The organism is Urbifossiella limnaea, from assembly GCF_007747215.1.
Taxonomy (GTDB): Bacteria; Planctomycetota; Planctomycetia; order Gemmatales; family Gemmataceae; genus Urbifossiella; species Urbifossiella limnaea.
This window is the reverse complement of the sequence record NZ_CP036273.1, coordinates 1841021-1896535: the sequence shown is the minus strand read 5'-3', so window position 1 is coordinate 1896535 and position 55515 is coordinate 1841021. Positions and strand designations below refer to the sequence as shown.

Sequence of the window (55515 nt, the reverse complement as noted above, 5' to 3'; positions counted from 1 at the left end):
CAACGACCGCGACGACCTGCCCGGCTACCTGCTGAATCTGCTCGACCCCGACGCGCGCGCCGCCGTCGCCGCGCGGCTCGCGGCCGACCCCGCCGCCGCCGCCCGCGTCGCTTCGCTTCGGGCCGTGCTGCCGCCGTTCGCGGAGGTGGACCCGCCCGACGGGCTGGCGCTCCGCACGATCGCCCGCGTCGCCGAACACGTCGTCGCCACCGAGCCGCGGACCGTTACGCCGCCGACGCCGGTCGAGGTCATCGCCGCGGACGTGGCTCCGGAGCGGGCGCGCCGGCTGCCGGTCACCGACCGGCCCGAGGCGCGGACGCTCGGCGGGCGGTTCCGGGTCGAGCTGCTGGTCGCGGCCGGGATCGCGTTCGTCGGGGTCGGTCTGGCCTCGACGCTGGTGATGAAGGTGCGCGAGCGGAGCGACGTGGCCGCGTGCCAGTCGAACCTGATGACGCTGAACCAGGGGCTCGCCGGCTACGCCGACGCCCACGCCGGCCGGCTGCCGCAGGTGGGCACGGGGGCGTACCCGGTGGCGGGGTCGTTCGTGGCCGCGCTGGCGGACGCGGGGCAGTGCCCGCCCGGCTTCCGCGCCGCGTGCGGCGCCCCCGCGGCCGACCCGCGGGTCGTGGCGACCTCGGCCGTCGGCTACGCCTACGCGCTGGGCCACCGCGGGGCCGACGGGGCGGTGCTGGGGCCGCGACTGGCGTTCGGCGAGGAGAACGACCTGATGCCGGTGTGTGCCGACATCCCGGTCGGTACGGCCGGGGCGCCACACGCCCACGGGCACAACGTGCTCTTCGCCGGCGGGCACGTCCGCTTCGCCACCGTGCCGACGGTCGGGCTGAACGGCGACGACATCTACCGCAACCAGCTCGGCCGCGTCGCCGCCGGCCTCGACCGCGCCGACGCGGTTCTCGGCGTCGGCTCCGACCGGCCGTAACCGCGTCACTCGGCGGCCGGCAGGTCCTTGCCCTTCGCGCCCAGCAGCCGCCGCAGGGCGTCCGCCGACAGCCGCGGGTCGTCCGTCAGCACGGCCCCGAGTTCCGTCAGGATGAAGCCCTCCAGGTCGTCGCCGGTCCACCCGTCGGCGACGAGCCGGCCGCCGATCTGCTCCAGCGCCCGGTCGCGCAGCTTGTCGGTGCGCCGGCTGATGCTCCCCTCGTGCAGGCCCAGCAGCCCCGCGGCGTCGCGCTGGCTCATCCGGTAGCGCCAGCGCAACCCCAGCAGCAGCCGCTCGTCGTCGGTCGTGCTGTCGAGCCAGTCGCGGGCGGCGGCCACGAACGCCTCGTGCCAGCGGGCCGCGGCCGCCTCGCGCGGCGAGTCCAGCGGCAGGGCGATCTCGTCGTCCGGCAGCGCCACCGTGCCGCCGTGCCGGCGCAGCTGGGACAAGTGCCAGTTCTGGAAGACGCGGATGAGCCACGGGGCGAGCGGCCGCTGGCCGTCGTACCGGGCCAGGATCGGCAGCCCGCCGCCCTCGGGGGCGATCAGGTTGCTCCAGAACTCGGTGACCGCGGTGTCCTGCTTCTCGTCGTCGCGCGGGTACAGCCGCACGGCCCGCGCCCGCAGGGCGTCCACGAGGAGGCAGTCGCTGCGGCCGGTGCGGGCGGCGAACAGCAGCTCCCACGCGGCGCGCTGCCCGGTGAGGCAGCCGACGCAGACGGACCAGTCGGTGGCGTACAGCCCTTCGAGGTACTCCGCGCGGGTGGCGCCGGGCGCCTTCGCGGCGTACAGCCGGTACGTGCGGTCGAGGTGGCTGAGGAAGTCGGCTTCGGCGAGCCGGACGGCGGGGAGGTGCAGCCGGCAGTAGTGGCGGACGACGGTCGCCCGCGCGAGGTCGGCCGGGGCGGGGGCCGGCAACTCGGGGGCGGCGGCGGACACGCGGGGCTCCGGGCGGGCCATCGTGGCGGCGGACATCGCGGGGCTCCGGGGTGCGACACCCCGGGATACCGCGACCCGACGGGAACCTGTCACGGCGTGAACAGCACCACCTGCACGCTCGCCGCCGGCACCGGCTCGCGCTCGACCACCGGCGACGGGTTCCACCCCATCCCCAGCGGCGTCATCTTCCGCCGGCTCGTCCAGCCCAGTTTATGGACCCCGTGCGACCGGAAGAACTCCACCACCACCTCCGCCTGCTTCTTCGTCGTCTCGTGCGCCGACGCCGCGGTCAGCCCCCCGTCGGCGGGGTCGGCGTAGGCCACCACCACCATCTCGGCCTTGCCGCCGGCGTACGCGTTGATCCACGGGACGAGCCGCTCCAGGTGGACGGCCCCCTCGTCCGTCAGCAGCGCCGTACGCGGCTCGAACAGGTGGCCGGCGTGGTACGTCCGGCGGTCGCGCTCCTGCGCCGGCCGCACCAGGAGCGCCGCCGCGTCCTCGACGTAGGAGCGGACGATCGGCATCCGGCTGATGGCGTCGGTGCCCTGCTTGACGCTGCGGAGGGTGTCGCGGCCGTCGGCCACGAAGCCCTTCAAGTTCGCCACCTCGCCCTGCACCGTGCCGACGGCGCCGTCGGCCCGCTTGATGGCGGCGCGGGCGTCGGCCGTCAGCTCCTTCAGGTCGCGGTACAGGTCGTCGTCCTTCACCAACTTGCCCAGGGTGCCGTCGCCGTCGCGCACCTCGGAGATCAACCGCCGGGCCTCGGCGGACGTGGCCCTGGCGTCGGCGGCCAGCGTCTTCACCTCGGCGGCGACGGCCCGCGCGTCGGCGACCGCCTCGTCGAGGCCGGTCGGGGGCAGCCCCTTGAGCCGGCCGGCGGCGAGCGGCCCGGCGGCGGGGCGGCCGGGGTCGATGGCCACGACCTTCGCCCCGAACACGCCGCCGGACAGCACGCGCGCCGCGGCGTCGGCGTACAGTCGGCCGGCGAACTCCTTTTTGACGCGCAGCCGGACGGTGACCTCGGCCCCGGGCCCGTCGTGGTCGGGGTACTCGACGGCGACCACCTCGCCGGCGTCGACGCCGCGGACGCGGACGGGCATGCCCGGCCCCACGTCGTGCGCCTCGGGGAACCCGACGGTGAGTTCGGCGGCGCCGGCGCGGAAGGCGTGCCGGTCGCCGACGCGGGCCAGGCCGTACCCGCCGGCGGCGACGGCGGCGACGACGACCACCCCCAGCACGGCCGCCTGCCAGCGCGACAGCGATTCGGTCACGGAAGCACCCCCGCGAGGTTAACCCGCCATTATACCTCTGGGTGATTCGGCAACGCATCCGGAATATCGGCCGACCGGCCGGCGCGAGCCGGGTTGGCTTCGCGCCACTTCCACGGCCGCGGTATAATCCCCCACCTGACGCCCGATCCGGGGTGCCTGATGGGTCCGACGTTCGTCCGCCCGCGGGTGGCGGAACTGGTCTTCCGGCTGTTCGACCGGCCGCTCCACCCGGAGCTGTTCGCCGCCGTCGCCGCGCGCCGGGTGGAGAAGTGCGGCTTCCGCGTCACGGTCAGCGTCACGCCGACGGGGCACGTCCTGGAATGGACCGACGGCACGGTCACGCTCACCGAACTGACGGCGACGGCCGACGTGGACCTCCCGGACCGCGGGCGGCTGTTGGGGCACCGACTCGGCGGCGGCCGCGGCGGGCGGTGCGACCTCGGCCGGGTCCGCTACCAGATCAGTTCGCAGGTCGAGGTGTTGCCGCCGGAGTTGTTCGTGCGGGCGCACGAGGAGCTGCGCTCGGACGGCGCCCGCAAGGGGCTCGTCAGCCACTTCCGCGGCGGCGACCGGCTCGGCCTGTCGCCGCTGGGTGTGGTCGTCGCCGAGGCGCTACCCGGCGGGCTGGCCGTGAGCGCGTTCCACACCTTCCCCGAGGAGCGGGCGGTGGTGAAGACGCAGTCGCTGATCGAGCGGGTGTGACCCGGCCGTGGGGCCGAATGGTCACTCGGCCGAGCAACGGACGGTTGGAAACCAGACCCACGTAGCGGTATGCTGGCCACAACTCTCAGCCCTTCGCCCGGGGGCCACTCCCATGCGCGTCGCCGGTTGCGACCCCGGAACGTCCGCCCTGGACGTTCTGATCCTCGACGACGGTACCGTCGCCGACCAGGCCCGGTTCGAGCCCGAGCAGTTGCGTGCCGACCCGGCCGCCGCGGTGGCATGGCTCGTCGCCCGCGGCCCGTTCGACCTCGTCGCCGCACCGTCCGGTTACGGCCTGCCGCTGGTGCGCGCCGCCGAAGCTACGGACGCCCAACTGGCGCAACTGAGCCTGCTTCGGCCGGACGACCGCGGCGGCGGCGGAGTTACCCGCTTCTCGGCCGTCGCCCGCGCCTTCCGCGACTCGCCGCTGCCGGCCGTGTTCCTCCCCGGCGTCGCCCACCTGCCGACGGTGCCGGCCCACCGCAAGGTCAACCGCATCGACCTCGGCACGCCCGACAAGCTGGCCGTGGCGGCGCTGGCGCTCCACCAGTTGTCCGGGACGTGGAACCAGGACGGCCCGGTGTGCGTGGTCGAGCTCGGAACGTCGTTCTCGGCGGCGCTGGTGGTGAACGAGCGCGGCGAAATCGTGGACGGCGTCGGCGGCACCGGCGGGCCGCTGGGCTGGCGGTCGGCCGGCGGCTGGGACGGCGAGGCGGCGTACCTGTTGGGGCCGCTGACGAAGGCCGACCTGTTCGCCGGGGGCGCCGCCGAACTGACCGACGACGCGGCCCGGTGCTCGGCCTACCTCGAATCGCTGGTGCGGACGGTGGGCGGGCTGTGCGGCCTGCACGAACCGCACGAGCGGTTCGAGGCGGTGGCGCTGTCCGGCCGGCTGTTCGCGGCCGAGTCGGCGTTCGTGGAGTCCCTGCACCTGACCGAGGCTCTGGCGCCGTTCGCCCGGTTCGGGTCGGCGGTGGCGCCGGTGGGGAGCCTGCCGGGGGCGTGGGTGAAGGAGGCGGCGCAGGGCGCCGCGCTGATCGCCGACGGGCTGGCCGGGGGATCGCACGCCGAATTGGTGTCGCGGATGCGGCTGCGCGAGGCGACGGGGAGCGTGCTCGACGGCCTGACGCACCAGCGGGCGGCGGCCGTCCGCGCGTGGTTCCAGTGATCGCACCGTCGGAGCGAATGACCCTTCTATCCGTCCGCCGGCACCAGGTACAGCCCCGGCCGGTACGGCCGCGGCACCTGTTCCAACAGGCGAGCCAGGTTGTCCCAATCGGCGGGTGTGAACGTGGCCATCAACCCGGCGATGGCGGCAGGGTCGGCAGTGACGTACTCGGCCGGGTGCGGGTCGAAGTCGGCCCAGTGGGGCGCGGACGAGTCCGGGCCGGGCGCGTAGAGCGACACCGTGCCGACACGGTCCCCGACCTCGGGCCGGCGGCCGGCAACGCGCAGCGGCCCGGCGGCGAACACCTTCACGGCCGGGAACACGCCGAACCCCTTCGACAGGTCGGTGGCTACCGCGACCAGCGGCGGCGTCGCCGACACCACCAACCCCGGGTTCGCGTCGCCCCGCCCGAAGTGCATGGTGAGCCGGAACCAGTAGAAGACGTTGCACAGGAGTAGGACCGCCGCCGCGATCCAGAGCGCCCAGTGGAACCACACGGCAGCCGCGACCGCCGCCACCAGCGCCACGGCCCAACCGAGCGGCCACGCCGGCTTGTGCAGGAACCAGCGCAGGTAGTTCACCCGTAGGCGGCCCGGGTTGCTCGCCACGGTGCCGTTCAGCGGGAGCAGGTCGTCGTCGTCCATCGGGTCGGGCTCCACGAGCGAGTCGGCACGGGAGGCGGCCATCCTACCGACGGCCGCCCGCGCCCGCAACCAACCCACGAGGTTCGATCATGCCCGCCGCGCGCGTCGAGTCGGTGCAGGTCGGTCGGCCGCGGTGGCACGGCACGCCCGGCAGCACCGACCCGTTCGACCGCCCGTTCGCTACCGGCTTCTGGAAGGAGCCCGTCACCGGCCCCGTCGCGGTGCGCGTCACCAACCTCGACGGCGACGGCCAGGCCGACCTGGTGAACCACGGCGGCGCCGACAAGGCCGTGCTCGCGTACGCGGCCGCCCACTACCCCGACTGGCGCGCCGAACTCGGCATCGCGGACCTGCCGCACGGCGCGTTCGGCGAGAACCTGACGGTCGCCGGCTGGGTCGAGACGGACGTGTGCGTCGGCGACGTGTGGCGGGCCGGCTCGGCCGTGTTCGCGGTGAGCCAACCGCGACAGCCGTGCTGGAAGCTGGCGCGGCGGTGGCGGTTGAAGGACTTGCCGGCGCGGGTGGTGGAGAGCGGCCGCTGCGGGTGGTACTTGCGGGTGCTCACGGAAGGCAGCATTGCCGCCGGCGACGCGGTGGAGTTGGCCGAGCGGCCGCAACCGGAGTGGACGGTGCGCCGGGCGCACCGGGTGATGTACTCCGGCCGGAAGAACCGCGACGAGACGGCGGCGCTGGCCGCCGTGCCGGAACTGTCGCTGAGCTGGCGCGAGGAGCTACTACAACGCCTCTGACCGACCCGTCACAGTTCCCCGACCAGCGTCACGAAGAAACACCCGAGCGACAGGAGCCCCGCAGCGAGCACCCTGGTGGGCACGTCCGGGCGGAGCAGCGCCCGGCGGAATCGTTCCGGGTGGACGCGGATGGCTGCCTGGCACCCCTTGCACACCCGCAGCGGCCGGCCGGCGGCGTGCGGCAGCGCGCGGATGCGGTTCAGGTGAACGGGGTCGTCCGTCGCCGTCTCGACGAGGTAGCGGAATTCCTGGACCGGTTCGAGCGGGGCGGCGCAAAACTGGCAGCGGCACGCGGGCACGGGTTCATCCTCACCGCGGAGCGGCCGACGCGCGGGCGTCGGCCCGGGGTAGGAAGGTGTGGTGGGAGAAGTTTCGCGGATACCGTACATTCCGACGGGCGCCAAGTCAAACCCGATCGCCGAGCCCGCCTCGCGTCCGCGCCGCCGCCGTGGTACGATCCCCCGCCCATGCCCGACCCCGTCCCCAACCCGACGCCGCCCGACCCGCTTCTCGCCGGCGAGTGGCAGCTCGACGCGCCGCCGGACGACCTGCCGCCGGAGCCCGAACCCGCGTTCGTGCCGCCTCCGCCCCCGGCTCCCGTTCCGCACCCCGCACCCCGCACACCGCACACCGAGGAGCCGCCGACCCCCGAGCAACTCGTCGAGGCGCTGCTGTTCGTCGGCGGCCCGCCGCTGACCGCCGCCGCCGCCGCGACCGCGGTCCGCGGGCTGACCGCCGACGCCTTCCGCGCCGCGCTCGACGCCCTCAACCGCCGGTACCGCACCCAGCGCCGCCCGTACGCCGTCGAGGCGCGGGACGGGGGCTTCGTGCTGGCGCTCCTGCCGGCCTTCCGCGGCGTCCGCGAGCGCGTCTTCGGCGGCCCGCGCGAGGCACGCCTCGCGCAGCCGGCGCTCGACGTGCTGGCCGTGGTCGCCTACCGCCAGCCCGTCGGCAAGGCCGAAGTCGATGCGGCCCGCGGCACCGACTCGGCGGCCGTGCTGCGGCAACTCGTGCGGCTCGGCCTCGTCGCCGTCCGCCAGCGGGCCGACGCCGCCGGCCGCGAGGTGCTGTACGGCACCACGCCGCGGTTCCTCCAGGTGATGGGGCTCGGCACCCTCGACGACCTGCCGCGGCTCGGCGACACGGCCCCGGCGTAGTGTCGCGGCTATACTGTCGGAAACCTCACCGGCCGGGCTCCCCCCGGCCGGCCTTCTTTGTCTCACGGTGGGGCCGATGGACGACCTGACTGCCGCCCTCGCCCGACTCGCCGCCTGGGCCGAGCCGAAGCTCCGCGCCGACGCCGAATTGGCCGCCGCCGTCGCCGCCGTGGCGCGGGCCGTCGCCGGCTGGGCGGAGCCCGAACCAGTCGTCGTCCCCGTTGTCGTCGCGCCGCCGGTCGTGCCGCCCCCGCCGCCGCCGGTCGTGCCCATCGCCGACCTCCCGCCGCTCCGCTTCCACCTCGACGCCCCACACCCGACGCCCGCCCCGATCGGCCCTCAGCACGACGACCGCGACCTGCCACTGGTGCCGCCGCCGCTGGTGGCCGACCGCTGCCGGGTGAAGGGTGAGGCGTGCAAGCTGGTGGCCCGCCGCCTGGCCGGCTCGCCCGGCACGCGCGACCACGCGGCCGAGACCGCCCTCCAGGCCCGCGCCGGGGCGCTGCCGGACTGCAACCTGTGGATGCTGAACCACGAGCCGGTGGTGACCGCCGCCCGCGCCTGGGAAGACCTGGCCGGCGCCTACTCGGCGGCCGCCGACGCCCTCCTCTTGTTGCACGCCTGGGAGCAGTCGCCCGGCCCGAACGCCGACCGGCTGGCGCCGAAAGTCCTGGGCCTCGCCGCCGAGGCGCAGTCCGTTCTGCTGTACGCCGTGGCCGACGTCCGCGACGTGCGGATGGACTACGACCAGGTCCAGCTGTTCGCCCGCGTCCGCACCACCGCCCGCGACCGGCAGATCTACATTTCCAAGTTCCTGAAGCGCGACGACCGGGCCGACCCGGCCAGCTGGCCGGACGTGGCCGCCCGCGTCGCCGACCTGCGCGGCCAGTTCCAGACCGTCGGCGACCGCGACAAGCACCGGGTGAAGGCGCTGAACAACCTCCGCTTCAAACTCGGCCGGCTCCGCGAGCGGCCCGACGAGTCGGCCGGCGAGTGGCCGCGCGTGCTGGAGCTGGTGGACGAGCTGGTCGCCGCGGGGCTGCCCCCGAGCCACGCCGACCTGCGCGACTGGGTGCTCCCGGTAATCGAGGACGTGCCCGACGACCCGCCGCCGTCGGCGAACGTGGCGCTGGTGCTGCGCGAGATCGACCGATACGTGGAGGGCCGCCCCGACGCCGAGCCGCCGGCCCGGCCGCACCGCCCGTCGGTCGAAGTGGCGGAGGTGGCCGACCTGCTCCGCGGCCGCGAGATCGTGCTGATCGGGGGGCAGGCCCGTCCGGTCCACAAGGCGGCGCTGATGCGGGCGTTCGGGTTCGCCGACGTCCGCTGGCTGGTGCGGCCCGAGCACACGTCGTTCACCGTGTTCGAGCCCGACATCGCCCGCCCGGAGGTGGCCCTGGTGCTGCTGGCGATCCGCTGGTCGAACCACGACTACGACAACATCAAGGAGTACTGCGACGCCTACGGCAAGCCGCTGATCCGCCTCCCCGGCGGGTACAACGCCAACCAGGTGGCGCACCACATCCTGGCGCAGGCCGGCACCCGCCTCCGCGCCGCACGGGCCGCCGCCGGGTAGCGTTGACCCCGCGCCGCCGGGCGGGGTACAACCCGCCATGCTCGCGCGGACCCCGACTCTGTCGCTGATCGTGCCGACGCGCGGCCGCCCGCGCCAGCTCCGCCGCTTCCTCGGCTCGCTCGCCGCCACCACCCTCCGCCCGTCCCGGGTCGAAGTCGTCCTCGTCGTGGACGCCGACGACCGCCCGGTGACGTGTCCCGGCGCGCGCGTCGTGGTCGGCCCGCCGGGCCGCACGATGGGCGAGCTGAACCGCGCCGGCGCGGCCGCCGCCCGCGGCGAGTGGCTGATGCTGCTGAACGACGACGTGGTGGCCCGCACCCGCGGGTGGGACGAGCAGGTGCTCGCGGCGGCGGCGCGCTTCCCCGACCGCGTCGGCCTCGTCCACGTCAACGACGCGCTGGTCCGCGACCACCTGTGCGTCTTCCCCGTGGTGAGCCGCCGCTACTGCGAAGAGGCCGGCGGCATCTGCCCCGCCGACTACCACCGCTACCGCATCGACGACCACATCGACGACGTGTTCACGCGCCTCGGCGGCCGCACGGTCTACCTGCCGGACGTGGTGTTCGAGCACCGCAACGCCGTGGTTCACCCGACGGCCGGGAAGGTGTACGAGGCCGACCCGGCGATCCTGGCCGAGGACGCCCCGCGGTTCGAGGCGCACCACGCCGACCGGATGGAACTGGTCCGTCGGCTCGGCGGCGAGCCGACATCCGCGGATGCGTTCGCGCTGCGGGTGCCGGGCCGGCAGCACGTCGTTCGCGGCAGCTGGGCAGCACGAACCCGGACCGATATCGGCGAGTGGATGACGCGGCTGCGCGGCCGGTTGCGCGACCGCTACCGGCGCGACGGGGCGGCGGGGCTGATGCGAGTGATGGGGCGGAAGGTGGGTTGGGTTTCGTAGGTCGGGTCGAGTCTTCGAGACCCGACGCGGGGTGCCGCGCGATTCCCGAGAAACCCGTCACGTCGGCGCTGCGAGGCGTTGTCCCCGGCGCTCGCGCCGCCCCGCGTCGGGCCTCGAAGACTCGACCCGACCTACGGGACTTACCGTACCCCGAGTTGCACCACCCCCGCGTCGCGCTGCCGGGCCATCCCGTCGTCGCGCGGCAGGAGCGTCGGCGGCACGGCCAGCTTCCCCGTCAGCAGGTCGCGGTCGAGCGTGTGCGCCGTCATGCGGCGGATGTCGGCGACGGTGCCGTCCCCGAACTTCTCGCCGACCATGCGGAGGTAGTCGACGCCGGTGTAGAAACGCTGGAAGGCGGCGTCCCGGAACCGCAGCACCTCGCGGGCCGGGAGGTAGCGCGTCGGCAGCGGCAGGCAGTCGCGCGAGTGCTGCGAGTACCCCGTCCACGTCGCCGGCAGCGGCAGGTTCCGCTCCACCGCCAGCGTGTACAGCGGCGACCCGGGGTACGCCATCGCCGAGTAGAAGTTCGAGAACTCGCAGTTCAACTCGACCGCCATGTCGAGCGTGGACTGCATCGTGTCCAGGTCGTCCTCGGGCAGCCCGAAGATGTAGTTGCCGATGACGTTGATCCCGGCCGCGCGGATGTCCGACACCACGCGGAACACCTGGTCCTGGTCGAACTGCTTGTCCACGTCGGCGCGCACGCGGTCCGCCCCGGCCTCGATGCCGACCGCGAGCCAGTTGAACCCCGCCGCCTTGAGCTTCGGCAGCATCCCGTCCTTGATGGTGTCGATGCGGGTGTAGGCCCAGATGTTCAGGTCGTAGCCGCGGGCGATGATGCGGTCGCAGATGCCGGTGATGTGCTTGCGGTTCAGCACGAACATCTCGTCGGCGATCTTGATGTTGCGGACGCCGTAGGTGTTCACCAGTGTGTCGATCTGCGCGATGACCGCATCCGGGCTCCACGCCCGGTAGCTGTTCGCCGTCTTCTTGTTGCCCGCGGCTTCCTCGCCGGCCTTGAACGGCGCCTGGATGCAGCAGAACGAGCAGTGGTAGGGGCAGCCGAGCGTGGTGTACAGCGCCGCGTAGGGCTGCCGGGCCGACCCGTCGAGGCAGTGCCAGTTGTGCGCCCGGTAGCGCGGCATCGGCAGCAAATCCCAGGCGATCCCGGGCATCGTGCCGTCGAGGTCGGTGACGAGCGGCTTGCCCGCGGTCTGGCGGATGACGCCGCCGTCGCGGCAGAACAGGCCGGGCACCTGGGATAGCGCCGGCACCGGCGTCTTGAGCGCCTCCACGAGCGCGACGAGCGTGTACAGCCCTTCCCCGGCGGCGACGTAGTCGGTCCGTTCCTCGCGCAGCGTGCGCTCCGGAAGTGCCGCGACGTGACCGCCGAGCATGAGCACCGGCTGGTCGGGCGTCGTCTCCTTGATGGCGGTTGCGACCTGGCCGGACGCGGTCATGATCTGCGTCGAGGCGCTCGGCTGGTGGCCGTACACCACGACCGCGGCGAGGACCGGGTTCAGTTCCTTCACCCGCTCGGCGACGGCGTCGTGCCCGAGCCCCTCGGCTTCCGCGTCGATGACGGCGACGCTGAGCCCGTGGGTGCGGCAGAAGGTGGCCATGAGGCCGGCCCAGACTGGATTCTCGATCGCCGTGAGGGTGGCGCCGAGCGACTGGTACACCTGCGGCCGGCTGCACGGGTTGACGAGAACAACGTCGAGGCGGGGCATCGTGGGTCTCCAAGTAACCCGGGCGAGCGGCCCGCGTCAGCGGGCTGTTCCTGAACGTGACTGATGCGCCGACGAACAGCCCGCTGACGCGGGCCGCTCGCCAGCGCGAGCGTTCAAATCCCCCGCCCCGCGGCGAGGCTGTTCAGCAGCTCACACAGCGTCAGAATCCGCTCGCGGTCCAGCGACGGGTAGTTGCCGATGTACCAGCCGTAGAAGTGGACGTGGTCCACCTCCGGGAACTGCGTGTACAGGTCGCCGAACAGCCGCCGCAGGTACGGCTGCCGCAGCTGGTTGCCGCCGCCCGCCGTGCCGCGGCGGAACTCCACGCCGTTCTTGCGCAGCGTGGTCTGCACCCGCTCGGCGAGGGCCGCGTCCGGCTCCTGGAGGATGAGCGTGAAGGCGTAGTTGCTGCTCCCCTCGGTGGCGAAGTCGGTTCGGTACAGGTCCGGGTCGAGGTGCTTGAGGAACAGGTTCAGGTTCTCGCTGCGGCGGCGGTTGTTGTCGTCGAGCCGCGGCAGCTGCGACCGGCCGATGATGGCGTTCAGCTCCGTGCTGCGGAAGTTGAAGCCGGGGTGCGCGAAGATGAAGTCGGGGTTCAGGTCCGGGTGCGCCGCAACCTGCTCCGCGCGCCGCTCGGCAGACGCAAGCTCGCGGACCATGCCGTGGCCGCGGAGCATCCGCACGCACTCGTACAAGTCGGCGTCGTCGGTACACACCATCCCGCCCTCGATGGTGCTGAGGTGGTGCGCGTAGTAGAAGGAGAAGTTCGACGCCCGCCCGATCGTGCCGAGTTTCCGCCCCTCGAACGTCGCCCCGTGGCTCTCGCACACGTCTTCCAGCAGCGTGACGTTCCGCGCCGCGAGTTCATCCACCAGCCCGCGCGTCAGCCCGTTGTAGCCGAGGACGTGCGTGAGGAAGACGGCCCGCGTCTTGTCCGTCACTTTCGCCAGCACCTGGGCGTTGTCCATGCCGAGGGTGCGCGGGTCGATGTCCACGAACACCGGCGTGAACCCGCAGTGCAGCACCGCGGCGATGTCCGACACCCACGTCAGCGTCGGCACGATGACCTCGCCGCCGGCGCCGTGCAACTCGCGCAGCGCGGCCAGCGTCACGAGGTTCGCCGAGTTCCCGGAGTTGACGAACACGCTGTGGTTCACGCCGAGCCAGGCCGACCACTCCTCCTCGAAGGCGCGGACGTTCTTCCCCGCGGTGAGAATCGGGTCGTCCTGCTGGAGGTAGCGGCACACGGCGTCCAGGTCGGCCCGGGCGATGTTGTTCCGCATCAGCGGCCAGTCGAGCCCGGCCTTCCGCGGGGTGGTCGTGGTCGGCATCAGAACGGCCCCTTGAATTCGATGCTCTTCAGGTCCGCCCGCTCGGCCGGGAGCCAGCCGCAGGCGCGCTCTTCCACCAGGTCGCGGGCCGCAGCCGCGACCGTGCGGGCGTTCGGGTAGAACAGGTCTTCCAGGTTCGGCGCCGTCGGGCACGTCGTCGGGGCGAAGCCCATCCGCTTCAGCCGCAGGTCGCGGATCCCTTGTAGTCGCTCCGCGACCTGTGCGGTGATTTCGGCCGCCGCCCCGCAGTTCGTCCAGGCCGTGTCCACGACGATCAGTCGCCCCGTTCGTTCGACCGACTCGCAAATCGTGTCCATGTCGAGCGGGCTGAGCCAGATCGGATCGATCACCTCGGCGTCGATGCCGATGGCTTCGAGGTACGCTGCCGCCCGCAGACACTCGACCTGCATCGACGAGATGCCGACGAGCGTCACGTCCGCCCCGCGTCGGGTGATTCGGGCCTTGCCGGGCTCGACCGTGTACGCGGCCTCGGGCACCGGCCCCTTCGTGAAGTGGAGCAGGCGGTGTTCGACGTACAGCACCGGGTTGTCGTCGCGGATCGCGGCGGCGAGGCAGCCCTTGGCGTCGTAGGGCGTGGCGGGGGCCACGACCTTGATGCCGGGGACGTGCATGAACATGCCGTGCAGCCCCTGCGAGTGCTGCGCCCCCTGCCCCCAGCTCTTGCCGATCATCGCCCGCACGACCAGCGGCACGTTCACCCGGCCGCCGTACATGTAGCGGCTCTTCGCGGCGACGTTGAGCAACTGGTTCATCGCCAGCAGCAGGAAGTCCATGCGGATGTGGACGTGGACCGGCCGCAGGCCGGCGAGCGCCATGCCGATGGCCGCGCCGGTCATCGCGTCTTCCGACAGCGGCGTGCCGAAGCAGCGCTCGGGGCCGAATTTTTCGACCAGCCCGCGGGTCGTTCCCTGAATCGCCTTCGGGTCGTCCACGTCGAGGCCGAACACGAGCACGTTGGGGTCGCGGGCCATCTCCAGCTCGGCGGCCTCGCGGACGGCGTCCACGAACGACAGCGTGCGCTCGGTCGGCGCCTTCGGGGCTTGGCGCTGCGGCTTAACGGCAGGCGAGGGCATTCCCGGCCTCCTGATAAATGTCGATCATGAGTTCGGCCGGGTCGGGGAACGGGCTCGCCTCCGCGAACGCGAACGCGGCGGCGACCTCGGCCTCGACTTCCTGAACGATCGCGGCCCGCTCGGCGGCCGGCAGTAGCGCCGCGAGGCGCGGGATGGGGTCGTTCTTCACCCACGGCTCGGCCTCGCTCTCGGCGCGGAAGCCGAGGGCGAAGTCGCGGCCGGGGCCGACGTGCTCGCGCCAGCGGTACGTCTTCACCTCGAAGAAGTGCGGCCCGCCGAGCGTGCGCATCCCGCTCAGCACCGTCCGCGTCCGCTCCAGCAGGCCGGTCACGTCGGACCCGTCGAGCCGGTCGGCGGGGATGCCGTAGGCCTCGGCGCGGGCGGCGATGTCGGGCCGGCCCTGCCGCTTGGCCTGGCTCGTGTGAATGGCGTAGCCGTTGTTCTCGCACACGAACAGAACGGGGAGCGACTTCAGGGACGCGAAGTTGAGCGTCTCCGCGAACACGCCCTCCTCCGAGGCCCCGTCGCCGAAGAAGCACACGACCACGGCGTCGGACCGCCGCGTCTTCAGGGCGTAGGCGTAGCCGGCGGCGTTGGCGATGGTCGTACCCACCACGGCCGACGTGCCCATGACGCCGGCGTCGGTGTCGATGAGGTGCATGGAGCCGCCCTTGCCGCGGGCGCAGCCAGTAGCCTTGCCGTACATCTCGGCGACCATCGCGTTCAGGTCGCCGCCCTTCGCGAGGTACATCGCGTGGCTGCGGTACGTCCCGAACACGATGTCGGTCGGCCGCAGCGCCTCGCACACCCCGACGCTCACCGCCTCCTGCCCGATCGACAGGTGGACGGGGCTCTTGATCGCGTCCGTGGGGTAGGCCCGTGCGACCTCCTCCTCGACGCGGCGGATGCGGTAGAGCGACCTATACAGTCGTGCGTTCACGGCTCACGCCCTCCGCGGCCTCGTGGTGCAGGAACCAGTGGTACGTCTCGTGCACGGCGTCGTGGAACCGCGTCGCCGGCTGCCACCCCATGCCCAGCAGCACCGACGAGTCGAGCGCCTTCAGCGCCGCCCCGTCGGGCTTCGACGTGTCGAACGCGAGCCGGCCGCGGAAGCCGACCACGTTGGCGACGGCGTGCGCCACCTCGGCGATGCTCAGGACGGTGCCGCCGCCGAGGTTCAGCGGCGCGTCGCCGTCGTAGTGCTTCAGGGCGAACAGGCACGCCGATGCGAGGTCGCGGCTGAACAGGAACTCGCGCCGCGCCGCCCCGCTTCCCCACACTGACAGCGCTCTGTCACCGTTTTCCGCCGCCTCGTGCGCCCGGCGGATCAGCGCCGGGATGACGTGGCCGCTGTCGGCGCCGAAGTCGTCGCCGGGGCCGAACGGGTTGGCCGGAAACGCCGTGATGAACTGCGCCCCGTACTGCCGGCGGTAGGCGTCGCACAGCACGGCGCCGGCGAGCTTTGCGGTGGCGTAGGCGGCGCTGGTCGGCTCCAGAGGGCCGGTGCCGAGCGACGCGGGTTCCAGCGGCTGCGGCGCCTCGCGCGGGTAGGCGCACGAGCTGGCGAGGTACAGCAACTTCCGCACGCCGTGGCGGTGGGCGGCGTCCAGCACGTTCGTCGCCACCTGGAGGTTGGCGAGCATCAGGTCGGCCGGGCGGGCGCGGTTCAGGCCGATGCCGCCGCTCGGGCCGCCGACCAGGAACACGTACTCCGGCTTCTCCAACGCGAAGAACGAGTTCACCGCCAGCGCGTCGGTCAGCTCCGGCTCGTCCGGGCCGACGCCGACGAGGTTCGTAAACCCTTCCGCGGGCAGCAGGTCGAGCAGCGCGGCGCCGGGGAGCGTGTCGCCGCCGGCGACGAAGACGCGGGCGGCGGGCGTCAAGCCCGGCGAACGGCCGGCGTCGAGTGGGGCCATCACGCGGCCTCCGCCGGCTCGGGCCGGAACTCGGTGAACGGGCGGCGGCGGTCGCGGGCGCGCTCGGCGTCGGCGTAGTCGGTGCCGGGCTCGTAGAAGATGATCTGGCTGCCGCCGGTGTCGAACTCGAACGGCACGTGGATGCGGTCGTCCAGCGCCGCGAGGATGTCGGCGTGCCGCTCCGGCGGGGCGAACAGCAGCAGGAAGCCGCCGCCGCCGGCGCCCGTGAGCTTGCCGCCGATGGCGCCGGCCGAGCGGGCGCGCTCGTACAGGTCGTCCACCTCGGGGTTCGACACGATCGGGCTCAGGCTCCGCTTCGCCATCCAGGCCTCGTGCAGCAGCTCGCCGATCGGCACGAGGTTCACGCCGCCGGTCAGCACGCCGATCGCCTCGTCCACGAAGTCCTTCATCAGCCGCAGCTGCCGCCGCTTCGCGTCCAGGCTGGGGACGTAGCTCCGGGCCACGTCGGCGGCGGTGCGGGCGATGCCGGTGTAGACCAGCAGCAGGTACGACTTCAGCTCGGCGAGCCGGCCCGGCGGCAGGATCACCGGCGACACTTCGATCTCGCCGTCGGGGTGGAAGCGGACGTGCCGCAGGCCGCCGTGCGCGGCCAATACCTGATCCTGGGAGCCGACCGTCTCGCCGAGCACGTCCTGCTCGATGTGGATGGCCTCGCGGGCCAGCTGGGCCTTCGTCGCCAGCTCGCCCTTGAGGGCGTGGAGGGCGTTCAGCAGGCTCACCGTGAACGCCGAACTCGACCCCATGCCGCTCCGCGCCGGCAGGTCGCCGTCGTGGTGCAGCTCGACGCCGCGGTCGATGCCGAGGTAGCGCATCGTCTCACGGACGGTCGGGTGCGACACCTCGTCCAGCGTGCGGCACGTCTCGATCTTGCGGTAGACGACGCGGATACGGTGGTCGAAGAACGGCGGCAGCCGGCGGCAGGTGAGGTAGCAGTACTTGTCGATGGTGGAGGCGAGGACGGCGCCGCCGTGGCGGCGGTACCACCCCGGGTAGTCGGTCCCGCCGCCGAAGAACGAGACGCGGTACGGCGTCCGGCAGATGATCATCCGTGACCCCCGGCCGCGCCCGCCCCCGCGGTACGGCTCGCGGGGTGGTCCGTCACCCCGCACTCGGATTGCTGGTTCGGGGCGAGTTTCCCAGATCGCGGCCGCGGGTGTCAACACCAACATGCGATGTGTGAGCGGCGCGCGTGAGCGGGCTGTTGGTTCGCGCTTCAGACGCGCGAACCAACAGCCCGCTCACGCGCGCCGCTCGCCGGGGCTCACTCCTTCTTCGGCACCTCGGCCACTCGCTGCGCCAGCAGGTACGCCATCAGGTGCCGGAACTCCGCCTCCGGCACCAGCTCGGCCACGTTCGCCGGCATCGGCGACAGGTTCGTCTCGCGGTTCGTCTCGATCTCCTTCGCCGCCAGCCGGAACTCCTTCCCCTCGTTGTCCGCGAACACCAGCACCTGCCCCTCGGTCCGCAGTTGCAGGCCGGTCTTCGTGGTGCCGTCGGCGAGCGTCAGCACGCGGGCGCGGAAGGCGGCGTCGATGTTGCGGTTCGGGTCGAGCACGTCTTCGAGCAACCGCTCCAGGCCGCGGATGCCGACGCCGTCCAGCTGCGGGCCGACGCGGTTCCCCACGGTGCCGATCTGGTGGCACGCGGCGCAGTGCTTGGCGAACACCTTCGCCCCCTCGGCGGTGTCGCCGGGGGCCGCGGCGATGCGGTCGGCACGCTCGCGGATCACCTGCGCGAGGCGGGCGTCGGCCGGCGGCAGCCCCTTCGTCAGCTCGGCGAGCTGCGGGTCGAGGCGGTCCACCTTCGCCGCGCGGAGGCGTTCCACGACGGCCTTTTCCTGAAGGACGCGGGCCGGGATGGTGCCGCCCTTCACCTCGGCGAACAGGCCGGCGGCGCCGCCCTTGCTGCCGGCCATGTTCTGCGCCACGGCCACGGCCACGCGGTACGGCTGCCCCTTCAGCGCCTCCTTGAGGCCGGCGCGGGCGTCCGGGTGGTTCACGTTCGACAGCGCCACCACCGCCTTCTCCCTGAGCGGCGTCGGCGTCTTGGCGTCGGCGACGAGCCCGGTGAGTGCCTTGGCACTGGCCGGGCTGTTGAATCGGCCAATCCCCTCGATGGCGAGCCCGCGTCCCTCGGCGGGTACGGCCGCGTTCCCGGCCAGTTGCAGGAACAGCACCCGCGCCAGCGTGGCGTTCGCCGCTCGGTCCTCGGGCGCAGACGCGGCTTCGAGCGCGGAGAACACCTCGACCAGCCCGCGGGCGACGCCCGAGTTCGTGGGCGGAGACTTGATCGACGCCCCCGAGAGGGTGAAGAACGCCTTCCCCTCGCCGTCCAGTCCGGTGAGCGTCTTCCCGCCGGCGGCCATCCCCTTGAGCATCTCGCGGAGTAATGTCAGCCCGCGCGGCTGGTCGGTCGGGGCGGCGGCGTACACGGCCTTGCGCTCGGCCCGGTCGCCGTACCGGCCGACGTGGAAGGCCATCGCCTCGCGCTGGCCGTCGGTCGCGGCCTTGTCGAGCGCCCCGGCCAGGAACCGCGCCGACTCGGCCGACGGCACCCCGAGCGCCACGTCGGTCACGACCGGTACGTCGGCCGCGGCCACGGACTTCCACCCGTCGGCGTCGCGGAGGCAGTTCCGCAGCGCCACCCGGGCCGAGTAGCGCGTCATCTCGTCGCCGGGCGGCAGCGTCTTGAGCATGCCGACGAGCGGGGCCACGAAGTCGGCGTGCGGGTGGGCCGTCATCGCCTCCGCGGCGGCCCGCTTGATCTGCGGCACGTCGAACGACTTGAGCGCGTCGAGGAGCGCGGCCCGCTCGCCGGCCTCCCACTTCGGGAGAGCCGTGAGCGACCGCAGCACCAGCGTGCTGAACTGGTCCGGCCGGAGTCCCTGTTCCTCGGCGTCGCGGAAGATGCGGCGGTACTCGTCGGCCGCGACCGAACCCCGGCGGGCGGTTTCGACGAACGCCGCCCAGCCCAGCACGGCCGAGACGTGGTCCTTGTCGCGGAGGAGCTTGATGGCGTCGTCGCCCGGCTCCACCTTGTTGCCGCCGCGGGCGCGGGCCAGCAGTTGGTTGCCCGCCAGCATCCGCATCGAGAACGACGGGTCGCCGAGCTTGGCGAACACGTCACCGTCCGACTCCGTCGTCAGGTCGTAGGTCCGCACCGGCGGCGGCTCGGCCGCGTCGCCCTTGTACACGACGCGCCACAGCCGGCCGCGGGTCTTGTCGCGGCCGGGGTGCTTCAGGTCCACCTCGTAGTGGCCGATGATCTTGTTGTAAAAGTCGTTCACCCACAGCGCCCCGTCCGGCCCCAGCTTGATGTCCACCGGCCGGAACCACGGGTCCTTGCTCACCAGGAAGTCGGGCAGCTCCTTCGCCACCGGCGTGGCGCCGCGCCACTCGATCTTGTCGAAGTTGATGCGGCTCGTCACCACGTTGCCGACGAACATGCAGCCGCGGAACCGGTCAGGAAAGTTCTTCGCCTCGTACCAGCTCAGCCCGCACAGGCCGGTGCTGCTGTGGTCGTGCGCCGTCACGTGCGGGGCGAACCCGAGGCCGTCGTGCGGGCGGCCGAAGCTCTGGTAGTACGCCCCGGGGATGATCTGCGTGATCGGCTTCGAGTGGCAGTCGGCCGTGTACAGGTTGAACCACGGGTCCACGGCCATGCCGAACGGGTTCACCTGCCCGCGGCTCACCACCTCGATGCGGCTGCCGTCCGCCTTGAAGCGGAAGGTGTGGCCGCTCTGCATCTTCACCTCGTGGCCGTCCTTACCCTTCACCGTGCTGTCGTTGGCGAACCCGTGGCAGGCGTACACCCAGCCGTCGGGCATCAGCGTGTACGAGTTGTACATGCCGTGCGTGTCGCGGCTGCCGAAGCCCTTGTACAGCACCTCGTGGCTCTCGCTGACGCCGTCCGTGTCGGCGTCCTTGTACAGCCGGATCTCGCCGACGCTGGACACGAGCACGGATTTGCAGTCGGGCAGCGGCAGGATGCCGATCGGGATGTTGAGGTCGGCGGCGAAGGTCTGCACCTTCTTGGCGCGGCCGTTGGCGTTGAAGTCGGAGAGGACGAACACCTTGTCGGTGGGGTTGTTCTCGACCGCGAACGGGTAGTGGAACGACGTGGTGACCCAGAGCCGGCCCTTGGCGTCCCACGCCATCTGCATGGGCTTCTGAATCTCGGGCTCGCTGGCGACGAGCTGCGCGACGAAGCCGGGCGGCAGCTGGAAGCCGGCGAGTTCGTCGGCGGGCGACAGCGGCCCGGTGGGGGCGACGAGCGCCGGCCCCTGGGCGGCGGCCGGGTGGGCGAGCGCGAGGGCCGCCGCGAGTGCGAGAGCGAGGCGCCGCATGAACGGGCTCCGGGGGGAGGCAGGGAGGAGGTGATTGTACCCGGGCGGCGCGACCCGGGCCATCGCCGCTCGCGGCGTAGCACGGCGCCGCTACGCCGCAAGCGGCGGAACCCAAAGCGCTCGCCGGCCGGCGCGCGCGGCCGTAGCTTATCCGCCCCGCCTTTCCTCTCGGAGCCTCCTCCCATGCGCCTCGCCCGGTTCCTCGCCCTCGCCGCCGCCGTCGGGTTCGCCCCCGCCGCCCGCGCCGACGTGCTGCCGCACCCGCTGTTCACCGACCACATGGTCCTCCAGCGCGACACCGCCGTACCCGTGTGGGGGCTGGCCGAGCCGGGCGAAGAAGTCACCGTGTCCCTCGGCGACGCGACCGCGAAGGCGACCGCCGACAAGGACGGCAAGTGGCTCGCCAAGCTGCCGCCGCAGAAGGCCGGCACCGGGCACACCCTCGGCATCAAGGGCAAGACTTCGGTCGAGCTGAAGAACGTCGCCGTGGGCGACGTGTGGGTCTGCTCCGGGCAGTCGAACATGGAGTGGTCGGTCAACGCCAGCTGGGACGCGGACCGGTACAAGAACCAGCCGCAGAACAAGAACGTCCGGCTGTTCACCGTCGCCAAGCGGACCTCGACGACGCCGCTGACCGACCAGAAGGATTTGAAGCACTTCAGCAGCTGGGCCGAGCCGGACGCCGGCAACGTCGGCGGGTTCTCGGCCGTGGCGTACCACTTCGGCAACCACGTCCAGCGGAGCCTCGGCAACGTCCCCGTCGGGCTCATCCACACGTCGTGGGGTGGCACCCCGGCGCAGGCGTGGGCCAGCGCCGAGGCGATGGCCGCGGTGCCGGAACTGAAGTACTACGCCGACGCCGCGAAGGCCGCGAAGGCGCCGGTCGGCCCCGGCTCGCCGGCGAGCCTGTACAACGCGATGATCCACCCGCTGCTGCCGTTCCCGATCAAGGGCGCCATCTGGTACCAGGGCGAGTCGAACGCCGGCAAGGCGTACGAGTACCGCAGCCTGTTCCAGACGATGATTAAGGACTGGCGGGCGAAGTGGGGGAACGACTTCGCGTTCCTGTGCGTCCAGCTCGCCCCGTGGCACGCCAACGACGCCGACGGCGTCAGCTGGGCCGAGCTCCGCGAGGCGCAGCTGCTCGCCACGCAGCAGCTGCCGAAGGTCGGCATGGCGGTCATCACCGACGTGGGCGACCTGCTCGACATCCACCCGAAGGACAAGTTCACCGTCGGCACCCGGCTCGGGCTGTCGGCGCGGGAGCTGGTGTACGGGCAGAAGGTCGTCGGCAGCGGCCCGGTGTACAAGAGCATGAAGGTGGAAGGGAACAAGGCGGTGCTGTCGTTCGACCACGTCGGCGGCGGGCTGACCAAGAGGTACGGGACGCTCAACGGGTTCGAGGCGTGCGGGGCCGACAAGATGTTCCGCCCGGCGCAGGCGGCCATCGTGGGCGACACGGTGGTGGTGACGTCCCCGGGCATCGACGCGCCGGTGGCGGTGCGGTTCGGGTGGAAGAACTACCCGGTCGTGAACCTGTTCAACTCGAACCCCGACAAGAAGGGCGGCGGCCTGCCGGCGACGCCCTTCCGCACCGACGACTTCCCGCTGACGACGGGCGGCCTGGCGGCCCCGGCGGCGAAGAAGTGACGACTGAGGTATCCGGGTTCGCGTGAAGGGGTGAAGGGGTGAAGGGGTGAAGGGGTGACGAGCGGTTGTCTTGCTCACCCCTTCACCCGCTCACCCCTTCACCCCTTCACGGGCCGCCGGCTGCGTGAGGGGAATCTCGGATGGCGAAGCGAGTCGTCGTGGTCGGCGGTGGCGTCGTCGGCGCGTTCGCGGCGTACCACCTGGCCCGCGGCGGGTGGCGCGTCACAGTCGTGGACCGCGGCGCCTTCGGCCGCGGCTGTTCGCACGCCAACTGCGGCTACGTCTGCCCTAGCCACGTCCTGCCGCTCGCCGTGCCGGGGGCGGTCGGCGCCACCCTCCGCACGCTTTTCGAGAAGAATTCGCCGCTGAAGGTCCGCCCGGCGACGGTGCTGGCGAACCTCGGCTGGTTCCTCGGCTTCGCCCGCCGCTGTAATGAACGCCAGATGCTCGCCACGGGCACGGCGATTCAGGCGCTCCTCGCCGCGTCGCGGCAGCAGTTCGCGGACGTGATCGCGTCCGAACACCTGAACGTCGAGTGGGAGACGAAGGGGCTGCTGTTCGTGTTCCGCAGCACGGGCGCGTTCGAGCACTACGCCGAAACCGACACGCTGCTGCGCGACCGCTTCGCCACCCCCGCCCGCCGGCTAGACGCGGCCGAGTTGCTGGCCCTCGAACCCGCGCTGCTCCCCGGCAACGCCGGCGGCTACCTCTACGAGGGCGACGCGCATTTGCGACCGGATCGGCTGATGAGCGAGCTACGGCGCGTGCTCGTCGGCCTCGGTGTGGAGGTGCGCGAGAACACGCCTGTCAGCGGCTTCCGCGTGGCGAACGGTACCGCGACCGCCGTCGAAACCGCGACCGGCGACATCGCCGCGGATGCCGTTGTGGTGGCAACCGGGGCGTGGACGCCTCAGCTGAACCGCGCCCTCAGCGCGATGGTGCCGATCCTCCCCGGCAAAGGCTACTCGCTGACGATGCCGCGGCCGGCGGTGTGCCCGACGTACCCGCTCATCTTCGAGGAACACCGCGTCGCCGTGACGCCGTTCGCGTCCGGCTACCGCCTCGGCTCGACGATGGAGTTCGCCGGCTACGACGAGACGTTGAACCGCGCCCGCCTCGGCATCCTCACCGACGCCGCGAAGCTGTACCTCCGCGACCCGCTGGCCGAGCCGGTGCAGGAGGAGTGGTGGGGCTGGCGGCCGATGACGCCGGACGGCCTGCCGGTCATCGACCGCGCCCCCGTCGCGGGGAACGTACTGATCGCAGCGGGGCACAACATGCTTGGCCTGTCGATGGCCCCCGCGACGGGCCGGCTGGTGGCGGAGTTGCTTGCGGGTGGGCCGACGCACGTTGATCCGGCGCCGTACCGGCTGGCGCGCTGACCCGTCCTGGAGGCTGTCATGTCGTTCGACGCCGCGCAGCTCGCCGCCGACACCGAAGCCTTCTGCCAGGAACTTCGCCCGCACGAGGAACTCCGCTACGTCGAGCGCCAGTTCAACGACCAGCTCGTCCCGCTGGCGAAGAAGCACAACTTGCTCGGCATCAACGTCCGCCCCGAGTACGGCGGCCGCGGCGCGGACGACGCCTCGTACTTCCGCGCCCTCGCCCGCATCGGCCGCGAGGGCACCGGCGTCCGCACCTTTTTCTCCGGCCACCTCAGCATCGGCGCCTACCCCATCCAGACCTGGGGCTCCGAGGCGCTGAAGCACAAATACCTCCCGGCCGCGGCGCGGGGTGATGTCATCCTCGCGTTCGGCCTCACCGAGCCGGACGCCGGCAGCAACCCGCGCGAAATGACCACCACCTACGCCCCCACCGCCGACGGCTACGTCCTCAACGGCGTGAAGTACCTGATCTCGAACGGCGGCATCGCCGACGCCGTGGTCGTGTTCGCGTACCCCGCCGGCGTGTCGGGCGGCCGCATCAGCGCGTTCGTCGTGGACACGAAGGCCGCCGGCTTCACCGCCGAGTCGTTCGCGGCGAACGCCAAGATGGGGATGCCGACGGCGAACACGGCGATGTTCGCGCTGGAGAACGTCGCCGTGCCGCGCGAGAACCTGCTGGGCAACGAGGGCGACGGCTTCCGGGTGGCGATGGGCTCGCTGGTGAGCGGCCGACTGAGCGTCGCCGCGGGTTGCCTCGGCGTCATCGAGGACTGCCTGGCCGAGGTGATCGAGTACGCCAAGGCCCGCGTGCAGCACGGCAAGGAGATCGCGCGGCACCAGCTGGTGCAGGAGCACGTCGCGCGGATCGAGCTGGCGCGGGCGGCGACGGAGGCGCTGGTCGAACGCGCGGTGGTGGCGAAGGGCACGGCCGGCGGCGACCTGCTGGCGGCGGAGGCGAAGTGGTTCGCGTCGAACGCGGCGTGGGACGCGGCCGACCGGGCGGTGCAGGTGTTCGGCGGCAAGGGCTGGAGCACCCTCTACCGCCCCGGCCGGCACCTGACCGACGTGCGCGTCTGCCGCATCTACGAGGGGACCGACGAGATCCTGACGCTGAAGGTCGCCGCCGCCGTGCTCGGCAAGGAGTGGGAGGCGTTCCGATAACGGCTACTCGGCGGGCCTCGCGGGCAGGTGTACCGACCGGACGCGATACCCCACACCCTCGATGACCCGTCTCACCTCCCCCTCGTCGGCTGCCGCGGGGTCGGTAACGGCGAAGGTGACGACCCCGGTGCGGATGTTCGCGGTGACCGACCCCGGGATCGCCCACGGCAACGACTCCACCGCCCCGGCGGCCCGCGGGCCGCACTGCAGCGGGCAGTGCATCCCGATTACATCGACCACCACCCGCGGCGTGTCCGCAGGAACCTCTCGACTGGGCCGGACTGCGTAGCCCACAGCCGTGCCGACCCCGACGAGGGCGAGGAGAACGACAATCGCGGCCCGGAGCCGGCCGTCACCGGCGGCGGGCCGCAACGTCACCACGGGGATCGAGTCGAACGGCGGGTCGGAGGCGGAATTCATGGGTCGCGTCGCTCACCCCTCCAGGTCGTTCTCGGTGTAGATCGTGAACCCCTGGTTCGACAGCGTGTTCATCGCCGCCTCGTGGTCCTCGACGTGCATCGCCAGGGCGGTGTTCCCCATCGGGCCGACGCCGATCAGCAGCGGGTACGCGTAGTGGATGTTGATCTCGGCCCCGAGCAGCGCCTTGCAGATCGTCAGCAGCGGCTGGTCGTTGTCCGGCAGCTTCACCACCAGCAGGTCGCTCTCGGTGAAGGGCAGCTTCGCGGCCGTCAGGATCTCGTAGGCCCGCTCCGAGCTGCTCGGCACGAGGCGGATGATGGCGCAGTCGGCCGTCTCCACGATCGTCATGGCCACGATCTTCACGTCGGTCAGCTCGAACCGGCGGACCAGGTCGAGCAGCGCCCCCATGCGGTTGGCGAGGAACACGTTGTACTGCCGCACGCTCGGCCAGTCGCGGCCGCGCGCCGTGAGGTCGTCCAGCACCGCCCCGCCGTCGTCGGCCTCGCCGAAACTCATGCCCCGCCCCCGGATACGTTTTCCCGAGTGTACCGGGGTGGGGGGCGGGCGGTCAACGGGAAGCGAATCTCCGGGAGTGGAGGGGTCGTTGGGAGTCTGCGGGAGTTGGGGAGTAAGCCGGGTTGAACTCCTCCACTCCCGGAGACTCCCGCAGACTCCCAACGACTGCCCCGTTGCCCCGACCCCCGTCGCCGGTTACCGTAGCGGGGTCGCCCGACCCTGGAGCCCGCCGTGCCCCGGCTGATCGTCCTCCGCGGGGTGGACGAGGGGAAGCAGTTCGACCTGGCCGGCCCCGCCGTGGTCGTCGGCCGGCACTCGACCAACCCCGTCTCCCTGCACGACACCCAGGTGTCCCGCAAGCACTTCGAGCTGAAGTCGCTGCCGGACGGCGGGTACCAGCTGTTCGACCTCGGCAGCGGCAACGGCACCCTCCTCAACGGCCAGCCGGTGAAGGCCGCCCCGCTCCGGACCGGCGACCGCATCGCCGTCGGGCAGACGCAACTCCTGTACACCACCGGCGTTGCCGACGCCCCGGTCCGCGACGAACTCACCGAGCGCGTCCGCCTGCTGAACCGCGACGCCGGCTCGGACGTGCTCTCGGCCATCGTCCGGAGCGTCGGGGCCGACGCCGGCAGCCAGATTCTCTCCCGCCCGTCGGCCGCCGGGTCGGACTGGATCAAGGCCCGCCTCGCCGGGCTCGCCGCGCTGTACGAGACGGCCGAGGCCGTCAGCCACATCCTCGACGTGGACGAACTGCTGGTGCGGGTGATGGAACTGGCCCTCCGCACGGCCGACGCCGACCACGGCTGCTTCATGCTCCGCGACGAGGCCGGGCAGCTGGTGCCGAAGGCGGCCCGCTACAAGGACGGCCTCAGCCGCCAGGAAGACCTCGGCGTCAGCCGCACCATCGTCGATTACGTCCTGAAGGAGCACCAGGGCATCCTCGTCACCGACGCCGCGACCGACGCCCGGTTCCGCGGCGGCGCGAGCATCCACAAGCACCACCTCCGCGAGGTCATCTGCGTGCCGCTGAAGGGCCGCCGCGAGACGCTCGGCGTCATGTTCCTGGACACGCAGTCGAGCCTCAAGAACGTCGTCGCCGGCGGCACCGGCACCGGCACGTTCACCGAGGACCACCTCCACCTCGCCAGCGCCGTGGCCCACCAGGCGGCCATCGCGGTCGAAGAGAGTCGCTACCACCAGGCGCTCGTCGGCGCCGAGCGGCTCGCCGCCGTGGGGCAGACCATCGCGGCGCTGAGCCACCACATCAAGAACATCATGCAGGGCGTCCGCTTCGGGTCCGACATGGTCCGCGCCGCGCTCGGCGACGGCGACACGGAACTGCTGACGAAGGGCTGGCGGCTCGTCGAGAAGAATCAGGGGCGCATCGACGCGCTGATGCTCGACATGCTCAGCTACTCGAAGGAGCGCGAGCCGGCGATCGAGCCGACGGACCTGAACAAGCTGTGCGAGGACGTGCTGGAGTTGGTCCGCGGCCGGGCCGCCGAGCGCGGCGTGGTGCTGGACTGGCGGCCGGGGGCGAACGTGGCGGGCGTGCCGTGCGACCCGGACGGCCTCCACCGGGCGGTCCTGAACCTCGTCGGCAACGCGATCGACGCGCTGGAGGGCCGGGAGAACGGCAAGGTGAGCGTGCAGGCGCTGCTGGACGCGGACGGGGCGTGGGCCAAAGTGATCGTGATGGACAACGGCCCCGGCATCCCGGCGGACCAGGCGGACGCGATCTTCAAGCCGTTCGTGAGCACGAAGGGGAGCCGCGGCACCGGGCTGGGGCTGCCGGTGAGCCGGAAGATCCTCCGCGAGCACGGCGGCGACATCGTGGTGCAGAGCGTCCCCGACAAGGGGAGCAAGTTCACCTGCCGCATCCCGATGAAGGGCGCCTACGGCGACCTGTCGGGCACGTCGCAACACCCGCCCGTGAGGCCACCCGTGGAGAATGACGAATGACGAATGACGAATGACGGATGACGATACCGCCTGTCGTCATCCGTCATTCGTCATTCGTCATTCGTCATTGAGCGAATGCGTCGCCCGCAACTCGTCACGCTCGACCCCGAGGTCGCCCGCCACCTGGCCGACGCGGCCGCCGAGAACGGCTGGCTCGTGCGCCAAGCCAAGTCGTTGAACGCCGCACGCGAATTGGCCCGGGACCGCCGGCCGACCGTGGCCTTCCTGACCTTCTCGCCCGCCGACCCGGCCGTGGTGGCGCTCGTGGCCGAGTTGCACCGGGCGGCACCGGACGCGGCGGTCGTGGCGGTGAGCGACGAGAAGCTGTCGGAGCCGGACCGGGCGGCGTGGACGGCCGTGCTGATGGACCTGGGTGCCCGCTACGTCCTATTCCCACCGCTGACAAAGCCGGTGCTGGAGGATTTGGCTACCGGCCTGATGCCGGGCACGCCGCCCGGCCCCGCCGCCGTCGGCGACGAGGTCATCGACCTGGCCGACGAGGACGACGAATAGCGGCGAATCACCGGGACGCTCTTTTGTGGCATTGACTCAATGCGTGCCGCGACCCCCCGGGGGGGAACCGTACACACAATGCCTTCGGCCCGACTTTTGAGCGACGCCGCGGAACCGCTCTGGACCGCGACCGACGGCCCGGGTTAGGGTTGCGGCCGATGCTCCTGAACGTGCTGTACCTGGCGGCGCTGGCGGTGCTGTCGCCGTGGCTGGTGTGGCGGTGCGTGCGCACCGGCCGCTACCGCCGCGACCTGCTCGCCAAGCTGACCGGCCCCGCCGCGGTGCCCAACCTCGGCCGCCGGCCGGTGGCGTGGTTCCACGCCGTCAGCGTCGGCGAGGTCAACCTCCTCGGCACGCTCGTGCCGGCGTTCCGCGCCCGTCACCCGGACTGGCTGGCCGTCGTGTCGTCCACCACCGACACGGGATTGGCCGAGGCACGCCGCCGCTTCGCCGACGTGCCGGTGATCCCGTGGCCGCTCGATTTCACGTGGGCGGCCGCGGCCGCGTTCGACGCCGTGAACCCGTCTGTGCTGGTGCTCGCCGAGAGCGAGCTGTGGCCGAACGCGCTCGCGGAAGCGGCCCGCCGCGGCGTCCCGGTGGTGGTGGCGAACGCCCGGCTGAGCCCGCGCAGCGCCCGCCGGCTGGCCCGCGTCGCCGGCCTGGCGCGGCGGCGGTTGTTGGCGCACGTCACACGGTTCGCCGTGCAGGAGGCCGAGTACGCCGACCGCCTCCGCGCCCTCGGCGTGCCGGCGGACAAACTGACCGTCACGGGTTCGATCAAGTACGACGGTGCGTTAAAGGACCGCGACACGCCGGCGACCCGCGCCCTGGCGCGGCTGCTCGGGATCACGCCCGGGGCCGAGTTGGTTCTGCTCGCGGGAAGCACACACGCGCCGGAGGAGGAACTTATCCTCACCGCGTTCGCGGCGCTGCGGGCGCGCTTCCCGCGGGCGCGGCTGCTACTGGTGCCGCGGCACCCGGACCGCTTCGAGGAGGTGGCCCGGCTGGTGGAGGCGAGCGGCCTGCCGTTCGTGCGCCGCAGCCAGGTGCAGGCGCCGCTCGCGGCGCTGCCGGCCGTGGTGCTGCTGGACACGGTGGGTGAACTCGGCGCCGCGTGGGGGCTGGCCGACGTGGGCTACGTCGGCGGCACGCTGGACGGCCGCCGCGGCGGGCAGAGCATGATCGAGCCGGCCGGGTACGGGGTGGCGTGCGTGTTCGGCCCGCACGTGTGGAACTTCAAGGACGCCGCCCGCCGGCTGGTGGAAGTGGGCGCGGCGACGATGATCGCCGACGCCGCCGGGCTGGAGCCGGCGCTGGCGGCACTGCTGGCCGACGACGCGCGGCGCGAGCGGACGGGAGGCGCGGCCCGCGAGCAGGTCCGCCGCCAGCAGGGCGCGACGGCCCGGACGCTGGAGGCGATCGACGCCGCACTCTCGACCACGTCCCGCCGGGCGGCGTGAGCGGCTCGCCCCGTGCGGCTTCTCACGCCGCCCGAGCAGGCGCGAGGGAGTGCCGCACCGCCTGCGCGACCCGGACGTGGTCCTGCATCGCCGCGACGAACCGGTCGAGGGTGTCTCGGAGGCGCGTGTCGTCCATCCGCAGGGCGGGGGCCATGGCGTCGGCCTGGCCGGTGGCGTGGTAGCCGACCCAGGTGATGAAGGCGTTCGTGAAATACAGCGCGGGGTACGCGGCGTCCGGCACGATCTGGCCCGCGTCCACTCGCCCCAGCAACCAGTGGACGTACCCGGCCGCCTCCGGCGGGAACTGGTCGAGCTTGAGGTATTCGAACGCGTTCAGCCGGTGGCCGCCGACCGCCCTCGCCTCCTCGCCGCAGGCGAACCGGGCCAGCCGGGCGAGGGCCGCCTCCGACGAAATATCCTCGGTGAACATCCCCATGTGGTGCCGGAACAGCGGCGCGTGGCGGGCGATTTCCCGGTGGGTGTAGTGATAGTACCAGGAGAACTTCGCCTCCAGAGGTAGGGCGTCCCACTCCGCCCGCGTCATCTCCCCGAGGTGGAACGCGGCGACGCGTCGGATCTCACCGCCGGCGGCCCCGTAGTAGACGTTGTTCTGCGGGAACATCCGCTGCATGGCGACGAAGGAGCGGACGAACGCCGCCTCGTCCTTCCGCCGCAAGTGGACCACCTTCAGGCCCGGCCAGTGCCGGGCGAACATCGGGAGAACCGACGCGTACCCGTTGCCGACGACCGCCCGGTACGGGCACTCGCGGACCAGACGCTCCAGGCGGTCCAGATGGGCCGGGTCATTCGTCTCCCGGAACAGGCAGAACGAGTTGTAGAACTGCGCGGCCTCGTACTCGTGCGCCACCGCGCCGTCGATGCCGTTCTCCCGGTACAAGTCCACGACCACCCGGCTGAGCGAAACCGTTCCGTCCCGCCCCGCACCAACGATCAGCAGTTCCAGAGCCATGTACCACCTGCGGCATTCGGGACTCGCACCACCCCCGTACCTGGGCGGACGGTGGGCAAACTAGCGCGGAACGGCCCGGGCGTGGGGCAAGTTGTCCGCGCTCGCCCCCCAAGTTTTCGGCGAACTACCAAACAGTGATTCATGAAAAAAGTTCGAAACAAACCTGGGAAGCACCCCCGCCCCCGCTGGGATGTGACCGCCGTCGGCAAGCGGTGACGAGCCGACCGGCCGGGCGTAGCCTGACGCAATGCACTACGTCAGCCACCTCGAAGGCGCCATCGACGGCACCGTCCTGCCGTTCGGCCAGCTCGCCAACCTGCACAACGGCCGGCCCATCTGGGTCCGCTACCACCTCGACCGCATCCGCGACGCGGTCACGCCCGCGGACATCGCGAGGCGGCCGCCGTCGCTGTGGCGCTACCGCGAACTCCTGCCGCTCCCGCTCGACGTGGAGCCGGTCACGCTCGGCGAGGGGATGACGCCGCTGCTGCCGTGCCCGCGGCTCGGCAAGGAACTCGGCCTGTCCCGGCTGCTGGTCAAGGACGAGAGCCAGCTCCCCACCGGTAGCTTCAAGAGCCGCGGGCAGACGGCGTGCGTGAGCATGGCGAAGTGGCTCGGGGTGACGCGCGTCGCGCTGCCGACGGCCGGGAACGCCGGCGGCGCCGCGGCTGCGTACGCCGCCCGCGCCGGGATGGAGTGCTACATCTTCATGCCCGCCGACACGCCGGTCGTGAACCAGTTCGAGGCCCACCTGTACGGGGCGAAGGCGTACCGCGTCAACGGCCTCATCAACGACTGCGGCAAGATCGTCAAGGACGGCGCCGAGCGGATGGGCTGGTTCGACCTGTCCACGCTGAAGGAGCCGTACCGCATCGAGGGGAAGAAGACGATGGGCCTGGAGCTGGCCGAGCAGCTCGGCTGGACGCTCCCGGACGTGATCTTCTACCCCACCGGCGGCGGCACCGGGCTCGTCGGCATGTGGAAGGCGTTCCAGGAGCTTCTGGAGCTGGGCTGGATTGCGAAGGACACGAAGCTGCCGCGGTTCGTGTCGGTGCAGGCCGAGGGGTGCGCCCCGATCGTCACCGCGTTCGACAAGGGCGAGCGCTTTGCCGACCTGTTCCCGAACGCGAAGACGGTGGCGAGCGGGCTGCGGGTGCCGGTCGCGGTCGGCGACTTCATGATCCTCGACGCCATCCGCGCCAGCGGCGGCCTGGCGGCGACCGGCCGCGAGGACGCCATCGGCCCGTGGATGCGGCGGGCGAGCACGGCCGAGGGGATCGGTATCTGCCCGGAGACGGCGGTCTGCTTCGACGTACTCGAGCGGCTGGTGAAGGACGGAACGGTCGGCCGCGACGAGTCGGTGGTGGTGTTCAACACCGGGGCGGCGCCGAAGTACCTGGAGGCGCTGCCGGCCGAGCTGACGAGCCTCGACAAGGACCACATCGACTGGGCGGCTCTGGGCGGATGATCTGGGCGTCGTTACGCCGCAGGCGGCACTCGCCGTCGCGACCGGCGCCACGCCCACAGCCCAAGGCCGGCGACCCCCACGGGTGCCAGCACTCCCAGCGCGCAACACATGGTTGTCGAAGACACCGGCGGGGCGTTTGACGACACCAGCAGTAGCCTCACGCCGTCCGCCGCGACGTCGGCGCGATAACTCAGCGTGACTTCCGTCCGACGGTCGAACGAGTCGAGCCGGCCGCTGTTGTAGTTGTGCTGGGTCGCCTGGCCGATCGTGTTCTCCTTCACCTCCAACCAGGCTTTGTCGGGAACCCCACCGGGGACACGGGCCAGGTCGGCGGCGCGAACCGCGTAGACGCTGAACCGGTTGAACCGCTCGCCAGTGGGGTACACCACTTCCAGCGCTTCACCCGCGTTCGCCCTGCGGACGCCGTGCCGCTCGTCGTGGAGGAACGTCAGCACACCGGGCGGCTCGGATTCGACGGTGACCGTGAGGCGAACCGGCACGTACCGCAGCGGCAGTGGGTAGAACCCGGCGTCCGCACGGGCGGCCGCGGTCCACGAAAGAACTGCCAGTAAGGCGACGACCCGGGCCATGACGTTCTCCGGCGGCGCGACGGGACACCACCACTACGACGCGCGAACCCGGCGGCGTATTCCCGGCTCCTGTCCGCCAGGGCGGTCGCAGGCGGTCTGAAGAACCGCGGCCAATGTGTACTCCGGGACGTTGAACGGCACCCGGGTCGATTTCACAAATCGAAGCCGCCGATCCTTCGAATCGGTCAGCCTTCGCGGCCGCCCCCCAACACAACACCACGGCCCCGAGGAGGGCACGACCATGACCGCAACGAAGGACATCATCATCCGCGACACCCACCGCGGGCTGAAGTACGTCGACGGCGTTCTCGCCGAGGTGCTTCCCCCGGGCCGGCACGAGCTGCCGCGGCGGCGGCTGTTCCGCCGCACGCCGAAGGTGGACGTGACCGTCGTGGACCTCCGCAACCGCGACCTCACCATCAAGGGGCAGGAAATCCTGACCGCCGACAAGGTCGCCATCCGCGTCAGCATCCTGGTGCAGTTCGCGGTCGTGGACCCGAAGGCGGCGGTCCAGGCCGTGGCGAGCTACGAGGACCGGCTGTACACCGACGTGCAGCTGGCCGCCCGCCGCAGCCTGGCCGCGATGACGCTCGAGGACATCCTCACGAACCGCACCCGGCTCAGCGACGACATCCTCCGCGAGGTGCAGGGCGCCGCGGCGGGCTACGGCGTGGCGATCGGCCGGGCCGACGTGAAGGACCTGGTGTTCCCGGGGAACCTCCAGGACATCATGAACAAGGTGCTCGCCGCCGAGCGGACCAGCGAGGCGCAACTGGTCGAGGCCCGCACCCGCGCCGAGGTACAGCGGATCGACGCGCAGACGAAGGCCGACGCCGGCCGCATCCAGGCGACGGCGGACGCCGAGGCGGTGCGGACGCGGGCCGAGGCCGACGCCGCGGCGACGCGGACGCGCGTGGAGGCGGAGCGGGCCGCGCTGGAGGAGCGGAGCAAGGCGGCGGCCGCGTTCACCACGCACCCGGCGCTGCTGCGGCTGGAGGAGCTGACCGCGCTCAAGGAGCTGGGGAAGAACGCCAACGCACGGATTTACCTCGACTTCGCGGAGGCGAAGAACGGGGAGGAGTGAGCGGGTCCGCCGCTTGCGGCGTAGCGGGGCGTGCCCCGCTACGCCGCAAGCGGCGGAACTATTCCCCCGCCACCCGCTGCAAATCCGCCCGCGTTCCCTCGTAGGTCGTGGCGAACGCCAGCACCTCCGGGTCGGGCGCCACCCCTTCGGCCGCGCACGCCTGCGAGTAAATCGTCGGCCACCAGTTGGCGTGCTCGGTCAGCCCCTGCTCCTTCACCGTCGTCCAGTTGCTCAGGACGTGGCTCCACGCCTTGTCACCGTAGTCGAGCGCCTCCTTCAGGCTGCCGAACTCGGGGACGTACCACTGCCGGCCGATCTGCGAGTGCAACACCTCGTCGGCCCAGTCGAAGTCCTGGATGGTCGCCATCAGCGGCAGGCCGCTGTCGCGGGCCACCTCGAACTCGTAGCGCTTGCCGGTCCGCGGCATGAGTCCCTGCTCGATGAAGTACAGGACGCCGTGCCTCTCCATCGGGCTGCACTCGGTGTTCAGCCGGTACGACCAGTTGAACGTGATGCGGGCCTGCGTCCAGTCCACGCCGAGGGCCGTAAACCCGACCTCGCCCATCATGGCGTGCCGGGCCTCGTCCCACAGCTGGCGGCTCATGTCGCGGTAGTAGCCCCACGGCTTGCCGGGCGTCTGGGTGATGATGCTTGCCATCATCTCGGGCACGTCGATCTCGCGGAGCCGCTTGTAGAGCATCATCAGCGCCTTGGCCCGCGCCGGCTTCGCCTCGTCGTACAGGAACGCCTCCGCGTTCACCCCCTGATTCCACGGGTCGGTGAACCGCTCGTCGCGCTTCGGCACGGGGTCGTACTGGTAGGGAGTCTTGGAGTAGCGACGCGGAAGCCCACCCGTTGCAACGGATGGGCTTTCCGCGGTTCCATCCAGCCCGCCCGCTACAGCGAGAAGTTGGCGCAGCAACTCGGTGAGTTCCGGCGTCCGGTCCGTGTGCGGCAGGCCGGTGGCGAACATGCCGAAGTCGCCCATCTCCTCCAGCTCAAGGCGTGCGAACTTGAGCACGCGCCGGCTCGGTGCGTCGGCCAGGGGGTTGGTGTCCTCCATGTACTGCCACGTCGCCGAGCCGAGCGCGGGGATGGCGACGTGGTGCACGCCGTTCAGCAGTTCCTCCGTCGTCGGCGCGCACAGAATCTCATCGAAGAACGCCTCCAGGGCCGGGTGCGGCACGTCCTCCAGGCCCAGCGGCGGCTCGCGCATCTCGCCGATGCGCGTCCGCAAGGCGGTGGCGTGCTCGGCGCACAGGTGGGCGTGGTGCGCGAACGCCGTCTTCAGCTCGTAGATCGGCTCGGCGGTGATGCGGGCGGTCAGGAGGTGGTGCAGCCGGCGGAAGGCGTAGTGGAACCGCTTCAGCCGGCGGACGCACTCCTCGACGGAGAGGCCCGGCTTCGCCGCCTCCTCTACCGAGCAGAGGCCGGCGAGCGGTGGGAGATTCTTGTACGACGTGTAACCGGCGAGCGGCTTCGGATCGGGCATGGCGACGGCTCCGCGGGTGCCCGGGTAGTGTACACGGCGCGGATGCATAGCTCGGAGGGCGTCACCCGCCCAGCTTGCCGCCTTCCGGCCAACACGCCCTCACGTCCTCGACGGTCGTCTCCACGCCCTGCGCCCGGATGGCGTCGCAAACCTGCTGCGGTGTTGCCTCCGGGCCGAGGTGGGCGTGCGTCTCGCACACCAGCCGCGGCAGGCCGGGCACGGTGTGGTCATTCAGCTCGTCGCGCGTCGGTTCGGTCGTGATGTCCAGCACGGGCACTCCTCCTGACAGGGGACGGCACACGGATTGCAAAACCCGGTCCGTTCCGACCCGTATTCGGAGGACGACATGAACCCGTTCCACCCGCCGGGGACGCCCGGACCCGGACAACCGACGATCGACCCGCCGACACTGCCGCCAGAATCGGTGCCGCCGCGCGACCCCGGCAGCCCGGCCATCCCGCACCCGGTGCAGCCGCCGTCGCCGCCGGCCCCCGAGCCCGGCCCGCCGCCGGCGTACGGGTGATTCACGCCGCGGCCTCACGTCGTATTCTGTCCTTCTCCCCGAACGACGGCGGACGAAGGACGAGTGACGACCATGGACGAGTTGAAGACCCTGGAAGCCGCCGCGCTCGCCGAGCTGGCCGCGTGCGCCGACGAGCCCGCCCTCCGCGCCTGGTACACTAAATACTTCGGCGACAAGGGACTGATGAAGGCGGCACTAGCCGGGATCGGTCGCGTTGCGAAGGAGCTAAAAGCGGCTTACGGGCAGGAGGCCAACCGCGTCAAGGTGGCCTTGCAAACCACTTATGACGCGGCACTGGCGAAGGAGAAAGCGGCGGCCCTCGAAGCGGCGCTCACCACCAACCCGCTCGACGTGACGCTCCCCGGCCGCACCCGGCTGCGCGGCCGGCTCCACCCGGCGACGCAGATTCTGCGGCAGGTCACGCGCGTGTTCGCCGACATGGGGTTCGAGGTCGTCCGCACCCGCGAGGTCGAGACGGACGAGCTGAACTTCGAGTGCCTGAACATGCCGGCGCACCACCCCGCCCGCGACATGTGGGATACGTTCTTCACCGACCGGCCCGGCGTGGTCCTGCGGACGCACACCAGCCCGGGTCAAATCCACGTCATGCGCGCCGCCGCGGGGAAGCCCGTGCGGGTGATCCTGCCGGGGATGTGCTACCGCAACGAAGCCATCAGCACCCGCAGTGAGATCCAGTTCCACCAGGTCGAGGGGCTCGTTATCGGCGACGGCGTGACGATGGCCGACCTGAAGGGGACAATCACGGCGTTCGCGCGGCGGATGTTCGGCCCGGAGCGGCAGGTGCGCATCCGCAGCAGTTACTTCCCGTTCACCGAACCGAGCATCGAGGTGGACATCGACTGGCCGAAGGACGACCCGAACCGCGACCGCCTCACGAAGGGCACCGGCTGGCTCGAGATCATGGGCGCCGGCATGGTGCATCCGAACGTGCTGCGCGCCGGCGGGTACGACCCGGACAAGGTGACGGGATTCGCGTTCGGCATGGGGCCGCAGCGGATGCTGATGCTCCAGCACGCGATCGACGACATCCGGCTATTCTGGCAGAACGACCTGCGCTTCCTGCGGCAGTTCTGATGGCTGAAAGCCGACCCGTTGCGACGGATGGGCGGCTTTGGGGCGCCGCACCCGCCACGCCAGGCCGACGCGCTCCAGCGCCCAGATCGTGTACCAACTCACGTCGGCCTGCCACCAGCGGAAGCCGTGCCGCGCCGAGGTCGGGAAGGCGTGGTGGTTGTTGTGCCACCCTTCGCCCATCGCCAGCACCCCGACGAGCCAGTTGTTGCGGCTGGAATCGGTGGTCGGGTACGGCCGCGAGCCCCACACGTGGGCGACGGAGTTCACCGCGAACGTCGCCTGCTGCGTCACGAAGTGCCGCACCAGCCCGCCCCACAGGAAGCCCAACAGCGCGTCCGTGGGCGTGCCGCCGATCAGGTACGCGACCGCGGCCGGCAGCGCGAGACCGAGCAGGTACCATTCGAACCAGTGGCGGTCGATGAATGCCAGGTCGCGGCGGCGCGTCAGGTCGGGGACGGTGCGCGGGTCGTAGCGATAGTCCTGCGTGAGCCAGCCCATGTGGGCGTGCCAGAAGCCGCGCCAGCCGCCGCCGTCGAGGTGCGGCGAGTGCGGGTCGCCGGGGCGGTCGCTGTGGCGGTGGTGGTCGCGGTGGGTGGCGATCCACCAGAACGGCGAGGCCTGCCCCGCCATGCACCCGAGCACCATCAGCGCCCACTCGACTGGCCGCGGCGTGGCGAACGCGCAGTGCGTGAACAGCCGGTGGAACCCGACGGTGACGCCGAGCCCGGACGCCAGCGCCATCAGGAACGCCGCGACGGCGACGTGCAGCGGCAACCCGTAGACCACAGCGGCGACGACGGCCGCGGGCACACCGACGAGGGGGAGGAGTTCGTGCGCCCAGCGGATCAGACCCGCGCGGCTTGGGGAAACGAGTGGTGACGGCACGCGAGCAGCTCCGGTCCGGGGTGTGGACGATACCACCTCGTGGCCCAGGCCGCCACACCACCCCCAGACGTGCGTCCGACTGGTCGCCACCGCCAGCCGAAACTCACGGCGCCGGGCTGACCGTCCGCACGGTGTGGAGTGGGAACAGCTTCCACCCCGCGTCCACCTCGCCGAGCAGTCCGAGCAACAGGCCCGTCTTGCCGTCGCGCTCCCGAGTCAGCGGGAATGCGATCAGCCGCTGCGGGCCGTCGGCGGGGGTCAGCTCTGCGGCCGCGGTTTGCGTGTTCGCGTCCACCGCGACGAGCTCCAACTTCTTGAACGCTGCCGCGTCCAGCTTCAGCGGCGAACCCTTCCGCAGCGGCAGGTCGTCGGCCAGCCACTCGGCCGCGCCTGCCGCGTAAAGCGCCTTCAGGTTCCGCACCGCGTGCGTCGGGTTCATCGCCTTCGGCTGCTCCACCGTCACCGCCCACGCCGCGCCCGCCGGCCGCACCGGCAGCGGCACCGCCCCGGCGAACACGAGCGACCGAAAGCCGTCCTTCCCGCCGCCGGCGAACTTCCCGGCCGCGCTGTCGAGCGCGCACGTGTTGATCCCCTTGAACTGCAGCGACCCCGCCAGCGGCGCCGGCAGCCCCTTCACCGCCACGGCGACAGCCACCTTCGCGTAGTCGTACCGGACAGCCTCCACGGCCCCGAGTGGGATCAGCGTCGTTACGCCCTTCTGGAACGTGGTCGAATCCGGCTCGCGCAGCTCCAGAGCCGCCGGGGCGTCCTTCGGGCCGCCGAGCCAGCCGAGCCGCCGCACGCCGCCGGTGAACCGCACGCCCGTCAGCGCCTGCTCCTTGCCGGTCGCGTCGGTGAGAGTTGCGGCCCGGCTGTCGTCCTTCGCCGGCTGACCGACAGCGACGGCGGCGCCGAGCAGAACCCACCCCGCCGCGCGGACGCTCCGCCCCGTCATGGTGTGCCTCCGAATCAGGGCCGACCTGAAAACATCGGCCGGCCGCTCATCCTCAGTGCCGGGCGGAATTGCGGCAAGGAAAAAACTGGTCTGATGGTTACGGAGCCGCCTTGCGGGTCGGGTGCGAGCGCGACATAATCCACCCAACCGGACGACGCCCGGCGAACCCGCCGGCACGACGGTTACCCCGTCACCCGCTCGGAACGGAAACGGTCGAACTGTGGACGACATCTTCCTGCCCAGCGGCCGCCTCAGCCCCGACATCCTGGACGAGGCCACGGCCACCGTCCTCCGGGAGTCGCTAGCCCACACCCGGGCCACCAACTGGGACAGCGTCCGCACCCCGCACCTGTTCATGGGCCTGCTCGCGGCGCCGGATTCGGGCGTGTCGAGTTGGGCCGGCCGCCTCGGCGCCGACCTCCCGGGCCTACTTGACCAGTTCCGCGACCTGTTCAACCAAGAGAACGCGGAGCCGGTTCCGCCGCTCCTGCTGAACCGCGAGTTCCTGTCCGACAACGTGATCCGGCTACTCCGCGACGCCCACGGCCGGGCCGCCGACTCGGGCCGCGACCGCGTGACCCCGATGGACCTGCTCATCACGCTGTTCACGACGCCGAACAGCATCGTGGCCGAGTGCTTCGAGCGGATCGGCGTGACGGCGGCGAAGCTGACCGAGCTAGCCGTACTGGCGGAGCGCCAGGCGCCGGCGTAATCCGGGCGTGCAGTTGCCGTGTCGTTAGCCGGGGGCGCAAGCCCCCGGTTTCGTTTTGCGACGCAACTCAAACCGCGCTCCGCCCGGCTCTGCCGCCGACCCTGCGGGCGTGAACCCCACCTTTTCCAGCACCCGCACTGACGCGGGGTTGGCCCACTCCGTTTCGGCCGCGATCACCTCCACCCCCGGCTGGCCGAACGCCCAGCGAACCAGGCCGTTCACCATTTCCGTCGCATACCCGCGCCGCTGGAACTCGGGCAGCAGCGAGTAGCCGATCTGAACCGCTCCGTCTTGCGGCGGCCCGAGGAACCCGCCCCCGCCGACCAGCACTGGCGGACCGGCGTCGCGGGCCAGGGCGTACCAGCCGAACCAGCCGACGCGGTCGGGTGCGGCTTCGAGCCAGCTCAGGAAAAGCGGCAGTGCGTCGGCGGCGGATTCCGGGGGCCAGTTGTCGGGCACCACGGCGTCGAGTTGGCGGGCGAACTCGCCGCGGTCGGCGAGCTCCGCACGGGCCAGCGCGACCGTGGCTGGCACCAGCGTCAGGCGGTCCGATACGATCATCGCGTGCAACTCCTGAGTTCTACGCCAGCGCCTTGCGGAACACGACCTTGTCGTCGCCAGCCTTATAGAACTCGCGGATGCGGGCTTCCTCATCGTACCCGAGCGCCCGGTAGAACGCCCGCGTCCGCTCGAAGGCCGCCAGTCCCGATGTCTCGATCAGGAGCACCCGGGCACCGCGGGTCGACAACTCCCGCTCGACGTGGCGCACCAGAGCCGCGCCCCGCCCCTGCCGTTGGCGGTCCGGGTGGACGGCGAGCATGTACAAGTTCCACGTCCCGTCCGTCATCCGCTCCGGGGCGTAGTACGCCACACCCACCGGCCCGATGTCGTCGTCGGTCAGCCACACGTGGTCGGGACCATTCTCACCGGCCAGACTCCCACGCAAGACGGCGGCGACATCGTCGGTCGCTTCGGGAGGGAATAGGCCGGACGCCACAGCCAAGGTGAGGATGGCGGCGGTGTCGTCGGACGTTGTCGGGCGAATCATTCCGAACTCCGGTTGGATGGCGGCGTCCCACCCCCCGACACGTCAACGCTGCGACGGGTTCGCGGTGCAACAACCCGAATCCTGCCTCACTGCGGCCCCTGCCAAAACCGATCCTCCCCCCAGCGTCGGCCGCTGCCACAATGGCACTAGCAGCCATCCGCGGCTTACAAGCATCCGTCGCAATCCCTTCCCAAAAAACACCTTGCGCCACCACATACGCCGCGGCACCCGCTTTGCTGTGGGGTAGGTCACCGATTCTCTTTCGTACCACCCTGGGCGGATCGAACCGATGGCAGCCAAGCAACTCCAGTACGCCGACGACGCCCGGCAGAAGCTCCTCGCCGGGGCCAGCAAGCTCGCCCGCGCCGTCCGCTCCACCCTCGGGCCGCGCGGCCGCAACGCTGTCCTCGACAAGGGCTGGGGCGCCCCCAACGTCACCAAGGACGGCGTCACCGTCGCCGAAGACATCGAGCTCAACGACCCGTTCGAGAACATGGGCGCCCAGCTCGTCAAGGAGGCCGCCAGCAAGACCTCCGACATCGCCGGCGACGGCACCACCACCGCCACCGTGCTGGCCGAGTTCATCTTCCGCGAAGGCCTCAAGGCCGTTGCCGGCGGGCACGACCCGATGGCGCTGGTCCGCGGCATCCAGAAGGGCGTCGACAAGGTGGTCGAGGAGCTCCACAAGATCGCCGAGGAGATCGACCCGAAGGACTCCAAGAGCATCACCGAAGTCGCCACCATCTCGGCCAACAACGACCGCGACATCGGCTCGAAGTTGTCCGAGGCCATGAAGAAGGTCGGTGCCACTAACGGCGTCATCACCGTGGAAGAGGGCAAGGCCGCCGACACGGTCGTGAACGTCGTCCAGGGGATGCAGTTCGACCGCGGCTACCTGTCGCCGCACTTCGTGAACAACCCCGAGTCGGTCACCTGCGAGTTCGACAACCCCTACGTCCTGATCTTCGAGGAGAAGGTCAGCACGGTGAAGAGCCTGATCCCGCTGCTCGAGTGGGCCAGCAAGCAGAAGGAGCCGATGGTCCTCATCGCCGAGGACTTCGAGGGCGAGGCGCTGGCCACGCTCGTGCTCAACAAGCTGAAGGGCATCCTCCAGGTCTGCGCCGTCAAGGCGCCCGGCTACGGCGACCGCCGCAAGGCCATGCTCGAAGACATCGCCGTGCTGACCGGCGGCAAGGCGATCTTCAAGGATCTGGGCGTGCAGCTCGACGCCGTCTCCGACGGGCCGAAGGGCGAGAAGGTGCCCACGGTCGTGAGCTACCTCGGCCGCTGCAAGCGCGTCCGCATCGACGCCGAGAACACGACCATCACCGAGGGCAAGGGGAAGCAGGCGGCCATCGACGGCCGGGCCGAGCTGATCCGCAAGGAGATCGACAAGACGGACAGCGAGTACGACCGCGAGAAGCTGCAGGAGCGGCTCGCCAAGCTGGCCGGCGGCGTGGCCGTCATCAAGGTCGGCGGCGCGACCGAGACGGCCATGAAGGAGCGGAAGGCGCTGTACGAGGACGCCCTGGCCGCGACCAAGGCCGCCATCGCCGAGGGGATCGTCCCCGGCGGCGGCGTGGCGCTGCTGAACGCCCGCAAGGGGCTGGACAAGCTGAAGCTCGAAGGCGACGAGGCGGAGGGCGCCCGGGTGCTGTACCGCGCCCTGGAGATGCCGTGCCGGATGATCGCCGAGAACGCCGGCAAGGACGGCACCGTCGTCGTCTCGAAGATTCTCAAGGCGAAGGACAAGAACCACGGCTACAACGCCGACACCGACGAGTACACCGACCTGCGCAAGGCGGGCGTGGTGGACCCGGTGAAGGTGACGCGGAGCGCCCTGCAGAACGGCGCGAGCGTGGCCGGCCTGCTACTCACGACCGAGGCCATGATCGCCGACATCCCCGAGCCGAAGAAGGCCGGCGGCGGCGACCACCACCACGACGACCACGGCATGGGCGGTGGGATGGGCGGCATGGGCGGCATGGGCGGCATGATGTAACGCGGTACTCGGCCCACCCGCCGCTGCGGGTGGGCTTCTCACACGAACACACACACCCTCACTCTCAGATACGTGGAGCCCCCGATGGCCAAGAAGGACGCCCCCCTGAGCCTCCGCCCGCTCGACGACCGCGTCGTGGTGGAGCCGACCGACGCCGAGGAGAAGACCGCCGGCGGCATCCTGCTGCCGGACACCGCCAAGCAGAAGCCGCAGCAGGGCAAGGTCGTGGCCGTCGGCCCCGGCAAGCTGTCCGACAAGGGCGTGCGGACGGCCGTCGGCGTGAAGGTCGGCGACACTGTGATCTACGGCAAGTACAGCGGCTCGGACGTGGAGGTCAGCAGCAAGGAGCTGAAGATCCTGCGCGAGAGCGACATCCTCGCCAAGCTGGTGAAGTAGTTTCGAGTTCCGAGTTTCGGGTTTCGAGTTCCCGCCCCGCGAGGTGAACCGCGGGGCGGTGATGCCGACCCGGCTCGGAACTCGGCGCCTCCAAACTCGAAACTTCAAACTCGAAACTCGGAACTAATCAAATGGCGAAGCAGCTGCTGTACACCGACGACGCCCGCAAGAAGCTCCTCCAGGGCGCCGAGAAGTTGGCCCGCGCGGTCGGCGTCACGCTCGGGCCGACCGGCCGGAACGTCATCATCGACAAGTCGTTCGGCGGCCCCACCGTCACCAAGGACGGCGTCACCGTCTCGAAGGAAATCGACCTGCCGGACGCCTTCGAGAACATGGGCGCCAAGCTGGTCAACGCCGTCGCCCAGAAGACCTCCGACAACGCCGGCGACGGCACCACCACCGCCACCGTGCTGGCGCTGGCCATCTACCAGGAAGGCCTGCGGTACACGACCATCGGCGGCAACCCGATGGCCGTGAAGCGCGGCATCGACAAGGCCGTCAGCAAGGCCGTCGAGTACCTCGAAGGCACGCTCACCAAGCGGCTCACCAAGAAGGAGGAGATGCAGCACGTCGCCAGCATCTCCGCCAACAACGACCCGAAGATCGGCGCCCTCATGGCCGACGCCTTCGAGAAGGTCGGCAAGGACGGCGTCATTACCGTGGAAGAGGGCAAGACCTCCGACACGGTGCTCGACTTCGTCGAGGGGATGCAGTTCGACAAGGGCTACATCTCGCCGTACTTCGCCGCCAACAGCCCGGACCTGAAGTGGGAGCCGGAGAACGTCCTCGTGCTGCTGTACGAGAAGAAGCTCTCCAACGTCCGCGAGTTCCTGCCGCTGCTCGAGAAGGTGGCGCAGGCCCGCCGGCCGCTGCTCATCGTCGCCGAGGACGTGGAGAGCGAGGCGCTGGCGATGCTCGTGGTCAACAAGCTCCGCGGGCTCGTCGAGGTGTGCGCGGTCAAGGCCCCCGGGTTCGGCGACCGCCGCAAGGCGATGATGGAGGACATGGCCGTCCTCACCGGCGGCACGTTCGTGAGCGAGGACCGCGGCATCAAGCTGGAGAACGTCACGCTCGAGATGCTCGGCACGGCCGACCGGGTGAGCGTGGAGAAGGAGAACTGCACGATCATCGTCGAGAAGCTGGAGAAGAAGCGGAAGGAGGCCATCGAGGCCCGCGTGCAGACGATCCGCACCCAGATGGACCAGACCGAGAGCGAGTACGACAAGGAGAAGTTCTCCGAGCGGCTGGCGAAGCTGGTCGGCGGCGTGGCGATCATCAAGGTCGGGGCCGCGACCGAGGCCGAGATGAAGCAGACGAAGGGCCGCGTCGAGGACGCCCTGCACGCGACCCGCGCCGCGGTCGCCGAGGGGATCGTCGCCGGCGGCGGCACCGCCCTGCTCCGCTGCGTGCCGGTCGTCGAGGCGCTGGCCGAGAAGCTCAAGGGCGACGAGCGGAACGGCGCCGAGATCGTGGCCCGCGCCTTGCAGAAGCCGGTCCGCACGATCGCCGAGAACTGCGGCAAGGACGGCGCCGTGGTGGCCGACGAGGTGGCGAACCAGAAGAACGCGACCTACGGCTACGACGCCAACAACGACGACTACGTGGACATGTTCAAGGCCGGGATCGTGGACCCCCTGCGGGTGACGCGGAACGCCCTGCAGAACGCCGCCAGCATCGCCGGGCTGATGCTGACGACCGAGGTGATGATCACCAAGATCGACGAGGACGACAAGAAGTCGAAGGTCGCCGGCGCCGTCGCGTGAGTCGTGGGCAGGGGGCAGTGGGCAGTGGGCGGTGAAGACGGGCAACCGGATTCACCGCCCACTGCCCACTGCTCATATGATGCAAGGGTGTTTCGACTGGCCACCGGCCCCTGTCCACTGGCAACTCTGATCCGATGGCGAAGCGCGACTACTACGAGGTGCTGAGCGTCACCCGGACGGCGACCGAGGTGGAGATCACCAAGTCGTACCGGAAGCTGGCGATGCAGCACCACCCCGACCGGAACGTCGGGGACGCCGAGGCCGAGGTCCGCTTCAAGGAAGTGACCGAGGCCTACGAGGTGCTGCGCGACCCGCAGAAGCGCGCCGTCTACGACCGCCACGGCCACGCCGGCCTGCAGGGCGGCGGGGGCGGGCAAGGCGTCGACCTCGGCGACCTGTTCGGCGACCTGTTCGGCGGCTTGTTCGGCGGCGGCGGCGGCGGGCGCCGGCAGCGCGGCGGGCCCCGCCCCGGGCGCGACCTACAGACCGTCATCGACATCGACCTGGTCGAGGCCGCCACCGGCGTCACGAAGTCGCAGACGGTTTCCCGCGAGGAGTTCTGCGCCCCCTGCAATGGCAGCGGGGCGAAGGCCGGCACGAAGCCGGCGACCTGCAAGCGCTGCGGCGGCCAGGGGGCGGTGCTGCTCAACCAGGGGTTCATCTCCGTCCAGCAGACGTGCCGGGCGTGCGAGGGGCGCGGGCAGGTCGTGACCGACCCGTGCGGCGGGTGCCGCGGCCGCGGCCGGGTCGAGGCCCGGCGGACGCTCGACGTCGAGATTCCCGCCGGCGTCGATACCGGCAACCGCATCCGCTACGCCGGCGAGGGTGACGCCGGCGACCCGGGCGCCCCGCGCGGCGACCTGGAGTTCGTCATCCGCGTCCGCGACCACAAGTTCTTCCACCGCGACGGGCACAACCTGGTGTGCCAGTGGCCGGTGTCGTTCTCGCAGGCCGCGCTCGGCGGGCCGATCGAAATCACCACGCTCACCGGCCAGAAGGTCGTCCACGACCTGGCCCGCGGCACGCAGACGCACGAGGTGTTCCGCGTCTTCGGCCACGGCATGCCCAACCCCCGCGGCGGCCGCAAGGGCGACCTCCTGGTGCAGGTGGTGGTCGAGACGCCGACCAGCCTCACGCCCGAGCAGGAGGAACTGCTGCGGAAGCTGGCCGAGACGACGAAGACGAGCGTGAGCGGCCCGCGCAAGGGGTTCTTCGGGAAACTGAAGGACCTTCTGGGCGGCGACGCCCCTCCAACCACGGACGAGAAGTAGTAACAGGACCCCGCCGATGGCCGACCTGCCCGACGACCGCATCCCTGTCGACGCCGTCCCGTTCGCCGAGTTCGACGCCGTGCGCGCGAAGCTCGCCGCGGCCGAGGACGAGGTGGCGAACTACAAGCTGCGGCTGGCCGACTTCGAGAACGCCCGCAAGCGGATGCTCCGCGACGCCGACGCCCAGCGGAAGTTCGCCGCCGAGGGGCTCATCCGCGACCTGCTCGGCGCACTCGACAACCTGGAGCGCGCGTCGGCCGCCGCGAAGGCCGCCGGCGACACCGGCCCGCTGGCGGTCGGCGTGTCGGTCACGGCGAGCCAGTTCCTCGACGTGCTGAAGCGCTACGGCGTGGCGCGGATCGAGGCCGCCGCGGGCACCGCGTTCGACCCGAACGTCCACCAGGCGGTGTCGCAGCAGCCGACCAACGACTTCGAGCCGGGGGCCGTTACCCAGGTGGTCGGCACCGGCTTCACCCTCCACGACAAGGTGCTCCGCCCGGCGATGGTGGTGGTGGCGGCGCAGCCGCCCGCCGGCGGGAGCAGCGAGTAAACATGCCCACCTACGACTACAAGTGCCACGGCTGCGGCCACACGTTCGAAGAGTTGCAGTCGTTCAGCGCCCCGGTGCTGACGAAGTGCCCGGCGTGCAAAAAGAACAAGCTCGAGCGCCTGTTCGGCGGCGGCGGGGCCATCATCTTCAAGGGCTCCGGATTCTACGAGACGGACTACGGCCGCGGCGGCCAGAAGAAGCCGGCCGACGACGCGCCGGCGGCGGAGTCGAAGCCCGCCGAGACGAAGACCGAAACCAAGACCGAGGCGGCGCCGGCGGCGAAAGCCGACTCCGGCGGCGCGAAGAAGGCCGACGGGGCGAAGAAGAAGGCGTGACCACCCCCGAGGGCACGGCGTGACGCGGCGGGCCGCGCTCGCTTGGTCGGCGGTCGCGTGGGTCGGGGTGTGGGCGTTCTGGCCCGCCCTCACCCACGACCACCAGCCGACTTTCACCCTGGCGCGGATCGTCACCACGGCGCTCGTCGCCGTCTACGCCGCTGCGGCGTTCCTGAACCACCTTGTGCTCGTGCCCCGGTTGTGGGCGGGCAGTTGCGCGAAGCACGGCCTCGCACCGGTCGGGATGGTGTGCGGGCTGACCGCCGCAGCTCTGACCGTCATCCGCGTCTCGTACCTGAACCTGCACGGGCCGGACGCGGACCCGAACGGCGCGGCCAAACACTTCGCCATCGACCTGTTCGGGATGGCGATTCACCTGCTCGCCGCGGCGGGAGTGGTGGCGTTGTGGCGGGCGCGTGGGGAATTCCCGATGTCGGGGTCGGGAGGGGCCGATGGATAAGGTGCGGTGTCCGATCTGCGACGCGGCGATGCCGGGGAACCGTAAGGACTACCCGGACTACCCGTTCTGCTCGCGCCGGTGCCGGCTCGTCGATCTCGGCCGCTGGCTCGGGGAGGGGTATCGCGTCGCCGGCCCCAGTGCCGACGCCGACGACCGCTCCACCCCCGGCGACGCGGACGACCCCCGCTGATCCGGCCGGCCCGCGGCCGCTGAGAATACCAACCGCAAAGCCCGGGGCCGCCCCCGGGCTTTGTCGGTTTCGGTCAGCGGAACAGCCCGATGTCGAGGGCGTTCGCCAGCGTCTTGCCCACCCACCACGCGCCACTCCGCCACTTCGCGTGGACTTTCGCCGACGCCAGCTGGCCCGGCTTCAGCGAGCCGTCCGGGTCGGTCAGCTCGACCTCCACCAGGTAAGTCTGCGCGAGCGGCACCAGCACGTTCGGGTCGGCGTCGGGCTTCACCGCCAGCGGGCCGCCGCCGCGCTGCGTCAGCTGGATCGGCACCGACGCCGCGTTCTGGTCGGGGAGTCGCCGCACCTTGCCGTGGAACTCGCGGTCGCTGCGGCCCTGCACGTAGAGCGTCACGTCCAGCTCGCCGCGCGCCGGCAAGTCTTCCTTCAGGACGCGGTACTCCTGCGGCGTCACCGGCACCCGCAGCACGAGCTTCGTCGGGTCGCCGACCAGGAACACCGGCTGGTTCTCGTTGTACCCGCGGTCGAACAGCTTGCCGGCCTCGTCGGCCTTCGGGGCGGTGGCGACCATGCCGTCGCGCGGCGCCCGGATCTCGGCCAGCCGCTTCTGCCGGCGGGCCAGCAGGGCCACCCGCTCGCCGGCCGTGCGCGCCTTTTCCTCGGCGTCGCGGGCCTGCTGCTCGTAGCCCTTCAGGGAGTCGTCGTCGATCCGCCCGCGGTGCTCGGAGACGGCGCGGGTCAGGTCCTCGAACGTCCGCCGCTGTTCGGACTGGTCGCTGACCGCGGCCGCCAGCTCGACCTCCAGCTGCTCGCTCTGGAAGGTGGCGAGCAGGTCGCCGGTGCGGACCTGCCGGCCGGGGCGGGCGCCGGGCTCGGCGCGCACAAGCCGCGCCGGCTCGGGCAGGAGAACGGCCTCGGCGTGGCCCGGGTCGATGCTCAACAGGCCGGTCTCGTGGACCCGGCTGACCGGCAGCGGCACGAAGAAGAACGCGGCGAGCAGGGCGCTGAACACGGCGATCGTGACGTAGACGCGTGGCGCTTTCATGTCCGGCAGTCGCCCCCGTTGACTGATGTTTTTCACGACCCGGTACGTCGGCCAGACGAAGATGGACAGCAGCGACATCACCGCCAGCATCTGGCTGAGGATCTTGAGCTTCGGCCCGAGCAGGTCGGCCAGGAACCACAGGATGCTGAACGTCACCACCCAGCGGTACACCCAGCTCACGACCGCGTAGGTGACGAACAGGATCTTGCGGCTCGGGGCCATGTACGCCTCCGGCGGCACCTCGACGCCCAGGCACTTTTCCAGGAACAGGTTGTTCAGGTAGCGGTTGGCCTTCTCGCGGAGGTTCGGGATTTCCAGCCAGTCGGCCAGGATGTAGTACCCGTCGAACCGCATCAGCGGGTTGGCGTTGAACACCACCGTGGACACCGAACACAGCACCATCAAGGCCAGCGCCACGTTGTTCACGAACGGGTACGCCGGCGTGTACCACCACACGAACGTCGCGGCCGCGGCGATCACCAGCTCCACGTAAATGCCGGCGAAGCTGATGATGATCCGCTTCCACTTGTCGGCCAGCGTCCAGGCGTCGGTGACGTTGCAGTACAGCGCCGGGCTGAGGCACATGAGCAAGACGCCCATCTCGTGGCTCTCGCCGCCGAAGGCTTTACACGACAGCCCGTGCCCGAACTCGTGGATGATCTTCACCGCGCCGAGGGACAGCCACATGTACAGCACGGAGTTCCAGGTGAAGAACTCCTGGTACGCCGGGAGCTTGGCGTAGAACGTGTTGAAGTGCAGCGTCACGTGCAGCACCGCCGAGAGCATGAACAGCACGCTCACGGCGAAGAACGCGGTGGTGAAGATCCACCACAGGTACTTGTGCATCCACACCAGGATGCGGTCCGGGTCGAAGACCGGAATCTTCATGTACAGGATGTTGGTGACCGTCGCCAGCCGCTTCATGCGGCGCTGCTTCGCGCGGCGATGGAAAAGGTGCTTGCCCGCCCCCGCCTGCTCGTGCTGCACGAGCCCGGCCGTCACCAGCTGCCGGGCGAAGCTCTCCAAGTCCTGTTGTTCCAGCCGCTGCGGCGTGAACTCCTCCTCGAACCGGTCGCGCACCTGCTCCATGGTGTGCTGGCCGTCGAACAGGCTGAAGACGAAGTACTCCTGCTTGTTGAACCGGTAGTAGCGGAGGCACACGGGGTCCTTGACGACGTGGAACCCCTTCCCCTCGTACTTCTGCTCGAAGACCTGCAGGTCCGGCCGGACCTTGAGGCGGACCTGCTTCCGCCGCTCCGCCGGGTTGTTGAGGTTGGTGGTGAGGTCCATGGTCGCTCGGGAGGCAGGGGACGGGAAACAGGAGACAGGACGCCGTGTGACACCGCTGTGTCACCTGACCCCTGTCTCCGTGTCCCCTGGTTACTGGCCCGGGTTGATGACAACGGTGGCGCCGGAGCGGTCGAGCAGGCCCAGCTCGCGGTTGTCCATGATCACGCGGACCGTCACCTGCCGGTTGTCCGAGGCGTCCACGTACTCCACCGTGCCGGTGTACGCCTTCCGCGTCGCCGGCGCCGTCCACAGGTGGACGGTGCCGCGCTCGGTGCCGACCGCGAGGAACTTGTGCTGCGCCGTCGGGCTGAACTCGGCGGCCGTCACGGCGACGCGGCCGGGGGTGAACAGGCGGGCGGCCTCGGCGGCGCGGCCGCCGGCCGGCGGCACCGTCCACACCTGGATGCCGCCCTTCAGCTCGCCCTCGCCGCCGGCCGTCAGCAGCAGCGAGTCGTCGCGGTTGAACACGGCCAGCGCCGCGAACGTCGCCGTCGGCCCGACGTTCTGCACCGTGCCGGCCGTCTGCCGGTCGGCCAGGCAGAGCAGGTCGAGGCGGTTCTTGTCGTGGTCGAACACCACCCGGCTGCCGTCCGACGACACGCCGAGCACGTCCACGGCGCCGGTGCGGTGGTCGATGGTGCGGGTCACCGCGGCCTTCTCGGTGCCGAGCTTCCACACCTTCAGGCTGCGGTCGCGCGACGCCGTGACGAGCGTCCCCTGCGGCGTGAACTGGAGGCTCGTCACCGCGTCGCGGTGCTCGTTCGCCGACAGCGAGTACAGGTGCTTCCACGCGGTCGCGTCCCACACCCACACGTCGCGGCCGGCGGCGGTCGCCAGGAACTTGCCGTCCGGGCTGAACGCGATGGCGCCCACGGCGGCGGCGTGGGCCTTGTCCAGCTCCTTGCCGTCGCTCGGGATGCCGTCGGCCTTGGACACGTCGAAGACGCGGAGCTTGCCGTCGTCGGCGCCGGTGACGGCCACGGCCGGGACGCCGGCCGGGCTGCACGCCACGCTGCGGACGGCGACCGGGTGCGTGAGGCTGACCGCGGCCCCGTTCGGCGTGGTGGCGTCCCACGCCCGGCCGGTGCCGTCGGCGCTGACGGACACGACGATCGGCCTGGCCGGATCGGCCGACACGGCCAGCCCGGTGACGGCGGCCTTGTGCAGCGGCAGCGTCTTGGTCGGGGCGCTGGGGATGGCCGGCTCGACGGTCACCTGCATGCCGCGGCGGACGAGGCCGGCGTACTGCACGTCGAGGAACCCTTCGAGCCGCACCTGGTCGGTGCCCTGGATCTCCAAGATTTTCTCGCCGGCCTTCACGAACTCGCCGGGGTGCTTGCTCTTGGCCCGCACGTTCCCGTTGATCTTGCTGTAGATGCGGTGCTTCAGGATCATCACCTGCGCCTCCTCCAACTCGGAGACGGCCTTGGCGATGGACTGCGCCGCCTGGGCCAGGTTCTCCTGGAAGCGCGTCAGCGTGATCTGGTCCTGGAGAATGTCCCCCCGCGACGTGCCGCCCTCTGCCTTCTTGGTCAGGTCCAACTTCTCCATCGTCAGTTCCACGCCCTTGCTCGCCGACTTGATGACCTCGCCGGCGGCCTTCTCGGACGCGATCGCGGCCTTCTTCCTAGCCTGGAAGAGCTGGTCGTCGAGCATGGTAATGAGTTGCCCGGCCTTGACCGTGTCGCCCTCCTTGAGCCGGCGGTACTTCGGCAGCTTGGCCAGTTCCGCCGGGTCGTAGATCACCTCGTTCCTGCCGTCCTTCCCCTTCACCGTGACCTGCTTGAGCCCGGCCAGGTCGCGCGGGTGGTAGACGAGGTTCACGTCGCCGGCGGGGATACCGTCGTCGCGGACGGCCAGCAGCTCGATGGTGCCGTCCACCTCGGCCGACACCGTCTGCCGCTCCTCGTACTGCACGGTGCAGTTCGGGACGATCAGCGGCTCGCGGCCGGTGAACGGCTCCAGCGGCACCTTCACGTCCGCCTTAGACGCGTAGAGCGGGGGGCCGACGTCGGCGTTCGGGTTGTCGGCCGGCTGCGCCGGGGTTCCGGGCTGCTTGCCCGCGTCGGGGCTGGCGCGACCGCAGCCGACGGCGAGGAGGCTGGCGAGGAGGAGGAAGCGGGCACGCATGGCGGTTCCCTCGGGGAACGGGGTACAGGGTCGTGTCCTGGGTGCCCCCGGCACCGGCCGCTCGGCCGGGGGGCGTGGGGCGGATTTGCTGGTGGGCTGCTGTTGGTTGTAATTTGGTGGGCTGGTCCGCAATCGTCAGCTTCACGGTGAACGTGAAGCGATCACGAAGCAGACCCAAATTACAACTCACAACCAACAACCCACCCGACTCAGAACCAGAAGATCACCTTCTCGTAGAACCACTCCCAGACGCCGTGGAACATGCTGTAGCCGAGGGCGTGGTCGCCGCAGCGGACGCGGGTGCGCACCTCCAGGCCGGTCACGAACTGTTGCTCGGGGATGCGGAACTCGGCCGGCATGTCGTCCAGGTTCAGCTTCACGTAGGCCGTCACCACCGGCTCGTTCTCGTCGTGCTCGTCCTTCACCGGCACCGCCTCGGCCGCCACGTCGTCCTGGTACAGGCGGCCGCGGAACCGGTCGTCCGGCATGCTCGCCAGCAGCACGTCCACGTCCAGGTACGGCCGGCCGCCCGCGTCCTTCTGAATCTTCGGGTCGGCGAACGCCCGCATCACCTGGCCGATGTTCCGCTGCGGGATCTTCAGCTCGACCTGCCAGGCCCCTTCAAGGTTGCCGACGCGAAGAATCTCCTCGCTCGGGCGGATCGTGCGGCCGACCAGGTTCTCCCGGCGGTCGTCGTTCAGGACCGTCCACTTGCTCGCGCCGACGGGCCGCTTGAGCCGGCGGTCGAAGTCGTCGGTCTTGGCGACGAACCAGCCCGGCCGGGCCTGCGTGGCGTTGAACGCGCTGTCGAGCGAGCCCATGTTCTTCCGCGAGCTGTCCACCGACAGCTGGGCCAGACTCTCCTCCGCGCTGACGCGCAGCCGCTCCTCCAGCGACAGCCGGGGGTTGCCGAGCATCCGGGCCGCGGTGTCGCGCTTGGCCTGCGCCTCGTTCACCTTCGACAGCAGGCTGCGGTACTCGCCCTCGAGCTGGGCGTCGTGCAGCTCGGCGACGGCGTCGCCGGGGAGGATCTTGTCGCCGGGGCGGACCAGCACGCGGCGGATCTGCCCCTCCCGCGGGGCGTACACTTTGGCGATCTCCACCGGCTGCATGTGCCCCTTGGCCTCCATCCGCAGCGGGTACGGCACCACGATCATGCACGCGATCAGGACCATCGCCGCGGCGACGCCGGCGACGGTGTAGAACCGCGCCTTGCCCCCGAGCCCCTCCTGCACCTTGGCGATGGGCCACCACAGAAACTTCAGCGGCACCCGCTTCAGCTCGGCGGCGTTGTACAGGGCCGGGGCGGCGTGCTTGGCCACCAGTTCCAGCCGCTGCGTCATCGGGGCCGCGTCCTCGGGCGGGTTGAAGCTCTCCAGCACGAGCACCGACCGGGCCGGCTTCGACTGGTCCTTCTCCCGCTCGTCGCGGATCGGCAGCACCACCAGCAGCTTCGGCTGGCTCTCGTTGAGGTACTCGTCCAGCGAGTACGACACGTCCGGCGGCAGGCCGGCGTCCTTGACCCCCTTGAACGTCAGCGTCTCGCCCCACGCCACCACCGACTCCATCAGCTTCCGCAGCCGGCGGACGTGGGTGCTGGCCTTCTCCACCACGTCGGCGCCGCTGACGGCCTCGACCGTCACCTTCGTGCGGGCGTGGCGGACGCCGACGCACAGCCGGTCGCACTCGATCAGCTTCCGCCCCTCGTTGGCGACGTGGTACGCCACCTCCGTCGGGTTCAGCGTGCCGTGGACGAGCCGGGCGAAGCCTTCGACCTGGGTGAAGGTGCGCTCGATGCCGGTGGCGCTGCGGGCGTTCGAGAACTGGTGGTACTGGCTGGCGTAGCCGGCCATCTGGAACGTGTAGTTCAGGAACGTCGGGTACAGCTTCGGGTCGAGGGCGGGGTCTTGAAAGACCTCCAGTACGCCGAGGGCGGCCTTGTCCGGGGTGACGATCGGGGCGAACAGCGCGAAGTAGTCGGTGAGGTTCGCCGCGGGGATGCTCGGGTCGCCGGCGGCCGCGGCGGGGGCGGCCTGGTTGGGGGCGAGGCGGCCGTTCGGCTCCAGCATCAGCGGCCGCGGCGGGGCGGCCTGGAAGACCTGACGCAGCACCTCGTTGTGACACTGGCGGCCGCCGCGGCGGTTCTCCAGCCCGACCGACTCCAGATTCACCTGGCAGGCGATCTGAAGGAACCCTTGCGGCGTGCGCAGCCACACGGCGCCGGCGGGGGCGTCGATGGCGGCGAGGGTGCGGTTGAGGAACTGCTGGTAGAAGTCGGCCGGGGAGAGGGCGGAGCCGGCGAGGCGCGAGGCGGCCTCGAAGGCCTCTTCGATCTGACGCCCGTACCGGTTCTTGGGGTCATTCTGACCACCGGAGCTGCTGCTGCCGCTGGCGGAGGACTGGGTCGGCGTCACGGGGAGACCTCGCGTGGCGGCGGTAGAATCGGCAAATCCACTACTAGCATAACGCCGGCCCCCCCCGGAGCAAGCGAACCCGGCGGCCGCCGGGGACGTTCGGCACGCCCGACGGGAAGCTGTGCCGCCTGGGCGAACGTCACCACCCCCGCTCAGAGGGGCTGCCCTCTCCCGACGATTCACGGCGGGCGGCAGATTCTCCGGCGAACGGCCGGCTGGTTGTTGGTACAGGTGCCTGCCACCCCAACAGCCGGCTGACGCCGGCCGTTCGCCAGGAGCCTGGCTCACCGGTCCGGGTGCTGATTCTCCCACGTCAGGATGTGGTGCATCAGGTCGGGCGCTTCCAGGTCGCTCGGCGGCAGCGGCCACGCGAACCGCTCGGCGGCGGCCAGCTGCGTCGCCCCGCCGCGGCCCTGCGGCTCGTTCCACAGCTGCACGAACCGGCTGATCGCCCGGCCGCGCCGGCACAGCCGGCGGACGCACGACCACGCGTCGTCCTCGGTCCGCGAGGCCTCGGCGAGCAACTCCGTCCAGTCGGTCAACCACTCGACGAGCATCTTGGCCTCGATGTCCCCGAGCCCCCGGGTCAGCGCCTCGTCGCGGAGGACGTGGCGGAGCATCGGGTCACACGGCGTCGGCATGAACGTCCCCCGGCGTGATCCGGCCCCGCGGGCGGGGCGGCGGTTCCCCGCCGTTCCCCCACCCGCCCGCGGGCGCCCTTCCCCCAACCTTCGAGCGTGATCGTGCGGACCGGGGCGCGTATAACGGCCGGGTACGGCGCTCGCAAGCGGACATCCGAGTTCCACCCCCGCCCGCGGCTACGGGCGGGCGCTCGGCCCTCTCCCACAACCTCCCAGCCCACCCATCATGCTGTCGTTCCTCGCCGGGCTGGTCGTGCGGTTGCTCGTCCGGTTCCGCGCCTACGGCCGCGACCGGGTGCCGCGCCGCGGCGGCGTCCTGCTCGTCGCCAACCGCATCGGCCCGCTCGACCGCCTGCTATTACGTGCGGCCTGCCCCCGAAGCGTGCGCATCCTTCCCGACCGCGGCTACGACGTGGCCGAAGTCGCGGCGGCGCTCGACGGCGGCGGGTGCGTCCTGATGTTCCCCGAGGGCGCCGTCAGCGGCAGCGGCCACCTCCGCGCCTTCGGGGGTGAACTCGACGCCGTCCTCGCCGCGACGACAAAAAGCGTGGACGTGGTTCCGGCGTGCTTGGGCGGGTTGTGGGGCGGCCGCTGGAGCCAGTCGCCGGGACAGCACACGGACGCCGCCGGGGTGATGTTCGGTGAACCCCTTC

The 55515-nt window shown here is 71.1% G+C and carries 52 protein-coding genes (2 of these 52 only partly in view); 27 read left to right on the top strand and 25 right to left on the bottom strand.

Features of this window, described 5'->3' with window-relative positions:
* Positions 1-940 carry the 3' portion of a type II secretion system protein gene (locus tag ETAA1_RS07540; protein WP_145235837.1) on the top strand. 5 nt of this gene lie to the left of the window's left edge, so the window shows 940 of its 945 coding nt (coding positions 6-945); its start codon lies beyond the left edge, outside the window; it ends in the stop codon at positions 938-940.
* Between the two features lie 5 nt (positions 941-945).
* Here ETAA1_RS07540 and ETAA1_RS07535 read toward each other — a convergent pair whose 3' ends face one another.
* Both ETAA1_RS07535 and ETAA1_RS07530 read right to left on the bottom strand, forming a co-directional pair.
* A complete protein-coding gene (locus ETAA1_RS07535) occupies positions 946-1914 on the bottom strand; it encodes a sigma-70 family RNA polymerase sigma factor (protein ID WP_238389390.1) in 969 nt (322 codons plus the stop codon).
* Positions 1915-1967: 53 nt separating this feature from the next.
* Entirely contained in the window at positions 1968-3149 is a 1182-nt protein-coding gene (locus tag ETAA1_RS07530; RefSeq protein ID WP_145235835.1) for an MlaD family protein, read from the bottom strand.
* A gap of 159 nt (positions 3150-3308) precedes the next feature.
* Here ETAA1_RS07530 and ETAA1_RS07525 point away from each other — a divergent pair, with 159 nt between their 5' ends.
* Both ETAA1_RS07525 and ETAA1_RS07520 read left to right on the top strand, forming a co-directional pair.
* The gene (locus ETAA1_RS07525; protein WP_145235833.1) at positions 3309-3851 is read left to right on the top strand and encodes a DUF2617 family protein; all 543 of its coding nucleotides are present in this window, start codon (positions 3309-3311) and stop codon (positions 3849-3851) included.
* 112 nt (positions 3852-3963) lie between these two features.
* Positions 3964-5019 (top strand): DUF1464 family protein, encoded by a 1056-nt coding sequence (locus ETAA1_RS07520; protein WP_145235831.1) that lies wholly within the window; start codon positions 3964-3966, stop codon positions 5017-5019.
* A gap of 26 nt (positions 5020-5045) precedes the next feature.
* On the opposite strand, the gene ETAA1_RS07515 is transcribed toward ETAA1_RS07520, so the two are convergent.
* On the bottom strand, positions 5046-5705 hold the full coding sequence (locus ETAA1_RS07515; protein WP_145235828.1) for a DUF3239 domain-containing protein: 660 nt from the start codon (positions 5703-5705) through the stop codon (positions 5046-5048).
* A gap of 47 nt (positions 5706-5752) precedes the next feature.
* Between ETAA1_RS07515 and ETAA1_RS07510 the strand changes: the two genes are divergently transcribed.
* Positions 5753-6412 carry an MOSC domain-containing protein gene (locus ETAA1_RS07510; RefSeq protein WP_145235825.1) on the top strand — a complete coding sequence of 220 codons (660 nt, stop codon included), beginning with the start codon at positions 5753-5755 and terminating at the stop codon, positions 6410-6412.
* An 8-nt stretch (positions 6413-6420) separates the two neighbouring features.
* Here the strand turns inward: ETAA1_RS07510 and ETAA1_RS07505 are convergent, their stop codons facing one another.
* Positions 6421-6711: a hypothetical protein gene (locus tag ETAA1_RS07505; protein WP_145235822.1), complete on the bottom strand. Its 291-nt coding sequence runs from the start codon at positions 6709-6711 to the stop codon at positions 6421-6423.
* Positions 6712-6879: 168 nt separating this feature from the next.
* Between ETAA1_RS07505 and scpB the strand changes: the two genes are divergently transcribed.
* The 3 genes from scpB (at position 6880) to ETAA1_RS07485 (ending at position 10046) form a co-directional block, all read left to right on the top strand.
* Entirely contained in the window at positions 6880-7569 is a 690-nt protein-coding gene (gene scpB / locus ETAA1_RS07500; RefSeq protein ID WP_145235818.1) for an SMC-Scp complex subunit ScpB, read from the top strand.
* A 76-nt stretch (positions 7570-7645) separates the two neighbouring features.
* Entirely contained in the window at positions 7646-9145 is a 1500-nt protein-coding gene (locus ETAA1_RS07490; RefSeq protein WP_202920731.1) for a hypothetical protein, read from the top strand.
* Positions 9146-9182: 37 nt separating this feature from the next.
* Positions 9183-10046 (top strand): glycosyltransferase family 2 protein, encoded by an 864-nt coding sequence (locus ETAA1_RS07485; protein WP_145235812.1) that lies wholly within the window; start codon positions 9183-9185, stop codon positions 10044-10046.
* Between the two features lie 140 nt (positions 10047-10186).
* Here the strand turns inward: ETAA1_RS07485 and ETAA1_RS07480 are convergent, their stop codons facing one another.
* The 7 genes from ETAA1_RS07480 to ETAA1_RS07450 form a co-directional block, all read right to left on the bottom strand.
* Positions 10187-11776 (bottom strand): B12-binding domain-containing radical SAM protein, encoded by a 1590-nt coding sequence (locus ETAA1_RS07480; protein ID WP_145235809.1) that lies wholly within the window; start codon positions 11774-11776, stop codon positions 10187-10189.
* Between the two features lie 113 nt (positions 11777-11889).
* The gene (locus ETAA1_RS07475) at positions 11890-13107 is read right to left on the bottom strand and encodes a DegT/DnrJ/EryC1/StrS family aminotransferase (RefSeq protein ID WP_145235806.1); all 1218 of its coding nucleotides are present in this window, start codon (positions 13105-13107) and stop codon (positions 11890-11892) included.
* Positions 13107-14201, bottom strand: a complete 1095-nt coding sequence (locus ETAA1_RS07470) for an alpha-ketoacid dehydrogenase subunit beta (RefSeq protein WP_145235803.1) — start codon at positions 14199-14201, stop codon at positions 13107-13109. Before ETAA1_RS07470 ends, ETAA1_RS07475 begins: the two co-directional genes overlap by 1 nt.
* Positions 14182-15141, bottom strand: a complete 960-nt coding sequence (locus ETAA1_RS07465; protein WP_145235800.1) for a thiamine pyrophosphate-dependent dehydrogenase E1 component subunit alpha — start codon at positions 15139-15141, stop codon at positions 14182-14184. Before ETAA1_RS07465 ends, ETAA1_RS07470 begins: the two co-directional genes overlap by 20 nt.
* The gene (locus tag ETAA1_RS07460; RefSeq protein WP_145235797.1) at positions 15122-16117 is read right to left on the bottom strand and encodes a GDP-L-fucose synthase family protein; all 996 of its coding nucleotides are present in this window, start codon (positions 16115-16117) and stop codon (positions 15122-15124) included. The genes ETAA1_RS07465 and ETAA1_RS07460 overlap by 20 nt, the downstream gene beginning before the upstream one ends.
* A complete protein-coding gene (locus tag ETAA1_RS07455) occupies positions 16117-17184 on the bottom strand; it encodes a GHMP family kinase ATP-binding protein (protein ID WP_145235794.1) in 1068 nt (355 codons plus the stop codon). The genes ETAA1_RS07460 and ETAA1_RS07455 overlap by 1 nt, the downstream gene beginning before the upstream one ends.
* A gap of 215 nt (positions 17185-17399) precedes the next feature.
* Positions 17400-20483, bottom strand: coding sequence for a PVC-type heme-binding CxxCH protein (locus tag ETAA1_RS07450; protein ID WP_202920730.1), 3084 nt, complete (start codon positions 20481-20483; stop codon positions 17400-17402).
* A gap of 183 nt (positions 20484-20666) precedes the next feature.
* Between ETAA1_RS07450 and ETAA1_RS07445 the strand changes: the two genes are divergently transcribed.
* From ETAA1_RS07445 to ETAA1_RS07435, 3 genes are all read left to right on the top strand, one after another.
* Complete coding sequence (locus tag ETAA1_RS07445) at positions 20667-22133, top strand: sialate O-acetylesterase (RefSeq protein ID WP_145235789.1); 1467 nt, start codon at positions 20667-20669, stop codon at positions 22131-22133.
* Positions 22134-22273: 140 nt separating this feature from the next.
* Positions 22274-23515: an NAD(P)/FAD-dependent oxidoreductase gene (locus ETAA1_RS07440; protein ID WP_145235786.1), complete on the top strand. Its 1242-nt coding sequence runs from the start codon at positions 22274-22276 to the stop codon at positions 23513-23515.
* Positions 23516-23533: 18 nt separating this feature from the next.
* Positions 23534-24679, top strand: a complete 1146-nt coding sequence (locus ETAA1_RS07435) for an acyl-CoA dehydrogenase family protein (RefSeq protein WP_145235784.1) — start codon at positions 23534-23536, stop codon at positions 24677-24679.
* A gap of 3 nt (positions 24680-24682) precedes the next feature.
* On the opposite strand, the gene ETAA1_RS07430 is transcribed toward ETAA1_RS07435, so the two are convergent.
* Both ETAA1_RS07430 and ETAA1_RS07425 read right to left on the bottom strand, forming a co-directional pair.
* Positions 24683-25099 (bottom strand): hypothetical protein, encoded by a 417-nt coding sequence (locus ETAA1_RS07430; protein ID WP_145235782.1) that lies wholly within the window; start codon positions 25097-25099, stop codon positions 24683-24685.
* Between the two features lie 12 nt (positions 25100-25111).
* Positions 25112-25615, bottom strand: a complete 504-nt coding sequence (locus tag ETAA1_RS07425) for an acetolactate synthase (RefSeq protein WP_145235780.1) — start codon at positions 25613-25615, stop codon at positions 25112-25114.
* A 231-nt stretch (positions 25616-25846) separates the two neighbouring features.
* Between ETAA1_RS07425 and ETAA1_RS07420 the strand changes: the two genes are divergently transcribed.
* From ETAA1_RS07420 to ETAA1_RS07410, 3 genes are all read left to right on the top strand, one after another.
* The gene (locus ETAA1_RS07420) at positions 25847-27580 is read left to right on the top strand and encodes an ATP-binding protein (protein ID WP_145235778.1); all 1734 of its coding nucleotides are present in this window, start codon (positions 25847-25849) and stop codon (positions 27578-27580) included.
* Positions 27581-27655: 75 nt separating this feature from the next.
* Positions 27656-28093, top strand: coding sequence for a hypothetical protein (locus tag ETAA1_RS07415; RefSeq protein ID WP_145235776.1), 438 nt, complete (start codon positions 27656-27658; stop codon positions 28091-28093).
* 158 nt (positions 28094-28251) lie between these two features.
* The gene (locus ETAA1_RS07410; RefSeq protein WP_145235774.1) at positions 28252-29553 is read left to right on the top strand and encodes a 3-deoxy-D-manno-octulosonic acid transferase; all 1302 of its coding nucleotides are present in this window, start codon (positions 28252-28254) and stop codon (positions 29551-29553) included.
* A 22-nt stretch (positions 29554-29575) separates the two neighbouring features.
* Here the strand turns inward: ETAA1_RS07410 and ETAA1_RS07405 are convergent, their stop codons facing one another.
* Positions 29576-30523: a hypothetical protein gene (locus ETAA1_RS07405; protein ID WP_145235772.1), complete on the bottom strand. Its 948-nt coding sequence runs from the start codon at positions 30521-30523 to the stop codon at positions 29576-29578.
* Between the two features lie 247 nt (positions 30524-30770).
* Between ETAA1_RS07405 and ETAA1_RS07400 the strand changes: the two genes are divergently transcribed.
* On the top strand, positions 30771-31991 hold the full coding sequence (locus tag ETAA1_RS07400; protein ID WP_145235770.1) for a threonine synthase: 1221 nt from the start codon (positions 30771-30773) through the stop codon (positions 31989-31991).
* Between the two features lie 11 nt (positions 31992-32002).
* On the opposite strand, the gene ETAA1_RS07395 is transcribed toward ETAA1_RS07400, so the two are convergent.
* Positions 32003-32581: a hypothetical protein gene (locus ETAA1_RS07395; protein WP_145235769.1), complete on the bottom strand. Its 579-nt coding sequence runs from the start codon at positions 32579-32581 to the stop codon at positions 32003-32005.
* Between the two features lie 241 nt (positions 32582-32822).
* On the opposite strand from ETAA1_RS07395, the gene ETAA1_RS07390 reads away from it, so the two are divergent.
* The gene (locus tag ETAA1_RS07390) at positions 32823-33665 is read left to right on the top strand and encodes a slipin family protein (RefSeq protein ID WP_145235767.1); all 843 of its coding nucleotides are present in this window, start codon (positions 32823-32825) and stop codon (positions 33663-33665) included.
* Between the two features lie 58 nt (positions 33666-33723).
* On the opposite strand, the gene ETAA1_RS07385 is transcribed toward ETAA1_RS07390, so the two are convergent.
* Positions 33724-35157: a hypothetical protein gene (locus ETAA1_RS07385; RefSeq protein WP_145235765.1), complete on the bottom strand. Its 1434-nt coding sequence runs from the start codon at positions 35155-35157 to the stop codon at positions 33724-33726.
* A 61-nt stretch (positions 35158-35218) separates the two neighbouring features.
* Positions 35219-35428: a hypothetical protein gene (locus ETAA1_RS07380; protein WP_145235763.1), complete on the bottom strand. Its 210-nt coding sequence runs from the start codon at positions 35426-35428 to the stop codon at positions 35219-35221.
* A gap of 75 nt (positions 35429-35503) precedes the next feature.
* On the opposite strand from ETAA1_RS07380, the gene ETAA1_RS31625 reads away from it, so the two are divergent.
* Both ETAA1_RS31625 and pheS read left to right on the top strand, forming a co-directional pair.
* Positions 35504-35680, top strand: a complete 177-nt coding sequence (locus ETAA1_RS31625) for a hypothetical protein (RefSeq protein WP_202920729.1) — start codon at positions 35504-35506, stop codon at positions 35678-35680.
* A gap of 63 nt (positions 35681-35743) precedes the next feature.
* Positions 35744-36775, top strand: coding sequence for a phenylalanine--tRNA ligase subunit alpha (gene pheS / locus ETAA1_RS07375; RefSeq protein WP_390621233.1), 1032 nt, complete (start codon positions 35744-35746; stop codon positions 36773-36775).
* Here pheS and ETAA1_RS07370 read toward each other — a convergent pair.
* The gene (locus ETAA1_RS07370) at positions 36734-37660 is read right to left on the bottom strand and encodes an acyl-CoA desaturase (RefSeq protein WP_145235759.1); all 927 of its coding nucleotides are present in this window, start codon (positions 37658-37660) and stop codon (positions 36734-36736) included. The genes pheS and ETAA1_RS07370 overlap by 42 nt on opposite strands.
* 103 nt (positions 37661-37763) lie before the next feature.
* A complete protein-coding gene (locus ETAA1_RS07365; RefSeq protein ID WP_145235758.1) occupies positions 37764-38615 on the bottom strand; it encodes a hypothetical protein in 852 nt (283 codons plus the stop codon).
* Positions 38616-38835: 220 nt separating this feature from the next.
* Between ETAA1_RS07365 and ETAA1_RS07360 the strand changes: the two genes are divergently transcribed.
* On the top strand, positions 38836-39327 hold the full coding sequence (locus ETAA1_RS07360; RefSeq protein WP_145235755.1) for a Clp protease N-terminal domain-containing protein: 492 nt from the start codon (positions 38836-38838) through the stop codon (positions 39325-39327).
* Between the two features lie 24 nt (positions 39328-39351).
* Here ETAA1_RS07360 and ETAA1_RS07355 read toward each other — a convergent pair whose 3' ends face one another.
* Positions 39352-39888, bottom strand: coding sequence for a GNAT family N-acetyltransferase (locus tag ETAA1_RS07355; protein WP_202920728.1), 537 nt, complete (start codon positions 39886-39888; stop codon positions 39352-39354).
* Positions 39889-39907: 19 nt separating this feature from the next.
* Positions 39908-40375 carry a GNAT family N-acetyltransferase gene (locus ETAA1_RS07350; RefSeq protein ID WP_145235749.1) on the bottom strand — a complete coding sequence of 156 codons (468 nt, stop codon included), beginning with the start codon at positions 40373-40375 and terminating at the stop codon, positions 39908-39910.
* A gap of 289 nt (positions 40376-40664) precedes the next feature.
* Here ETAA1_RS07350 and groL (ETAA1_RS07345) point away from each other — a divergent pair, with 289 nt between their 5' ends.
* The 8 genes from groL (ETAA1_RS07345) to ETAA1_RS07310 all read left to right on the top strand — a co-directional run bounded on the left by groL (ETAA1_RS07345) (position 40665) and on the right by ETAA1_RS07310 (position 47342).
* Positions 40665-42377: a chaperonin GroEL gene (groL, locus tag ETAA1_RS07345; protein ID WP_145235746.1), complete on the top strand. Its 1713-nt coding sequence runs from the start codon at positions 40665-40667 to the stop codon at positions 42375-42377.
* 84 nt (positions 42378-42461) lie between these two features.
* Complete coding sequence (gene groES, locus ETAA1_RS07340; RefSeq protein ID WP_145235742.1) at positions 42462-42773, top strand: co-chaperone GroES; 312 nt, start codon at positions 42462-42464, stop codon at positions 42771-42773.
* Between the two features lie 131 nt (positions 42774-42904).
* Positions 42905-44536 carry a chaperonin GroEL gene (gene groL / locus ETAA1_RS07335; protein WP_145235739.1) on the top strand — a complete coding sequence of 544 codons (1632 nt, stop codon included), beginning with the start codon at positions 42905-42907 and terminating at the stop codon, positions 44534-44536.
* A 134-nt stretch (positions 44537-44670) separates the two neighbouring features.
* A complete protein-coding gene (gene dnaJ / locus ETAA1_RS07330; RefSeq protein ID WP_145235737.1) occupies positions 44671-45807 on the top strand; it encodes a molecular chaperone DnaJ in 1137 nt (378 codons plus the stop codon).
* Between the two features lie 16 nt (positions 45808-45823).
* Positions 45824-46357 carry a nucleotide exchange factor GrpE gene (locus ETAA1_RS07325; RefSeq protein ID WP_145235734.1) on the top strand — a complete coding sequence of 178 codons (534 nt, stop codon included), beginning with the start codon at positions 45824-45826 and terminating at the stop codon, positions 46355-46357.
* A gap of 2 nt (positions 46358-46359) precedes the next feature.
* A complete protein-coding gene (locus tag ETAA1_RS07320; RefSeq protein ID WP_145235731.1) occupies positions 46360-46692 on the top strand; it encodes an FmdB family zinc ribbon protein in 333 nt (110 codons plus the stop codon).
* Between the two features lie 19 nt (positions 46693-46711).
* Positions 46712-47152 carry a hypothetical protein gene (locus ETAA1_RS07315; RefSeq protein WP_145235728.1) on the top strand — a complete coding sequence of 147 codons (441 nt, stop codon included), beginning with the start codon at positions 46712-46714 and terminating at the stop codon, positions 47150-47152.
* Positions 47145-47342, top strand: coding sequence for a DNA gyrase inhibitor YacG (locus tag ETAA1_RS07310; protein ID WP_145235725.1), 198 nt, complete (start codon positions 47145-47147; stop codon positions 47340-47342). The genes ETAA1_RS07315 and ETAA1_RS07310 overlap by 8 nt, the downstream gene beginning before the upstream one ends.
* 73 nt (positions 47343-47415) lie before the next feature.
* Here the strand turns inward: ETAA1_RS07310 and ETAA1_RS07305 are convergent, their stop codons facing one another.
* From ETAA1_RS07305 to ETAA1_RS07290, 4 genes are all read right to left on the bottom strand, one after another.
* Positions 47416-49677, bottom strand: a complete 2262-nt coding sequence (locus ETAA1_RS07305) for a hypothetical protein (protein WP_145235722.1) — start codon at positions 49675-49677, stop codon at positions 47416-47418.
* 90 nt (positions 49678-49767) lie between these two features.
* Positions 49768-51807: an HlyD family efflux transporter periplasmic adaptor subunit gene (locus ETAA1_RS07300; RefSeq protein WP_145235719.1), complete on the bottom strand. Its 2040-nt coding sequence runs from the start codon at positions 51805-51807 to the stop codon at positions 49768-49770.
* A gap of 209 nt (positions 51808-52016) precedes the next feature.
* Positions 52017-54221: an efflux RND transporter periplasmic adaptor subunit gene (locus ETAA1_RS07295; protein ID WP_145235716.1), complete on the bottom strand. Its 2205-nt coding sequence runs from the start codon at positions 54219-54221 to the stop codon at positions 52017-52019.
* 284 nt (positions 54222-54505) lie between these two features.
* Positions 54506-54862: a hypothetical protein gene (locus ETAA1_RS07290; RefSeq protein WP_145235714.1), complete on the bottom strand. Its 357-nt coding sequence runs from the start codon at positions 54860-54862 to the stop codon at positions 54506-54508.
* A gap of 226 nt (positions 54863-55088) precedes the next feature.
* Here ETAA1_RS07290 and ETAA1_RS07285 point away from each other — a divergent pair, with 226 nt between their 5' ends.
* A protein-coding gene (locus ETAA1_RS07285; protein WP_145235711.1) for an AMP-binding protein crosses the window boundary here: on the top strand, positions 55089-55515 show its start. 1676 nt of this gene lie beyond the right edge of the window; 427 of the gene's 2103 nt are visible here — the first part of the coding sequence; its start codon is at positions 55089-55091; the stop codon falls past the right edge of the window.

Bases quoted from the DNA above. Each gene is read 5' to 3' on its own strand.
- ETAA1_RS07535 (WP_238389390.1), bottom strand. From the start codon at position 1,914: ATGTCCGCCGCCACGATGGCCCGCCCGGAGCCCCGCGTGTCCGCCGCC.
- ETAA1_RS07525 (WP_145235833.1), top strand. From the start codon at position 3,309: ATGGGTCCGACGTTCGTCCGCCCGCGGGTGGCGGAACTGGTCTTCCGG.
- ETAA1_RS07520 (WP_145235831.1), top strand. From the start codon at position 3,964: ATGCGCGTCGCCGGTTGCGACCCCGGAACGTCCGCCCTGGACGTTCTG.
- ETAA1_RS07515 (WP_145235828.1), bottom strand. From the start codon at position 5,705: ATGGCCGCCTCCCGTGCCGACTCGCTCGTGGAGCCCGACCCGATGGAC.
- ETAA1_RS07510 (WP_145235825.1), top strand. From the start codon at position 5,753: ATGCCCGCCGCGCGCGTCGAGTCGGTGCAGGTCGGTCGGCCGCGGTGG.
- scpB (WP_145235818.1), top strand. From the start codon at position 6,880: ATGCCCGACCCCGTCCCCAACCCGACGCCGCCCGACCCGCTTCTCGCC.
- ETAA1_RS07490 (WP_202920731.1), top strand. From the start codon at position 7,646: ATGGACGACCTGACTGCCGCCCTCGCCCGACTCGCCGCCTGGGCCGAG.
- ETAA1_RS07485 (WP_145235812.1), top strand. From the start codon at position 9,183: ATGCTCGCGCGGACCCCGACTCTGTCGCTGATCGTGCCGACGCGCGGC.
- ETAA1_RS07480 (WP_145235809.1), bottom strand. From the start codon at position 11,776: ATGCCCCGCCTCGACGTTGTTCTCGTCAACCCGTGCAGCCGGCCGCAG.
- ETAA1_RS07475 (WP_145235806.1), bottom strand. From the start codon at position 13,107: ATGCCGACCACGACCACCCCGCGGAAGGCCGGGCTCGACTGGCCGCTG.
- ETAA1_RS07470 (WP_145235803.1), bottom strand. From the start codon at position 14,201: ATGCCCTCGCCTGCCGTTAAGCCGCAGCGCCAAGCCCCGAAGGCGCCG.
- ETAA1_RS07460 (WP_145235797.1), bottom strand. From the start codon at position 16,117: ATGGCCCCACTCGACGCCGGCCGTTCGCCGGGCTTGACGCCCGCCGCC.
- ETAA1_RS07455 (WP_145235794.1), bottom strand. From the start codon at position 17,184: ATGATCATCTGCCGGACGCCGTACCGCGTCTCGTTCTTCGGCGGCGGG.
- ETAA1_RS07450 (WP_202920730.1), bottom strand. From the start codon at position 20,483: ATGCGGCGCCTCGCTCTCGCACTCGCGGCGGCCCTCGCGCTCGCCCAC.
- ETAA1_RS07445 (WP_145235789.1), top strand. From the start codon at position 20,667: ATGCGCCTCGCCCGGTTCCTCGCCCTCGCCGCCGCCGTCGGGTTCGCC.
- ETAA1_RS07440 (WP_145235786.1), top strand. From the start codon at position 22,274: ATGGCGAAGCGAGTCGTCGTGGTCGGCGGTGGCGTCGTCGGCGCGTTC.
- ETAA1_RS07435 (WP_145235784.1), top strand. From the start codon at position 23,534: ATGTCGTTCGACGCCGCGCAGCTCGCCGCCGACACCGAAGCCTTCTGC.
- ETAA1_RS07430 (WP_145235782.1), bottom strand. From the start codon at position 25,099: ATGAATTCCGCCTCCGACCCGCCGTTCGACTCGATCCCCGTGGTGACG.
- ETAA1_RS07425 (WP_145235780.1), bottom strand. From the start codon at position 25,615: ATGAGTTTCGGCGAGGCCGACGACGGCGGGGCGGTGCTGGACGACCTC.
- ETAA1_RS07415 (WP_145235776.1), top strand. From the start codon at position 27,656: ATGCGTCGCCCGCAACTCGTCACGCTCGACCCCGAGGTCGCCCGCCAC.
- ETAA1_RS07410 (WP_145235774.1), top strand. From the start codon at position 28,252: ATGCTCCTGAACGTGCTGTACCTGGCGGCGCTGGCGGTGCTGTCGCCG.
- ETAA1_RS07405 (WP_145235772.1), bottom strand. From the start codon at position 30,523: ATGGCTCTGGAACTGCTGATCGTTGGTGCGGGGCGGGACGGAACGGTT.
- ETAA1_RS07400 (WP_145235770.1), top strand. From the start codon at position 30,771: ATGCACTACGTCAGCCACCTCGAAGGCGCCATCGACGGCACCGTCCTG.
- ETAA1_RS07395 (WP_145235769.1), bottom strand. From the start codon at position 32,581: ATGGCCCGGGTCGTCGCCTTACTGGCAGTTCTTTCGTGGACCGCGGCC.
- ETAA1_RS07390 (WP_145235767.1), top strand. From the start codon at position 32,823: ATGACCGCAACGAAGGACATCATCATCCGCGACACCCACCGCGGGCTG.
- ETAA1_RS07385 (WP_145235765.1), bottom strand. From the start codon at position 35,157: ATGCCCGATCCGAAGCCGCTCGCCGGTTACACGTCGTACAAGAATCTC.
- ETAA1_RS31625 (WP_202920729.1), top strand. From the start codon at position 35,504: ATGAACCCGTTCCACCCGCCGGGGACGCCCGGACCCGGACAACCGACG.
- ETAA1_RS07365 (WP_145235758.1), bottom strand. From the start codon at position 38,615: ATGACGGGGCGGAGCGTCCGCGCGGCGGGGTGGGTTCTGCTCGGCGCC.
- ETAA1_RS07355 (WP_202920728.1), bottom strand. From the start codon at position 39,888: ATGATCGTATCGGACCGCCTGACGCTGGTGCCAGCCACGGTCGCGCTG.
- ETAA1_RS07350 (WP_145235749.1), bottom strand. From the start codon at position 40,375: ATGATTCGCCCGACAACGTCCGACGACACCGCCGCCATCCTCACCTTG.
- groL (WP_145235746.1), top strand. From the start codon at position 40,665: ATGGCAGCCAAGCAACTCCAGTACGCCGACGACGCCCGGCAGAAGCTC.
- groES (WP_145235742.1), top strand. From the start codon at position 42,462: ATGGCCAAGAAGGACGCCCCCCTGAGCCTCCGCCCGCTCGACGACCGC.
- groL (WP_145235739.1), top strand. From the start codon at position 42,905: ATGGCGAAGCAGCTGCTGTACACCGACGACGCCCGCAAGAAGCTCCTC.
- dnaJ (WP_145235737.1), top strand. From the start codon at position 44,671: ATGGCGAAGCGCGACTACTACGAGGTGCTGAGCGTCACCCGGACGGCG.
- ETAA1_RS07325 (WP_145235734.1), top strand. From the start codon at position 45,824: ATGGCCGACCTGCCCGACGACCGCATCCCTGTCGACGCCGTCCCGTTC.
- ETAA1_RS07320 (WP_145235731.1), top strand. From the start codon at position 46,360: ATGCCCACCTACGACTACAAGTGCCACGGCTGCGGCCACACGTTCGAA.
- ETAA1_RS07310 (WP_145235725.1), top strand. From the start codon at position 47,145: ATGGATAAGGTGCGGTGTCCGATCTGCGACGCGGCGATGCCGGGGAAC.
- ETAA1_RS07305 (WP_145235722.1), bottom strand. From the start codon at position 49,677: ATGGACCTCACCACCAACCTCAACAACCCGGCGGAGCGGCGGAAGCAG.
- ETAA1_RS07300 (WP_145235719.1), bottom strand. From the start codon at position 51,807: ATGCGTGCCCGCTTCCTCCTCCTCGCCAGCCTCCTCGCCGTCGGCTGC.
- ETAA1_RS07290 (WP_145235714.1), bottom strand. From the start codon at position 54,862: ATGCCGACGCCGTGTGACCCGATGCTCCGCCACGTCCTCCGCGACGAG.